Origin of the sequence: Gordonia oleivorans (genome assembly GCF_040044975.1) — a bacterium.
In the GTDB taxonomy this organism is placed as follows: Bacteria; Actinomycetota; Actinomycetes; order Mycobacteriales; family Mycobacteriaceae; genus Gordonia; species Gordonia oleivorans.
On sequence record NZ_JBDZDI010000009.1, the window covers coordinates 115,344 to 172,478 of the forward strand.

Genomic DNA, 57,135 nt, shown 5'->3' on the forward strand with positions numbered 1-57,135 from the left:
CGTCGTCGCCGTCTCCATCCTGTGGTCCAACGGGAAGATTTTCAGTGACGACAGTTCGGTCGCCGCCGGTACCCCGCCGACGGTCACCACCGACGGGGCCTTCCGCATCACCACCGCTCCGGCCGGTACCACCCCCAAGGCGGTCGTGGAGATCCTCGAGGACTTCCAGTGCCCGGTGTGCAAGCAGTTTGAATCCGTGTTCGGCGACGCGCTCACCCAGCTGAAGTCCAATCCGAACGTCGCGATCGACTATCGGCCGGTCGCCATCCTCGACCGGATGTCGTCGACGAACTACTCGACCCGCGCGGCGAACGCGTCGGCGTGTGTGGCCGAATCGACCGGCGGCGCCAACAACTTCGAGGTGTGGCTGAAATTCCACTCCCTGCTCTATGAGAACCAGCCCGCCGAGAACGGTTCCGGCCTCACCGATGACCAGTTGGCGTCCTACGCCACCGAAGCCGGTGCGCAGAATGTCAAGGACTGCATCACGCGCGGTGACTACGAGGACTGGGTCACCCAAGAGACCAAGGACTCTGGTGTCACCGGAACACCGACCGTGAAGATCAACGGGCAGGACTTCAACATCCAACAGGGCCCCGAGGCCTTCGTGGCAGCGGTTAATGCCGCTGCCGGCTCCCAGCAGTAGGACCCAGCCCAGCAGCAGGATCGAACGAAACGACATCATGGCCGGCATCACATCTGAGACCGAACCCGACAAGGCGCTCGACGCGGACTCCCTCGAATCCGATGACAGCACCGACGATCCGACCGACGACCGATCGTGGTGGCTGCAACGTCCCGACGTTTCCCCCGCCACCGGCATCGCCGTGCTGGTGCTCGGGATCATCGGGTTCATCGCGTCGGCGACGCTGACGATCGAACGCATTGAGCTGCTGATCAATCCGTCGTACCGCCCGAGTTGCAGCATCAATCCGGTGTTGTCGTGCGGTTCGGTGATGGTGACGCCGCAGGCCCGGCTGTTCGGCTTCCCGAACCCGCTGATCGGTATCGCGGCGTTCTCGGTGATCATCGTCACCGGTGTCCTCGCGACGGGTCGCGTGTCGTTGCCCCGGTGGTACTGGCTGGGGCAAACCATCGGCCTGGCACTGGGTTTCGTCTTCGTCAACTGGCTGGCGTTCGAGAGTCTGTACCGGATCAACGCGCTGTGCCCGTACTGCATGGTGGTCTGGACCGTCACGCCGATCCTGCTGATCCTCTCGGCCGGACGACTCCTCGGAGATTCTTACCGCGCCCGCGACATTCGCGGCTGGCTCTGGGTGCTACTTCCCCTCTGGTACGCAATCGTCATCGTGGCCATCGGAATTCAGTTCTGGGATTACTGGTCCACACTCATCTGAGCCGACCGAGTCGCGAGGAGCCCCAGGGCCTTGCGTGAGCCCCGGCGCCTTGCGTTGAGCTCCGTCGAAACGACGATCCTCGAGACCACGCAACGTGGAGCTGGGAACTGGTTGCAGCGCAGCATCACCCGACGGCAGACCGAAGCCGGCCGCCTACCGCGGATAGGTGGTGATGGTTTCCCCGGAGACGGGGTCGCGCCAGATGACCGCCCGATCGGCGAGCATGGTGGGGATCAACAAGCCCATGTGTTTTCGTTGGTGGTCCGGGGTGCACAGCGGCATCAGGTTGAATTCCACCGTCCAGCCACCGGTGATCGGATCCTGGTGCACGAATTTCACCAGGTGATCGATCTGGCAGTCACTGGCCGGCCGCCCGCACTGCGGGTACCGGCAGGTGCCATCCAACTCGATGATCTTCTCCCGCAACCACGCTGGTATCCGATACGTCAACGCACCCGGCGGCGGGAGGAGATGGCCGCCGTGCCCGGTCGGGTCGACCGGTGGCGCGGGGAACGGATCGTCGAGACGACGCCACGCCGCCGGTATCCGATCCAGCGAGGTGGCGGTGCTGACGGTGGGTATGTCCAGGGTGGGAAACTCGGTGACGGTCACCAACTGTCCCGAACCGATCAACGACCTGGCATGAGCTTCGTCCACCACGCCGAAGTATTCCAACCGGGCTTCCCGCTGCCCGGACGGGTCGGTGATCAACGACAGCGACAACTGCAAATCGTTTTCGGGTTCGGTGTCGGTGTCGGTGTCGGATTCGGTGCTGGGGTGCGCCTCGACGGTATCCGTTGCCGCACCGTCAGCGTCGCCGTCGGTGACCGTCTCGGGAGCGTCGGTCGTCTCGGGTTCGGTGATCTCGTCAGCCTCACCGCACTCGGCCTCAACATCGAACGGATCAGCCGCGCCGCCGTCGACATCGATGTCGAGGTCGGTCAGGCCACAGGGCTCCTCCGGCAACGGGACCGCCCGCGAGCAGTTACCCCGCCCGCATCCACACGACAGGTACGCACCCGGCAGGCCCTGGATTTCGGCGAACGCCGCGACCTGCACCTGACCGCGGCGACGCGGATCACGCGGGCAGATCCGCTCACTGATCATCTGTGCGATCCGCGCCGCCAGATGCGCACCCACCTCCCCCGGTGCGTACACCGAGATACTGCAATGCCCGTTGGTGTCCCGACGGACCCGCACGTTCTGATCACGCGCGGCGGCCTCCTCCCGACGGTCGGCGGCACCGTCGGGATCCAGCGCGATCACCATCTCGGCGACCTGATCCCGCAATGTCGTATCCGCCTGATTACGTCCAGCGAGTTGCAGTGCGCGGGTTTCGGCGAACGCGCGCACATCGTCATCGGACAGCACGACGATCTCGTCGGCGATGATGCGGATACGCTCCAACGACTGGTCACCGGCCAAGAAGGCGGCGGTCACCGTCGGGAGCGTCGACAGCAGGAAGCTCAGCGTCATCCACGCGGTGGCTTGCGGCACCGACACACCCAGCGCGGTCGAGACCTTGCCGGTGGCGGCTTTGTCGACGGCACCGGTGGTGTGCACGTTGGTCATGTGGCCCGAGAGCAGCATCTCGTCGTACACGGCATGCCCGATCCGCGCTGCCGACAACACCTTCCGGGCGATCACCTGTCGTTCCTGGCGTTGCAGGGATCGGGCCAGAGCGGTGGCCGTCTCGGCGGGGAGGTGATCGATCATGGCCGCGTCGTCGGCGGTCATCGACAGTTCCGGCGCGGTAGTCGTGCGAATTGTGGTGTCGGCCATGATGTTCGCCCCCTTGATCGATCGCTCCAACTGAACTGACTCAAGTGTAACGACGACCACCGACAACCTTCTCCGCGCGGAATCTGGTGGGGGTGAACGCTGTCGGCTATATCGCGCGTGGGTTCGGTTGGTGGTGGCCAGGTTTCGTCGTCGGCCTGCGGAGGTCTCGACACGGTCCTCCGCTATCGCTCCGGACCGGCTCGACCAGCTGGCGGGTCGGCGAGAGCGTCAGCCCGCTGCGAGCAGATCACCGATCCGGCAAGCCATCATCATGATCGTGGCGTGCGGGCCACTGCGTCCGGGACTCGGCAGGATCGAACCGTCGACGATGCGCAGGCCCTTCACGCCCTGCACACCGCCCAACCAGTCGACCGCATCGCCCATAGGCATACTCCCCCAGGCGTGTTGGGAGGTACGGACCACCGGGTCGATGACGATCGACCCGGGGTCGACGAGATCGTCGAACTCCTTGGAGGACAACATATCCACCACGTCGTCGGCGACCGACCACATCCGGGCCGCGTCGTCGGTCAACGGCGGGTCGAGGATCACCTCGACGCCGCCGCCGGACGCGGTGACCACCGAACCGGTACCGCTGTGAAGCATGGAGCAGACTCCGACCACCGGTCGCCCACCCCGACCACCGGTCACATAGCGATCGAAATCGTCAGAATAACAGCGGATTTCGATTCCGGATTCGGTATGAACGACGGTCTGTAGCAGCGGTGTCAGGTCCTCGGCATCGGTGCGCCCGTAGCCGACGAGCACCTCGCGGTGCTCACCGATCCGCGCGCTGTCGCCGACACCGAACACCTGCGGTTGCGATCGCAGCAGCAGCCCGGCAGTACCCAACGTACCGGCGCACAGGATCACTTCGTCACATCGCACCGCCTCCCCACCGACGCGGACGCCGATGATTCGTCGACCACTGACCGCGAGGTCCTCGACATGCGCATCCGTCCGGACAGTCAGGTTCGGCCGGCCGATCGCGGCACGCAGGTACGCCTCCGCCGCTGTCATCCTCAGCCCGTCGACCTGATTGCCGAGTACCCGGTTCAGGCCGACGATCGGCCAGCGCTGCACCGGATCTCGCGTCGGTACCCGCGATGCCCAATATCGCTCGAAAGCCCGTGCCGCCGCACTGAGCTCCCCGTCGGCGGCCGGACGGACCGACATTCTGCCACCGGGATCATCGAGTTCCCGGTAGGCCGCTTCCACCTCGGCGAGGCCCCATCCGCTCGGCCAGGACGCGAAATCGGTGTCGTGCCACCGCAGAAAGTAGCCCCCGTTGACCACCGACGACCCGCCGAGCCCACGCCCGCGCACCACCACGTGGCCCAATGCCTCCGGAAGTGTTGTCGCGTAGATCGAGTCGGCCCCGATGGGCAGTCGCCGCAGATCCCGGATGGAGTCATCGGGCCAACCGGGCCCCTGCTCGAGAAGCAGCACCGAGCGGGCTCCGTCGCGACTGAGTTTGTCGGCCAACACGCAACCCGCGCTGCCCGCACCGACGATGACGACGTCGACGGTCGAGGGCACGCGCTCGGTCACCCCGGTCACCTCACCGGGTGACGATGGGCCGCAACGCTCCCAGATCCCGCTCGCGCACAACGCCTTCCCACAAACCGGTGCCATACGCGAGGTCGTCGAGACGACGGCACACCAGGTAACCGACCGGACCCATCGCCGGCGCGGCCCCGGGTTCGGCAATCACCGACCGAATCCACTCGACGACCCCCTCGACGACGGCCACCTCGATGACGAGAGCCCGGAAACGCTTGGAGATCAACGCCAGCACCAGCGCCACCGGCCAGTAGTGGCGACAGATCGCACCCGCGGCCTGCAAGAGCCCGAACCCGGCGGCGCGGCCGGTCATCTGCGCGGCGGCCACCGGCGCATCGGGAAGATCGCCGAGCCGCGTCCGCAGCCGGTAGGCCACCCGGGTCAACACCAGGAACGCGATCGCCAGACCCACCTTGGTCCGGGACAGCAGCGCACCGACGGCCACCGCCATCGAGGCGGTCATCACCATCGGAGCCGCGGTGCTTCCGTGCCGCTGCGCGAGGAACGCCGCTCCCGTTCCGTAGAACCGGCGACGCGACAGGACCTGCCGCATACTCGTCCGGTGATCATGCGCAACCCGCGCGACGGGATCGTATCGGATGCGCCAGCCCGCCTCGTGTAGTCGCCAGCACAGGTCGACGTCCTCAGCCACCCGCAGCTTCTCGTCGAATCCGCAGAAAGCGTTGCGCCGCACGATCATCGCCGCACTCGGAACGTAGGGCACCGGGGTTCCGGGAACCACCGCGGCCTCACCGGGACCCATGTCGAGTGACGAATATCGGTTCTCGTAGCGTTCGGCCAGCGACGGACGCCGACGCATCGTCGGCCCGTCCTCACGCCCGGACAGCCCGACGATGCGTGGTGCCGCCAGCGCCACCAGCGGATCGGAGAAATGCGCCATCAGCATCATCAGCCACTCGGGTTCGGGCACGACATCCGAATCGAGGAAGGCGACGAACTCGGTCTGCGCCGCGGCCGCTCCGGCATTGCGCGCCGCGGCCGGACCACGATTGCGGTCGAACCGGATGACCTGCACGAGCGGACCGGACGCGACAATCGGTTCGGCCGACCCGTCGTCAACGACGATCACGCGCCGACCGTCCACCGCCGCTACCAGTCTGTCCACACCGGACTGGTTGTCGCGCACCGGGATCACGATGGTGACATCGTCGACGCACGGACCCGCCATCGGCCGTGGATGAGCGATCCCCGCCTCGAGCAGGGTGCGGGAGAGGCGACGGGTGGCCGGGTCACAGACCTCGATGCGGCCGTAGCCGGAGGTCATCCCCAACGCGGCGTCGCTGAGCCGCATCATCCGTGTGGGCGATCCGCCGACCAGGAAACGAAGGTCACCGCCCCTGGCGCAACGCATGTCGATCTGCACCTGGAATCCATCCGGCAGACCGGAATCCTGCGCCCGGATTGTGGCCGTGGTCGATTCGACGGTGGTCACCGCAGCCGCCCCCCGTCATCGACGGTCCATTCGGTCAACGCCCGGGCGAGGTCGCCGATCGCGTGATCGAGCAGAAGCGCGCCCGCCTCGGCCGACGACGACGACGCGTCGCCGAGAATCCCGTTGGCACTCACCGCCGAGACCCCGCCGGTGCGCAGCGCGCCCATCAGGGTGGCCATCGGTTCCCGATTGCCCACCTCGAGCCGATCCGAGCGCACCACATCGGGTGAAAGATGAAGCAGGACCGAGGTTTCGGTGTGACCCGCATGCGCGTCAGCGTCCGGGAACATACACGGATACCACGCCACATCCCGGGCCTCGTACCGTAACCGTGCGACCGCCGTGGTCAATGTGGGCACATTCCCTCCGTGTCCGTTGACGAAGGCGATCCGCTGCGCCCACCGGCATGCGCTGCGCCCGTACTCCAGCAGCACTGCGCCCAGCGCCTCCGCGCCCAGCGAGATGGTGCCGGCGAATCCCTCGTGCTCACCGCTGGCCCCGTAGGGAATTGCCGGAGCACAGGAGTAGGGAGCGTCGGTTGCCAGACGCCCGTGCGCACCGGATGCCACCGCCACCGCGATGCGGGTGTCGGTGTCGAGCGGAAGATGCGGTCCGTGTTGCTCGAATGAGCCCACCGGTACCAGTACGGTCATCGCCGAGTCGGTCAGTTCCGGCCACACGTATCGCCCCAACGTCGCCGGTCGCACCATTCGGCCAAGTTTAGTGCGCAAAGCGCCCAGGGGTAACCGGTCGGCGGGTATTTCCCTCACCGATTCCCGACGCCGCCGACCCGCTTGCCGAGCGATCGGTCGGTTGTGGAATCCTGGACGGCATCGCCGTGACACCCGCCACATATGGGTGCCAGATCAGGGAGGACCACCATGACCGGAGAATCCGCATCCACCAGCGGTAAGAGCGGACCGCTCAGCCGTGTTCGCGTGATCGAATTCGCGGGCATCGGCCCCGGCCCGCATGCCGCGATGCTGCTGTCGGACCTCGGTGCAGACGTGATCCGCGTGCAACGCCCCGGCTCCCTGCCGCGTGAGGGAGCCTCGGCCGACGCACTGCTGCGCGGCCGTCGGGTCGTCGAGGCCAACCTCAAGGACTCCGCCGACCACGAGACCATCCTGAATCTCATCCGCAAGGCCGATGTGATCCTCGAGGGCTTCCGCCCCGGCGTGATGGAACGCCTCGGCTTCGGACCGGACGCCCTCGCAGAGGTCAATCCCGGCCTGGTCTATGGCCGCATGACCGGCTGGGGGCAGGACGGGCCGCGCGCCGAACTCGCCGGCCACGACATCAACTACATCTCGCTGACCGGCATGCTGCACGCCGTCGGCCGTCGCGGGGAACGTCCGGTTCCCCCGCTGAACCTCGTCGGCGACTTCGGCGGCGGGTCGATGTTCCTCGTCCTCGGGGTGCTCTCGGCACTCATCGAACGCCAGACCTCCGGTAAGGGACAGGTCGTCGACGCCGCCATGGTCGACGGCGCTTCCGTTCTCGGACAGATGATGTGGGCGTTCCGTGGCACCGGACTGTGGTCGGATGAGCGCGGCGTGAACATGCTCGACACCGGCGCGCCGTACTACGACGTGTATGAGACCTCCGACGGCAAGTACATGGCGGTCGGTGCGCTCGAACCGCAGTTCTATGCCGCGTTCATCAACGGTCTCGGCCTGGCCGACGCCGATCTTCCGGCCCAGAGCGACATCTCCCACTGGGACACTCTCCGCAAGACCTTCACCGCCGCCTTCGCATCGCGCACCCGCGACGAATGGACCAAGGTCTTCGAGGGCACCGATGCCTGCGTGTCCCCGGTGCTGACCTTCACCGAAGCGCCCGACGATCCGCACATGGCCGCGCGCGCGAACCTCGTCGAGATCGACGGCGTCACCCAGGCGCAGGTCGCCCCGCGCTTCTCCCGCACCTCCCCCGAGACGCCGACCGGTCCGGCCCGCGAGGCCACCGACCCGGCGACGGTCTGGAACGACTGAGAGAATACCGACCCTGCCGTCGAACTAGAACGTGTTACAGTTTTTGCATGGGACAGTTCGACGGCAAGGTCGTCTACATCACCGGGATCGCACGTGGTCAGGGACGCAACCACGCACTGCGATTTGCACGCGAAGGTGCCTCGATCATCGGCCTCGACATCGCCGCACCGGTCGCCGATCACATCACCTACCCGCCGGCCACCGCCGACGACCTCGCCGAGACCATCCGCCTCGTCGAAGAGGCCGGCGGTAAAATCCTTGCCCGCCAAGGCGATACCCGTGACCTGGCCTTCCAGCAGGAGTTGGTCGCCGACGGCGTCCGGCAGTTCGGCGGCCTCGACCACGTGATCGCCAACGCCGGCATCCTCTCCTGGGGACTCACCTGGGAACTGTCCGAGCAGGAATTCACCGATGTCCTCGACGTCAACGTGACCGGCACCTGGAAGACGTTGCGCGCCACCATCCCCACCCTCCTCGACACCGACGCCGACAACCGCTCCATCGTCATCATCGCCTCGGTCGCGGGCCTCAAGGCGATGCCGGTGCAGGCGGCCTACTCGGCGTCGAAGTACGCCCTCACCGGACTGGCTCAGACGACCGCGAAGGAACTCGCACCGCGACGGATCCGCGTCAACTCGATCCACCCCTACGCGGTGAACACGCCGATGGGAGTCGCCGACAGCTCGGCGATGAAGATCTTCGACATGGGTGAGTACACACGGTATTTCGTCTCGATGATGGACCACTTCCCGGTGGCCTCCCTCGACGACATCTCCGACGCCGTGCTCTACCTGACCTCGCCCCAGGCCCGCGCCGTCACCGGCTCCCAATTTCAGATCGACATGGGTAATTCCAAGGTCTGACCACGGTGTAGTCCGGTCGGCTGAAATCGCTGCGACCACCGCGAAACGGGCACGCCCACGGCTGATTCGCACCTTACGATCGCCGCATGACCTCCCCCGGGCCCGCCGGTCGACCCGAACCACATCAGCGGGCGGTACCGGCACCGCCCGCAGCGCCGTGGCGCCCGTCATCGCCGCCGCCTCCACCCCCACCCCGACCGGGGCTCCACCAGATGCCCGGATACCCTGGGCCACAACAGTTCATGAATCCCGGTGCGGGACTGCCACCCTTGAGCCCGGCGCCGCAGCCTGCGTGGACTCAGCCCAGCACGTCTCTTCCGCCGGGACCTCCCCCGCCACCCCATGGATTCGGCCGCACAGGACTGATCCTCCTCGCGGCAGGCCTGGTCACCATCGCGATCTGTTGTGTCGTCGCTGTTGTGATCGTGGTACGACCGGGCGGAATCAGCGACGAAGAGGCCGTCGAAGAACTCATCACCGGGTACTACGACGACCTCGCGCGAGGGCACTTCATCGATGCGGCCGAACGCTCGTGCCCCGAGGAGTCGGCATTCCGTGCGCAACACCGGGAGTACGAGGCGGAGGGACTCGATGGGCTCGACCTGGACGTCGAGGTTCTCAGCGTGGACATCCGATCCGATCACGCCTACAGCGTGATCGAACGGGACTACAACGGAGAACGAGTCGAAGCCGACAGCGAAGCACGCCAACTGCCCGACGGATCGTGGTGTCTGATCGATCTCGACTGAATACGCTGCCGCCCAACAGTACTCGGCACCATCCCGAGCAAGGGGACGAAGCGCTCAATGACCACAAACGTCCCCGTCAGCGACCCTGAACGGACAGTTCCGAACAGAATCCCTGTCGGGGACGGTTGTGGGCATCTCACTGAGAGCCAGGGCTCTCCGAACGGATCTCAGGCCTCGCCGTAGGACCGTTCGAAGCCCTCCGGGATGATCAGATCATCGCGCGACAGCTCGTGAACACTCTTGCGTCCCAAGCCCATCAGGACTCCGTCGAGTCCCATGCGCAGCAGGTCGAGCACGTTCTCGACGCCCGGCTGTCCGTTCGCGGCCAGACCCCACAGGTAGGCGCGTCCGATCATCACCGCACGAGCGCCGAGGGCGAGCGCCTTGGCGACGTCGCTACCGCGGCGGATACCACCGTCGAGCAGCACTTCGATGTCATGGCCGACGGCGTCGGCGATCGGGCCGAGCACCCGGATGGTGGCCGGTGTGCCATCCAGGTTGTTGCCGCCGTGATTGGACACCGACAGCGCCGAGGCGCCGATGTCGACCGCACGCTTGGCGTCGTCGAGGCGCGTGATGCCCTTGACCATGAACGGGCCATCCCACTGCTCCCGCAACCACTTCAGGTCCTCCCAGGTGGGCGGTGCGGTGTTCATCCATTCGTAGTACGCACCGAAGAAGGTCGGTCCGGCGGTGCCGACGGTCGGCGGCAGGTTGGGTGCGGTCAGATCGGGAATGATGATCTTGCCGTCGCGAATCCAGTCCAGCGCATACCGCGGCTTCGTCGCGATCTCCGGGGCGAGCCGCAGCAGCGCCTTGAAGTCGACCTTCTCCGGGATCTCCGGGCTGCCCCAGTCACGACCGATGTTGAACACCCAGTCGGTGGTGACGATGAGTCCCTTGGCACCGGCCGCCTTGGCGCGCTCCACGCGGGCGAGGATGTCGTCGCGGCTACCGAGCCAGTAGATCTGGAAGAAGATCTTGTCGTTGACCGCCGTCACCTCCTCGATGGGATGGCTGGCGAAACTCGACAGTCCCATCGCGGTTCCGCGAGCGGCCGCGGCGCGGGCGACGGCCACCTCACCGTCGGGGTCGACGGCCTGCACGCCGGTCGGCGAGATCATCACCGGAAACGAGAGCTCTTGCCCCATCACGGTTGTCGTCATCTCACGGTCGGGCTGGACACCGACGACGTGCGGTGCGAACCCGAGTTCCTTGAAGGCGTCGGTGTTGTCGTTGACGGTCACCCCGGCCTGGGTGCCGGCGACCAGTGACGAGTACACCGACTTGGGCAGCCGCTTCTTCGCGCGGCGCTGCGCCTCGGTGACGGTTTCGAACCAGGGATTACGGGCCCAGGGATTGGTGACCATTGTTCTTGTTCCTACCTATTTCATCTCATGTGCGGGCACCACCGAACCGCCCGGCATACACGCCGAGCGTCGGTGATCCACCGCGTGGGTACTACAGCGAGAAGCCCGCCAAGGGGTTCTCATCACAGCTCTTCGAGGGCGGGCCACCGATCGGGGTCATCTCCCCGTCCGGCCGCCGGGTCATCAAGGTGAGAGGTGTCCCTCGCGAATGATCCTTGTTTGCAGTCGGTTTGGTGCGTTCACCGGCGAGCAATTGCTCGCCGTAGCCCTGCACGCACTCCGGATCGGGGCCGGCCAGGGGCAGACCGGTGAAGAACTTCGCGGCCATGCAGCCGCCACGGCAGGCGTCGAAGTGTGCGCATTTGGTGCATGCTCCGGCGTTCTGCGGTTCACGCAGTTCGAGGAACAGATCCGATTGCTGCCAGATCTGCTGGAATCCACCGCCGGTGGTGATGTTGCCGGCCAGGAAGTTCTCGTGGATGGCGAACGGGCAGGCGTAGACGTCGCCGACCGGATCGATCAGGCACACCACGCGACCGGCACCGCACAGGTTCAGTCCCGGCAGTCCACCGCCTCCGGACCCACCGAAGGCCGACAGATGGAAGAAGGAGTCGCCGGTGAGCACGTTGTCCCCGTGTGCGACAAGCCAATTGTAGAGTTCGAGCTGCTGCTCGGGCAGCGGATGCAGATCGTCCCACACGTCGGCGCCGCGCCCCGACGGACGCAGCCGGGTGATCCGCAGGGTGGCGTTGTAGCGGTCGGCGAGCGCTTTGAACTCGTCGAGCTGGGCGACGTTCTGACGCGTCATCACCACCGATATCTTCGCGTCGCGGAAGCCTGCCTCGGACAGGTTCTCCAGCGCGCGGACGGCCATGTCGAAGGAGCCCGGTCCGCGCACCGCGTCGTTCACCTCGGCGGTGGCACCATCCAGCGAGATCTGTACGTCGACGTAATCCGAGGCCGCCAGGCGTGCCGCGACCTCTTTGTTGATCCGTAAACCGTTGGTGGAGAACTTGACTCCCACCTGATGACTGGTCGCATAGTCGACCAGTTCCCAGAAGTCCGGCCGCACGGTCGGCTCGCCGCCACCGATGTTGACGTAGAAGACCTGCATCCGCTGCAGCTCATCGATAATGGCCTTGCACTGCTCGGTCGACAGTTCCCGCGGGTCACGTTTACCCGACGACGACAGGCAGTGCACACACGCGAGGTTGCACGCGTAGGTGAGCTCCCAGGTCAGGCAGATCGGGGCGTCGAGACCCTTCTCGAACTGGTCGACGAGGCGCCCGACTTTGGGCGGCGCCGTCTGCGCCACCGGGGCGACGCTGGCGAGTCCGGTTGCGGTGGGCGGCATCTCGAGTGTGGTCATGCGGGTCTCCTTGGGCTTTTCAGGAGCGATATGTGGACGGACGAGGAGGGGAGATCAGCGCCGGACGATCATCCCGGAGTCGGCGAGGGCCGACAGCGCCTGCAGATACAGCGGGCGTTCGGCGGTACCGATACCGGCGGCGACGAATGCCGCTTCGGCGGACTCGTGCGCGGACAGCGACTGCACGATCCCGACGACCGTGAGGTTTTTCAGGAACGACAGCTTGCGCGTTCCGAAGTGGTAGAGGAGCGCACCGAACGGTTCCGGGCGCAGCGCCACCTTGGGATTGAGCTCCCAGGCGGCGCCGACGTCGAAGGACAGTGCCTTGCGGATGGTGGTGGAAGTGGGGGCCGGGGAGTCGCGCCGGTCACCGGCGATCGCATCGGAGCGATCGCCGGCAACCGGAGCCGATGTCGGGGTGGACATCAGTAGACCCCGCACATCCCGTCGATCGACACCTCTTCGACGAGGGACTCACCCACGAGCTCGGTGTCGACGTCGGCGGGAACCGACAAGTCCTGAGCTGCCTTGGCTGCCTGATCGGCCATGATCCAAACCTCCTAGTTGATCGGGTAGTGATGTGGATCACCGATCACTATAATGGCACCGAGTGCAGAATTGCACCCCCTGGCGAAAAGCTAGCCAGGTGGACAGGTGCAACCCGGAACGAAAGGGCGCCCATGACCAGCACGAATTCGCCCCGATGACGACCGACGCGACGGCACCGGGTCGACGACCGTCGACGAGTCGCGCGCAGATCAGCGCCACCGCCATCGATCTGTTCACCACCATCGGATTCGAGGAGACCAGCGTCGAGGACATCGCCGACGCCGCCGGCATCGCCCGTCGCACCCTCTTCCGCTACTTCCCGTCGAAGAACGCGATCGCCTGGGGTGACTTCGACGCCCACCTCGACGAGTTGCGTCATCTCCTCGCCGACATCCCCGACGATCTGCCCATCGCCGACGCGGTGACACGCGCCCTCGTCGCCTTCAACACGGTGCCCCCACAGGGCGCCGACGGTCACCGTCGGCGCATGCAGTTACTCCTCGGAGTGCCCAGCCTGCAGGCACATTCGATGCTCATGTACGCCGATTGGCGGCACGTCATCGCCGAGTTCTGTGCGCATCGACTCGGACTCGACGAGGACGACCACCTACCGCAGACGATCGGCTGGATGTGCCTGGGCACCGCTCTCGCCGCGTACGAGCAGTGGCTCACCGATCCGGATTCCGACCTGGAATCGCTGATCCGCGCAGGCTGCGAGGTCCTTGCGAACGGCGTCGCGGCGCTGCACTGATGCGAACGCCATCGCCCCCACTACCCTGAAACCCGATCGCCGGTGCCGGTGTCGACAGTCCGACATCTAGGCTAGGCTCAAATTAGAACGTGTTCTATTTTTTCAGATGGAACACCCTGACGACGCCAGGAGAGGCTCGGACATGACCGAACTGACGCCCCACGGCTCCCGCAGCGTGATCCTCACCGTGGCCGAGGTCATCGACGAGACGCGCGATGCCCGATCGATCGTCTTCGAGATCCCCGACACCGCCAAGGAAGCGTTCACACAGTACAAGTCGGGCCAGTTCCTGACCCTGCGCATCCCCAGCGACCGGACCGGCTCCGTGGCGCGTTGCTACTCACTGGCGTCCTCCCCGGTCGGCGATGAACCACCCAAGGTGACCGTCAAGCGAACCGTCGACGGATACGGCTCGAACTGGGTCTGCGACAACCTCTCCGCCGGTTCCCAGATCGAGGTCCTCCCGCCATCGGGGGTGTTCACTCCCCGTTCCTTCGACGAGCCCCTGCTGCTGATCGCCGCGGGCAGCGGCGTGACACCGGTGATGTCGATCCTCAAGACCGCACTGCGGCGCGGTTCGGAGCCGGTGGTGTTCTTCTACGCCAATCGCAGCGCCGACGACGTCATCTTCGCCGACGAACTGCGCGAACTGCAGACCGCCCACTCCGAGCGCCTGCTGATCATCCATTGGCTCGAGTCACTGCAGGGCCTACCCTCGGCGCAGACCCTCGCCACCGTCTTCGGCGCGTTCCACGGTCACAGCGCGTACATGTGCGGGCCCGGCCCGTTCATGGATGCGGTGCACGCGGGCCTGCACACCGCCGGATTCGCCCATCACGACGTCCACGCGGAAGTCTACAACTCGCTGTCGGGCGATCCGTTCGTCGACGTCGTCCTCGACGAGGTCAGCGACGAGGAACGCACCGACGCCGCGACAGTGGAGGTGGAACTCGACGGCGACACCCACGAACTGTCCTGGCCACGCAAACGCACCCTGATCGACATCATGCTCGAGGCCGGTATCGACGCCCCCTATTCCTGCCAGGAGGGTGAATGCGGTTCGTGCGCCTGCACTCTCATCGAGGGTACGGTCGAGATGGACAACGACGGGGCTCTCGATCCCGAGGACATCGAGGACGGTTACATCCTCGGCTGTCAGGCCCATCCCACCTCCGACCGACTGCGAATCGAGTTCTGACACATGCTTTCTCGCTTCTCCTCCACGCAGCTCGCCCGCGCACTCGCCGGGATGCTCTTGACCATCGGCACGCTGCATTTTCTGGCGCCCAAGCCTTTCGACGAGATCATTCCCGAGGAGATCCCCGCCGAACCACGCATGCTGACCTACGCCTCCGGCGTCGTCGAGGTCGCACTCGGCGCGGCATTGCTGGCGCCGGCGACCCGCAAACCGGCCGCGGCGGGCGCAGCGGCACTGTTCGTCGCGGTCTACCCGGCGAACATCAACATGGTGCGGCTGTGGTGGGACAAGCCGGCAATCTACAAGGCGATCGCCATCGCGCGTCTGCCACTCCAGTTCCCGATGATCGTGGCGGCGCTGAAGGCCTATCGGAACTCCTGACCCCGACGGCGTTAGGGTCGGAGGGTGTTCCACGACCCTCACCAGACCGTGACCATATGACCTCTGCCGATTCTCGACGATGAGTTCCGCCGACGATCCCGACCTGACGCCGGCCGATGACGACACCCATGCCGACGCGCGGGTGCTCATCTGGTTGACGATCGTGGCGTCGGTGGCCGGCGCCATCACCGGATTCGTCGGTGGAGCCTTCCGCTGGTTGTTGATGCGCGCCGACGAGATGCGCCTCGACATCGGCGATTGGGCTCATCATCACGGTTTCGCGGCCCTGCTGGTGCCAGTGGCGATCTCGGCCGCGGCGGCCGCCGTCGCCACCGCGATCACCCGGTGGGAACCGCGGGCCGCCGGCAGCGGTATCCAGCACGTGGAGGCCGTCGAGCGGGGCGAGGCGGAACCGCCGCCACCACGGGTGGTGCCCGCGCGGTTCGTCGGCGGCCTGATCGCCATCGGCTGCGGTGGTCTGGTGCTCGGCCGGGAGGGCCCGACGGTGCACATGGGTGCCGCGATCGGCGCAATCATGGGACGAGTCACGCGGTGCACCCGCGACGAGATCCGGGTGTTGCAGACGGTGTTGTCCGGCACCGGCCTCGCGGTGGCCTTCAACGCCCCCATCAGTGGCGCCCTGTTCTGCATCGAGGAGATCGCCAAGACCGTCAAACTGCGCTACGTCCTGTGGACGATGGCCTCGGTGGCGGTCGGCACGGCGTGCAGCCGCGTCGTCGTCGGCAATCACCCCGACTTCACGGTTCCGGCGATCAGCACGCCGGCGTTGGCGTCTATCCCGGTGTTCGTCATCTTCGGCGCGATCGTCGGAGTCCTCGGAGTCGCCTACAACTGGCTGATTCGCGCGTGCCTCACCACATTTCAGGCCATCGACCGGGTTCCCGGACCTGCCAAGGCCGCGGTCGTCGGCGGCGTCGTCGGTGCGATGCTCATGATCAACCCCGACCTCGGCGGCGGTGGTGACGATCTGACCCAGGCACTGTTCGGTGGTCACCGACTCGCGATCGGCGTGATCGTCCTCTATCTCGCGGTGCGGTTCTTCGCCGGCCCCGTCTCCTATTCGGCGGGCACCCCCGGCGGCATCTTCGCCCCGATGATCGCCCTCGGAGGACTCAGCGGACTGCTCGCCGCCCGCATCATCGACCTGTTCGCCCCCGGCTACGGACACGACCTGATGATTCCTCTGATGATCGTCGGAATGTCGACGCTGTTCACCGCGGTGGTGCGCGCCCCGTTCACCGGCGCCGTGCTGGTGATGGAGATGACCTCCACCACCAATATCGCGGTGGCCCTGCTCGCCGGTGGCGCCGCCGCGATGATCGTGTCGCAACTGCTGAACTCGCCGCCCATCTACGACGATCTGCGGGAACGCATGCTGGCACAGTGGAAAGGCCGTGAGGGCGAAGGTGTGTGAACGACGGCCGCGCCGACCGTCCCGTCTGCCGCGCCACCCGTTCCACCGGCCGCACCCCACGTCCCGTCGGTCGGAACCCAGCTCAACCGGCGATCGGGACCCGACTCGACCAGTGGGCACAGCGCCCTACCGAAGCCCGCGGTAGTGGACACGAGTCGGTCGATCGAGATGCTCGATCGCGTAACCCAGTGCGGTGCGGCCCATTTGGGCTGCGTGCGTGTCCAGGTACTCGCTGAGCAGGTGCGGGTCGACGCGTTTTCCCATCTCCCGCAGCATCCAGCCGAAGGCCTTCTGGATCAGATCACGCCGATCGCCGACCACCAGCGGCGCGACCGCCAGGGTCGCCACTGCATCCCCGTGTCGCAGGAAGGCCTGACCGCCGACGATGCCGGCGCGGCGCACCCAGAGCGGTTGCGCTGCCGCGGTATCCGTCAGCAGGGAGATGTCACCGATGCGCAGGCACCAGTGGCCGAGCACCGGTCCGGCCGCGACGTCGACCAGATCCCAGTTGTCGATCCGGCCGGCGTGCAGCGCCTCGAGATAGTCGGCAACCCACGCCCGGTGCTCGGCCGCATCGGCACGGGCGCAGGCGTCACCCATCATGATCAGGGCCAGGTGCCGGATCTCGTGGGTCGTCGAGGTGAGGAGTTCGGCAACCTCGCCGCGTGCGATCCCCCGGAAGCGCCGGGCGATCGCACGCAGGTCCGGTACCGACACTCCGAGGAACTCGTCGCCCTCGGCGTAACCGCCGGGCCCGGCCTGCAGGTACTTCGACATCTGTTGCGCACGTTGCGGATCGGCAATCCGGGTCACCGCGTCGACGGCGGCCGACGCGGTCAGCTCGCCCGGTTCAGAGGAGGTCGGCAACAGGTGTCGGCGTCTGCAGCCTGGGCCGCGACTTCATCACCGGTCCGGCCTTGCCGGCCCCCACCACGGCGGTCAGGATGCCGTCGCGGCTGTAGTAGGCGAGGAATTTGGTGCCGTCGTCGCTGACGATGTGCACGGTGTCGTCGGCACGTGGATGCCCGAGAACCTGGAACTTCACCGCGAACTGGTCGCTCCAGAAGTACGGCACCGCGCTGGTGATCGGTTCACCGGGTGTTCCGGTGATGTCACGGGCCGCCACCGACGCCTGTTCCACCGTGTGGTTCCAATGCTCGACTCGTGTCGGCTTCCCGTGCGCATCAAGCCAATTGGCGACGTCACCGATCGCCCAGACATCGGGTGCACTGGTCCGCCCGTTCTCGTCACAGGCGATTCCGCCGCCGTCCGAACGTCCGGCGAGCGCGATACCCGAACCCTCGAGGAAGTCGGTGACCGGAATCGACCCGATACCCACGACAACGATGTCGGCGGGCAGTTCGGTGCCATCGGCCAGGCGAACCCCGCGCACCCGGCCGTCGTCGGCGAGGATCTCCGCGACGCCCACTCCGAGGTGCACGTCGACGCCGTTGGCCGCGTGCATTCGGGTCACCAGATCACCGATCTCGGTGCCCAGCGACGCCGCGAGCGGTGTCGGTGCAGGCTCGACGAGCGCGACGGCGACACCCCGATCGGTCAGACTCGCCGCCACCTCACATCCGATGAATCCGGCACCGATCACCACCGCCGTGGTCGCGGCATCGATCTCACCGCGCAGGGCGTGGGCATCGTCGACGGTTCGCAACGTGTGGACACCCGCCAGGTTCTCCGCACCCGGGAACGCCCGGGGAATCAGCCCCGTGGCCAGCACCAGCGTGTCGTATCCGACGGTTTCACCGTCGACGGTGACCGTCTTGGCCCCCGGGTCGACCGCGGTCACCGGCGCGCCGAGCCGTAACGTGATGTTCGCGGATTCGTAGAACTCGTCGGGTTTGAGGTCGACGCGGTCGTCCTTGCCCAGCAGCACCGACTTCGACAGCGGCGGACGATCATAGGGCGCATACGGTTCGGCACCGATGAGGGTGATGGGGCCCTCGTAGCCGTCGTTACGCAGGTTCTCCGCCAACCGGATCGCACCCAAACCCGCGCCCACCACGACCACGCCATTGGTCTGTGCACTCATCGTCGTCGATGTCCTCTCAATGCGGCCACATCCTTCATCTGTTCGGGTTCACACAGGATCAACGGGTGATGTCACCGACGGAGTGCAGGTCGGCCATCCGCCAGGTTCCGTCCACCTTAGACATGACCATCCAATATTCGGAAGGTGTATGCCCGCCGTACGGTGTCGTCGAGCCGGGTGTGGGCGTCCCCGACGACGAATCGGGCACGGTCACGACCTGATCGACGAAGGCGAGCACTCGGGCCCGGTCACGCTCATAGCTGCTGACCGCGACACCGACGACGGTCACCGACATCGTCACCGACGCGGCGAGGGCACCGGGCAGAACGACGTCGACACCGACGGCGTCGTAGCGCCCGAGAAGCGGATCGGCGAGCTGCCGACGCACCGCCGGGACATCGGACGCCACCCCGTCGGTGACGGTCATCAGCGCGGTGAGTGCCGCCGCTGCGGCCCGCCGGATGTCGTCGCGCTGGGCGTCGTCGGGTCGCGGCGCGGTGCTCACGGCGACGACCGCGCTCACCGCGGCGACGACGAGCGCGATCACGACGGTGACCACGCAGCCCGTCATGATCCGCCTGCCTCGCCGGGACAGTCGTGTGGTGCGCACCAGGGGTCGTATCCGTCCCCGCCGGCCGATCACGCCACCACCGCCGAATCCACCAGCCAACCATCCGCACCGCGAATCATGCTCAACCGCAGAGTGACCCGATCGGCGTCGGGGTCACCGCCGACGAGTTGCGGATCGGAGGCCTGCGCCACCAGCAGGACCTCGGCCCGTGTCCCGGTGTCGTCCGAGTCGGGATCGGTGACCAGGCCCGACGAGATCACCCGGCCCGTGCTCGCCACCGGCTGCGCGGCCACCGCCGCCGCGAGGGCTCTCGCCGACCGCTCGACCCGGTCGCGCTGCGGGCCCGAACTCAGCGCGAGCACCGCATTCACGTAGGTCTCCGCGTGCGCCGGATCGGCGCTGAGCATGGTGGTCGTCGCCGAGCCGGCCGCGGTCAGCACCGCGTCATCGGTGGCCGCGCGGCCATCGGCACGATGATCGAGGGTCGCATACACGATGGTCGTGATCGCCAGCGCCACCGCGACAAGCACGGCGAGAATCATGCCGTATCGGAACATCCGCGATCGCCGGCGCGCGCGGGCGCGCAGGTCGTCGGCCGCCGCGATGCGTGCGAGGCGCGCGGTGCGGGTGGCCGCGACGACCCGGTCGGCGGCCCGGGAGACCCGCACGGACTGCGTCGTATCCTTCGGGGTCACTGCACCACCTCCACCGACGTGAGCAGCCAACGCCCGTCACGCGATGCGAAATCGGCACGGACACTGCTGTGTTCGGTGATCTCGACACCCTGATCGGGGCGTGTGGTCACGCTCGCACGGATCAGGGTTGCTCCGCGCTCGGTACCGACGTCGACCAGTGCGACGGCCTCGGCCCGCCAGCGCACGGCGGCAACACCCGACGCCGGTGGCCGTTGTAGTTGCGCAGCATAGGAATTCGCGAAGTCCCCGGCGATCATCGATCGGGCCCGGGCCCGATCGGATTGCCAGTGTGCGGCGTCGACGGAGAACACCGCGGCGACGATGTCGCCGGCCTGGGCACGCAGGGTGGTGCGGTTGTCGGCGACGGCCGCGTCCTCGGAGTACGCCCGCACCTCCCGGATCACCGATGCGGTCAACACCAGCAGGATCATCAGTGCCACCCCGGCCGACACCAGTGCGACGGTCGGCGAGATGACACCGTCGCCACGCGATCGAGCTGCCGAAATCCACTTCATGGAAGGTATTGCACCGCCGCCACTTTGAGTCGACCGGCGTCTTCGGCGACGCCGATCCGCAGCCGGAAACGGCGATCGGCGTCGGCCTGCCCGTCGCGGCGATATCCCACCGTCGCCGCCACCAGCACCGTCGCCGACGACGCGGTCCGGGTGGCCACCCCGGTGCCGTCGATCGTGGCGGCGGCGACGGTGCCGCTGCGCCGCACGAAGGCGGTGTAGGCATCCGCCGATTGCGCGAACTCGTCGTAGAAACCACCGCCGGCGTCGTCGAGAATCTCACGAACCCGTTGTGGTGCAGTCGCATCGGGGCTGAGCAGCAAACCCACCACCCGCGACGCCGTCGCCTCGAAATCGTCGTCGGTGTAGGCGTCGGCGGCCCGGATCCAGGCCACCACACCAAGTGTTGCGGCGATCAGCGCAGTGATCACGACGAGCCCCGTGCCGATCCACCACCACCGCGGCGCCGGGTCACGCACACCGGCGTCCCGCTGGGCATCGGCGAGATCGTCGAGCGCACGACGCAGTTCCCGGCGTGCCTCGCGGTCACGCCGAATATGCGTCGTTGGCATCGCCGGCCCACCTTCCATGGCCACCCACCCCGTGGCCACCCACCGTGGTGGCCCACCCGCCTCGACGGCGGGCCCACCCACCATATCCGGACCGATCAGTGCGGTTTATGAGCGTTGCCGAATCCGGTCATTGCGCTGCGCATTCTCCGCACACACAGCAGAATTGACCCACCACCTGATCGGGAGGGCCGACGATGACACAACCACAGCAGTCGATGTTGACCACCTTATTCCGGCGCAAGCCCGTCCGGGGCGAGGGAGCGCCGGGCACCGGCGAGAGCGAGGCGCACCTCGAACGGAGCATCGGCACCTTCCAGTTGACCTTGTTCGGTGTCGGCGCGACCGTCGGCACCGGCATCTTCTTCGTACTGCCGGAGGCGGTTCCCGACGCCGGCCCGGCCGTCATCATCTCGTTCCTGATCGCGGGCTTCGCCGCCGGGCTGGCCGCCATCTGCTACGGCGAGATGGCCTCCTCGGTACCGGTCTCCGGTTCCAGCTACTCCTACTCGTATGCGACGCTCGGCGAACTCGTCTCCATCGGCGTGGGCGCCTGCCTGCTGCTCGAATACGGGGTCTCCGCGGCGGCCACCGCGGTCGGCTGGAGCGGTTACCTGAACAAGTTGCTGGACAACCTGTTCGGCTTCCAGTTCCCGAACTTCCTGTCCCAGTCCCCTTTCCCCGATTCGGGAGATCCGGGATGGTTCAATTTGCCGGCGGCCATTCTGGTCACGCTGTGCTGCCTGCTACTCATCCGCGGAGCCAGTGAATCCGCGCGCACCAACACCATCATGGTGTGCATCAAGCTCTTCGTCCTGATGCTGTTCGCCGCCATCGGTTTCACCGCATTCCAGGCCGACCACTTCGCCGATTTCGCGCCCTTCGGAGCTGCCGGCATCACCGCCGCGGCCGGCGCCATCTTCTTCTCCTTCATCGGTCTGGACGCGGTCTCCACCGCGGGCGACGAGGTCAAGAACCCGCAGAAAGCCATGCCGCGCGCCATCATCGGCGCTCTCGTCGTGGTCATCACGGTGTATCTGCTCGTCGCCATCTCGGGCATCGGGGCCCAGGCCTGGCCCAAGTTCGCCAGCCCCGAACAGCAGGACGCCGGCCTGGCGGTGATCGTCGAGGACATCACGCACTCCACCTGGCCGGGCACCGTGCTGGCCGCCGGCGCGGTGATCTCGATCTTCTCGGTCACCCTCGTGGTCATCTACGGTCAGACCCGCATCCTCTTCGCGATGGGCCGAGATGGGCTACTGCCCAAGGCCTTCTCGCAGGTCAATCAGAAGACGATGACCCCGGTGTGGAACACCGTCATCGTGTCGGTGGTCGTGGGCATCCTCGCCGGCCTGCTGCCCATCGGCAAACTCATCGACATGGTGTCCATCGGCACACTGGTCGCCTTCATGGTGGTCAGTGCCGGGGTGATCATCCTGCGCAACACCATGCCCGACCTGGAACGCACCTTCAAGGTGCCCGGCTATCCGGTCACCCCCATCCTGTCGATCGCGGCATGCCTGTGGATTCTGTCCGGGCTGCACCTGGTCACCTATCTGGCGTTCGCGGCGTGGGTGCTGGTGTTCGTAGCGTTCTACCTGCTGTGGGGCCGCCGCAACAGCAGGCTCAACGACCTCACGCCGGAGGAACTCGCGGTCGGTGAGGGTACGCCTCTGTCGTCGAGGTTCAAGACGACAACCGCGGTGGTCGCTGCGCTGCTGCTGGGTTTCTTCGTGTTCGGTGCCTGGTACAACCACCAGGATCGCAGCGAGGCGAGCGCCCCGCTGACCGATGCCACCGCACTGTTGAGTGATTACTTCACCGCCATCGGCGACCAGAGCTGGGAGGACGCCACCGCCCTCGCCTGCCCGGGCAGCCCGGCGGCAACCCTGGTGGATCAACTCCGACAAGGCTCGACGACCACCGTCCTGGGCACCACCGTGTACAACGGTTCGAGCGTCAGTCTCGAGGGCATTCCCGCCGACAAGGGCGACGACAACTACTCGGCCTCGTTCACCATCGCCCAGGACACCGGGGACTCCGGGCAGTACCCACCCGAGGACACCATGACCGCCGAGGTCGATCTCGACGCGGAGAGCCCCTGCGTGATCTCCGTCGGCAAGAAGTGAGGTGAGGTTTCCGTGACCATCCTCGTCGGCTACGCCCAGGGCGAAGGCGGTACCGGCGGCGTGCAACTCGGCGCGATGTTCGCCGAGGCCGCCGGAACCGACCTGGAGGTGGCAACCGTCGTCCCCAAACCGTGGACCACACCGTCGATGGCGAAGGTCGACGCCGAGTTCGCGGCGTGGACCGATCAGATCGTCACCGCGGCCCGCAACGAGGTCGCCGAGTACATGGAGATCTATCCGCCGGACCTGCGGTGGACGTTCACCCGACTCGATCACCGGACGGCGTCGGCGGCGCTGATCGCCCGGGCACAGGAGTCGTCGGCGGACGTGTTGGTGATCAGCTCCACCAGCGAAGGTCAGCTCGGCCAGATCGTCATCGGTTCCACCGGCGACGCGCTGCTGCACAAATCCCCGGTTCCGGTGGCCATCGCACCCCGCGGATACCGCTCCCCCAGGGACGGGCAACTCACCCGGATCACCGTGGCGATCTCCGGATCGGGCGCCGAGGCGCAGGCGGTGCTCACCCGCGCCCGAGAGGCCTGGGAGAGCACCCGGGTTCCGTTGCGGGTGGTCACCTTTGCCGTTCGCGGCGGCGCGATGTATCCCCCGTTGGTGGGCCTGTCCACCGAGAGCGCGGTACTGGACGAGTGGAAGGCGCAGTCCGAACGCGACCATCAGACACTCATCGACGAGGGAGCGATCCCGTCCGGGGTCGAGTGCGTCGTCGCCTCCGGCCGCGGTTGGCGTCAGGCCTTCGATTCCATCGACTGGCTCGACGGCGAAGTACTGGTGGTCGGCTCCACCCGCGAAGGTGTTCTGGCGCAGGTGTTCATCGGGTCGCGGTCGGCCAAGTTGATCCGCCACTCGTCGGTGCCGGTGGTGGTGCTGCCCCGGTAGTGGCCGGTGGTGGTCCGTTCAGCGACGCATGCGGGCGTCGTAGTCGGCGCGGCCGGCGGCGTCGATGTCGATGAAGACGCGGTCGAGTCCGGTGCGTCGCCGGGTCAGGCGCTTGAGTGCCTGGGGGAACACGGGATTGGCGTCGACCCAGCGCATCGACCGCGGCGCGGCGACCCGGGTCCGCGGTTCGGCAATCACCCCGACGACCGCCGCGGCCACCACACCCGGCTCGACGGTCTGGATGTAGCGGTTGGTCTGCAGGCCGGAGATGAGGCCGGTGCGGGTGAATGTCGGCATCACCGTGCTCACCCGGACGCCGTCGGTGGAGAGCTCGGCGTCGAGCGCCTCGGAGAATTCGATGACGCCGGATTTTGCGGCGTTGTAGATGGCCAGCCCGGGCATCGGCAGGCGACCGGCGACGGAGGCGATGTTGACGATCTGCCCGGAGCGCCGGGTCACCATCCGTGCCGCCGCGATCTGACTGCCGAGGATCACCCCGACCAGGTCGATGTCGAAGGTCCGCCGGATGAGAGCCTCGTCGAAGTCCAGGAAGGAGCCGACCGGCATGATGCCGGCGTTGTTCACCAGGACGTCGACGGGTCCGAGTCGCTGTTCCACCTCGTCGAGGAACGCGGTGAAGCTCGCCCCGTCGGTCACGTCCACCTCGATGCCCTCGACGCCGAGGTCGGCGGCGGCCTTGCCGAGCACCTCGCCGTCGATGTCACCGATGGCCACCCGTGCACCGGCGGCGAGAAGCTGTGTGGCGGTTTCGAAGCCGATTCCCCGGGCACCGCCGGTGATCGCGATGACCTTGTCGGACAGTCGATCCCGAATCGCCTGCGGATCGGTGTTGCCGAATGGTCGGGTGCGGCTGGTCATGCGGAGTCCCCCTCGGTGCGGTCGGTATGTCGTGGTCGAACGTGATCGGCACAGGGCCGGATCACCAGATCATCGGTGCCAGGAACTTCTCGGCGAACGCTCGCACCCGATCCGGTTCGCGGCGGGACTCATCGGTCGCAGGTGTCTCGAGGAACGAAATGACCAGGCGCACATGAATTTCCACCGCCTCGAGAAGGTCTTCGTCGGGCATCTGCGCCCCCGCCGAGCGGAGCGTCGACGCGACCCGGCCGGTCGCGATGTCGATGAACAGCGCCGTCACCGTTCCGGTGATGGGCGCCATGTCGTGGTCGGTCAACACCAGCCGCCGCATCAGCGGGTCGTCGGAGATCATCGCCGCACCCGCCGCGAAGGCCTCCACGACTGCTTCCTTCGGTCCCAGCCCGCGCACCGCGGAGTCCAGCTGCACCATCCCGTTCTCGTACAGTTCCTCCGCCACGCCGATCAGCAGTGCTTCCTTGTTGGGGAACCGCCGGTAAAGGGTGGAGCGGGAGACACCGGCCCGGCGCGCGACTTCGTCGACGTTGGCCCGCCGCACTCCCACCTCGGTGAACTCGGCGGCAGCGGCGGCGAGGATGGCCGCATTCTGATCGGCGGGACTGTCGGTGTTGCGGACCTTACGCCGGCGCACGGTCTCCGCTGCGACGTCGGCATCCATCGTCATCGTCCCGCCGCCGAGAGCCGTCGCATCGTCACCGGCAGTTTGTCCTTGGGCACCGGTAGCGCGCTGTAGTCCATCGGCATCTCATAGCCGCCGGGCACCGACCACTCATACCCCCGCAGCAGGCGATGCATGATCGTCTTGATCTCCATCTGCCCAAAGTACAGACCGATGCATTTGTGGACACCCGCTCCGAACGGGATCCACGCCATCCGATGCGACTTGTCCTCGGCCCGCTCCGGACCGAACCGGTCCGGGTCGAAGGTGTCGGGATCGGAATACAGTTCCGGGTCGCGGTGATTGGTCAGTTGCGGAATGGAGACGATTGTCCCCTTGGGGACGAAGAACCCCTGCACCGAGGTGTCCTTGACCGCCATCCGGGGTTGTGCCGGAACCGGCGGGCACAACCGCAGCGACTCCTTCATCACCCGGTCCAGCACGTCGAGTCGGGCGAGGTCGTCGTAGCCGAGGTGCCCATCGAGTTCCTGCGATTGCGCTCGCGCGGCCTCCTGCCATGTCGGCGCGGCCGCCATCCGGTAGGCCATCTGCGACATCGTGATCGTCGAGGTGTCGTGGGCGGCCATCAACACGAAGATCATGTGATTGACGACGTCCTCGTCGCTGAACCGATGTCCCTCATCGCTTTCGGCGTGACAGAGCACAGAGAAGAGGTCGGGGGTGGCCCGCGCACGTTTGGCCGGGATCTGCTCGAAGAAGAACTCCTCGAGAACCTTCCTGCTGCGCAACCCTTTCCACCATCGGCCACCCGGAACCGGTGCGCGCACATAGGCGACCCCGGCGCGCACGGTGTCGATGAAGGCCTTGTTCAGGCGCTCGGCGCGATCCCGGGACAGTTCGACGCCGAGGAACACCTCGAGCGCGACATCGAGTGTCAGGGACTTGAATTCGTCGAGCATCAACACCCGGCCGGTCGGGAATCGGCCCATCGCGTCGGCGATCAGCGGGGACATCTCCTGCATGTAGCCTTTGAGCGCGGCAGGCGTGAACGCCTCTTGCATGATGTGCCGATGGTGGCGATGTTCCTCGAAGTCGAGCAGCATCACACCGCGATTGAAGAACGGGCCGATGAAGTAACTCCATGCCGGGCCGCTGGCGAAGGCGCGGTCCTTGTTCATCAGGACCTCACCGGCGGCATCGGCTCCGGCGGCGGTCACCGTCTGGATACCGAGGGCGTTCAGGCCGGACACCGGTCCGAGTTCGGCACGTCGGGCCGCACCGTAGGCGAACGGATCGCGGCGCATCGCCATGATCTCCAGGATGCCGTTGCGCTGCACGCGCGGAACGGCGGTGAGCCCACTTCCGGCGGGCGCCGGTGCAACGATCGCGCTCACGGTTTTCCCTTTCGTCGACGATGCCGATGTGGGTCGACACACAGCCAATTGGAACAGATCATCTCATGTGTTCCTAGGAAACGGAATCATCGGGCCGGGACCGCGCCGCGCTCAGAACGGCATGACACCGCCTCAGACGCGCACACCACCACGCGCGGCGTTCGTCGTCGGCGAGTGTCGCGGCATCGGGGTTCTCGAGGTCGCCGCGAACGAGGTCGTCGGGGCCGAACCACGTCGGCGTCAACGCGCCGGCAACGGGCGTGAACGGCGGCGCGACGTCATGGGTGAACAGGGATCCCGTGCCGAGCCCGCAGGCCAGATCGAGCCGCCGCAGGGCCGCCGCCGCCGCGACCCCGGCCGTCATCCCGACCGCGGAATCCAGAGCGCTGGAGATGACGACGGGTAATCCGATCTGCTGCGCGAGGCGCAGCACCGATCGCATCCCGCCCAGCGGCGCCACCTTCATGACGGCGACGTCGGCGGCGTCGGCGGCACGCACCCGCATCGGGTCGGAGGCCCTGCGGATCGACTCGTCGGCGGCGATGGGTACGTCGACGGCGCGGCGTACTGCGGCCAGTTCCTCCACCGTCGCGCAGGGTTGCTCGGCGTATTCCAGGTCGCCGATCGCGCGCAGGGCGCGGATCGCCTCATCCACCGACCACTTCCCGTTGGCGTCGACGCGGACTCGTGGGACCACCGCCCGCGTCGCGGCCACCCGGGCGACGTCGTCGTCCAGCGATTGCCCGGGTTCGGCCACCTTCACCTTCGCGGTGGTGGCTCCGGGATATCGGGCCAGGATGGCGGCCACCTCGTCGGCGGCGACGGCCGGCACCGTCGCGTTCACCGGCACGCGATCCCGGACCTGTTCGGGCGGGCCGAGGTAGGCGGCCTCGATCCCGGCGGCCAGCCACGCGGCCGACTCGACGTCGTCGTATTCGACGAACGGTGCGAACTCACCCCAGCCGGCCGGCCCGCAGAAGATCAGCACCTCGCGTGCGGTGATGCCCCGGAACCGGGTGCGCATCGGCAGACGCACCACCATCGCCGATTCGAGCAGTTCGGCCACCGGCGGCAGCGACGTCGGCGACGACATGGGACTCACCGGACTCTCCTCTCGGGACGTGGACGACAAGAACGACTTTGAAACAGATCTGGAAAACCGTCTCTTCATGGGTTATCGTCCTGTCATGACAGTCAACCAGGGCTTCGACGAGGCGATCCGCGAGGCGGAGCCCGTCATCGACGAGACAGACCTGGACGACGCGCTGCCCACCCCGCGTCTCGGCGCGGACTCACTCATCTGGAAGTTCTACGGCGACAGCCGCGGCATCCTGGGCTTCCAACGCCTCGCCGGCACCGAGAACTGCATCGAACAGCTCGGGCAGGCCGTGTTGGACCATTCGGTGATCTTCAACGATTTCCTTGGTCGCGCGCGGCGGACCGGCCCGCCGGTGATGCGCACCGTCTACAGCCTCGAACCTGCCAAGTGGGGCCGCACGGTCCGCGACTTCCACCGCGACATCAAGGGCACCATCAGCGACGGATCGCGGTATCACGCACTGAATCCGGAGCTGTTCTACTGGGCGCACGCCACCTTCGTCGACCAGGTCCTCTACATCACCGACACCTTCATCCGACGACTCTCGCAGGCCGAGAAGGAACAGATCTTCGAGGAGAGCAAGGTCTGGTACGAGTTGTATGGTGTCAGCGCCCGCAGTCAACCACAGACCTACGCCGAATTCTGTGCGTACTGGGACGACATGCTCGAGCGGTTCGTTCCGCACAAGACCATCGTCTACGCGACCGGCTACATCCGCCAGGGACTCCCGGCACCCAAGCGCATCCCGAAACCGGTGTGGAAGGTGATCTCGGCGCCGCTGAACGCCTTTATCCGCACCGTCATCGTCGGCACACTGCCCCAGCAGATGCGCGAGGTGTGCGATCTCGAATGGGATGACAAGCGAGAGAAGCGCTTCCAGCGATTCGCCGCACTCATGCGGGCGGCCAATCCGGTGGTCAACCGGCTGCCACTGAAGTCGCTGTACGTGCCGTGGGCGTATGAGGCGTGGCAGCAGGTGGGTGTGGATCCGCGGCCACTACACAACAAGCCGGCTGCGTAGACCTCGCCGGCCGGCGGTATTCACACGGCTGGGCCGTAGGGGATCGGGATGCCCGGGCCGCCGGAACGTTTCCCAGGGCGGGGTCCATTCGGCCGTCGGGCAGGCCGGGCAGCCCGCCCAGCCGCGACGCGACGCCCGGGACTCCTTGCGCAGGAATCAGTCTGACCGACGGGACGCGCCAGGGCACTCGGCGCGGCGGCGTGGTCTCCCAGGCCGATCTCGGCCACGCACTCGGCGAACTCCCCCACGCTCCGGGACGCAGCATCCCAGCGCTCGCCCGAACTCATCGGTGCGTCGCCCCTGCGTCGAGGAATCCCCCTGCCACCCGGGCGAAGTCGGCCTTACGGTCGCGATGCACACTGTGCCCGGCATCGATCACCTCGAACCGCGCATTCGGCAGGGTGTCGGCGACCGTCCGAAGATGCTGCGGCGGAAGGAAACTACGGGTTCCGCCAGAGATGATCAACGTGCGAGCCGAGACCCCCGGCAGCCGATCCCACCATCGGGGTTGTGCCACCGCGAATTCGGCACCGACCTGCTCGCCGACGGCGCGGTCGAACCGCACCACCGGCATCGGATTGAGCAACAACGAACCGATGCCACGCAGCCGTTCCCCGAGGCCCGCGCCGACGACGATCTTCTCGTCGAGATCGGCCTGATCGCGCGGCATCGGCGGCAATTCCTCGAGGACCATCGACCCGACGCGATCCGGCTGCGCCATCGCCAGCCGCAGCGCCGTCTGCGCACCCAGTGAATGGGCCACCACGTCGACGCGCGGCACATCGAGTTCGTCGAGGATGAATCCGAGATCGTCGGCGAAGGTGTCGAGACCGTACTGGTCGGCCCGCCCACTGCGACCGTGCCCGCGCAGATCCACCGCCACGACCGACCGTCCCGCTCGCCGCAACGCCGCCGCGAATGACCGCCAGGTGCCGTGATCACCGCCCATCCCGTGGACCAGCAGGACCGGCGGACGGCGATCGGCCGTGCCCCCGGCCGCGGCCACAGCCAACGCCAGGTCACCGGATTGCGTGGCACGGTGCAGCAGTCGCATCGCGCCCAAGCTACCAGCGAGTGCGAACCACCGCGCACACCCCTTCAGTCACACGGGGCCCGGTACGCCATCCCCGGGACGTTGATCTCCCACTCGTCCGGGGTGATCTGGGCACCCTCGCGGGCACATTGCGCGCCGATGAGCTGATCGGGACCCAGTGTCCACGACTCGATCACGCCGCCCTCCCCGGCTGCCAGGATCCGGTTCCCGGAGACGAACCGGACGTCGTACACCCGACCGGGAAAGGACCGCAGAACCACCTCGGGTGTACCCCCGTCGTCGAGATTCCACACCCAGATCTCCGAGTTCCCGCCACCGGCGATCACGCGGTTGCCGTCGGAGGAGAATCCGGCGCTGTAGAGCTGCCCGGCCGGCCCCGACAGCCGGGCCACCGTGTGCGGTGAGTTCGGGTCGGAGATGTCGGCGACGACGACGTCACGTTCCTCCGAGGTGGCGACCAGCCTCCTGCCATCGGGACTGAACCGCACCGCCAGCGCGGCCCCGTCGAAGGTGATCGGATCGGGATGGGCGTGGGGCGCTCGGGGATTGGTGACGTCGTAGGTCTTCACCGCCCCGGTGGACGTGGCCACCGCCAGGGTGCGTCCGTCCGGGCTCAGCGACGTCCACCACACGCCACCGCCGATGTCGATCCGCGCGGCGACGGTGGGAGCCGACCGGTTCGACGCGTCGATGACGGTCAGGAAGGTGCTGTCGGTGCCGCCGGTGACGGCCACTCCGGAGACCTCGCTGTAGTCGACGGTCTCGTTGAGGGTCTGCTGCGCGTCGACGGAACCGACGATCCGTGCATGCGCCGGATCCGACATGTCGGCGAACTGCACCGTCCCGGTGACGGTTCCCATCGTCGCGATCTGACCCGAGGGCGACATCGTCACGGCCCCCGAGTAGACCACTCCCGCGGGCGGAACGAGGTCGGGTCCGGCCCGTTCCAGGCCGCCCGCACCGACGCGCCACTGGGTGATCCGGCCGTCGATCCCGGTGTCGGCGGCGAGCAACCGGGTGGCATTCCCGTTCACCGGGATCTGATACACGCTGTTGGTGCCGACGAGCGTGGCATTCGAGGTCGGTGGCCAATCCTGCACGCGCCCATCATCACTGGAGGAGATGATGTGGTCACCGGCATAACTCACCGACACCGGGTTCGACGATCCGTTCAAGATCTGGGGCGGCAGCGTCGGATTGGTCAGGTCGAAGACGCGAACGGTGTTGTCGGCACCCGCACCGGCAACCCGGGTGCCCGCGGCGTTGACGGCCACCGCGGTGACATAGCTATCGAACCCGCCGAGCGATGCGACATCTCTCGGTGCGGCGAGATCGGTGACGTCGATGACCTCGATGACCCGACTTCGCAGCGCGGCAAGCAGTCTCGATCCGTCCGGGGTGAAGGTGATCCCCTGCGCGAGTTCGTTGTCCCGCCACGCGTCCAACGCAATCTCGCCGGTCGGCAGGAGGGAATCCCCGTCGATGCGCCACAGGTCGATCCGTTTGTTGGCGCTGCTGGTCGCGAGCACCCGCCCGTCGGGGCGGAATGCCGCCGCACCGGCAACCCCGGAGACTTTGTCCGGCAACGTCACCGGTTGCCAGCGGTCGGCCGCACGCACCCATGCCTGCACTCCGACATCGCGGACCGAGGCCACCACGAACCGGCCGTCGGGGCTGACGGTGAGCGCGTTGACGTCGCCGCGGACCCCAGGAAAGTCGATGCCCCGCAACGGATGTTGCGGATCGGACACGTCCCACGCGGTCAGCGTGCCCCGCCCGCCGAGGAGCAGCGTCGAGGTGCCCGGCAGGAATGCCACACCGCCGAGCCGCCCGCCTCCGCCGGGTGCCCGGAAGTCGGCGAGCTGGTGCTCGATCCCCGCGTCGGACACGCTGAAGATCCGAACCTGGCCACCACCGCCGGCGGCGGCCAGCAGTGTCCCCGACCGCGCCAGCAACACCGACCCGGCCTCACCGAGGAACCGCGCCGGCACCGGATGAGCGGACGCATCGATGAGCCGCGATCGCGCCTCCAGCGTCGGGGAGGTCTGGTACGCCACCATGGCCAGCTGCGCGGACAGGGACGGATCCCGCTCGGCGAGGACGGTTGATTGCACCGCGAGTTGACGGCTCAACGCCTGGTTGGTGGCCAGTTGCGCCTGCTCCCGCTGATCACGAATGTGCAGGCCCGCGGCGGCCGCCGCGACGGCGGCCAGGACGGCGACGACACCGAAGACACCGGCGGCCACCGCGAATCGGCGCAACTGCCGGGTGCGCCGGAACTCCCGACGCTCCTGGGCCGCGAGGCGGGCGGCACCGGCCTCCAGGAAGTCCCGGCTCGACCTGTCCAGTGACACCGCGTCGTCGGCCAGCGGACGGAAGAGTTCCAGGCGTGCACGCACCGGAAGCAGATCATCGGGACGACCGTGGGCCTCCCACGGCTCCACCAGCGACCGCAGCCGACGCCGCAACAGCAGCCGTTCACGGTCGGCGTCGATCCAGCCCAGCAGGCGAGGCCACGCCGTCAACAACGCCTCGTGGGCGACCTGCGCGTGCGTCGAAGAGACGGTCACCAGCCGGGCCGCGGCGAAGGTGTCGAGGACCCGCGCGGTCGCCGGATCCGGGTCATCCCCATCGGCACCGAGCCCGCAGAGCGTGACGGTCCGCCGCGTCACCGTGTCCTCGTCGACGTTGATCATCTCCAGCAGGACGTGCCGCGCATGAATCCGATCGGTCTCGCTCAGGGAGTCGTACACCGACTCCGCGGTCTGCTCCACCGCGCCGGAGATCCGCCCGGTCGACAGGTAGTCGCCGACGGTGAGCCTGCGCTTGTCGGATTTCTCCCACGTCGAACGCAAGGCGTGCGACATCAGGGGCAGCACACCCGCACCGGCATCACCGGTCGGTGCGACGTCGTCGAGGAGCATCGTCACGAGGTCGTCGTCGATGGCCAGACCGGCGATCTCGGCCGGCGCCACGATCGCCTCGCGGAGCTCGTCGAGGGTCATCGGAGGTACCAGGATCTGCGAGTCGGCGAGAACCGGGGCGAGCGACGGACTGGCCGCCGCGCGACCGTAGAAGTCGGCACGCAGCACGCCGACCATCACCGAGCGGCGGTCGCGGAAGGATGAATCCAGTCGCTCGACGAAGTGGCGACGGACCTCGATGCTGCTCTGTGTCCAGAGTTCCTCGAGCTGATCGACGACCAGCAGGACCGGCCCGCCGTCGGTGGCCGGCGGCAACTCGGCGAGAGCCTCGTCGAGCGCGGCGACGGGATCGTTGCCCGGGACCATCAGCGCCGCATGCCACTGGGTCAGCTCCCCGTCGGCCCCGACCCACGGCAGCAGCCCGGCGCGCACCAGAGACGACTTGCCGACACCGGAGGCACCGACGACGACGACCGCCGACAACCACTGGCCCGACCCGGCAGGCGCGGTGTCGGGCAGTCGAGCACGCACCATGGCCACCAACCTGTCGACGAGTGCACCACGGCCGAAGTACCACGCACCGTCCTCGGCGGTGAACGACGCGAATCCCCGATACGGCGCGACCGTCGACGCCTTACGCCGCTGCCGTCGCGACGATCGTTCGGCGGCGGCCCACCACCGCGCCACATCGTCGGGATCGGTGACCCCGCAGGCCGCCAGCACCCGCTCGAACATGTCCCGGCTGGCGCGCGTCGGTGCATGTTGCCCGGCGAACCAGCCGGCGACCGTTCCCAGCAGGGCGTCGGCCTCGGCGGCGACGTCGCGGACGCTGAGTCCGGACTGCTCACGCAGCCCCGTCAACGCCCGGCCCAGCTCGTCGCGGGTCGAAACGGCGTCCGGCCCCATCGCTTGCGAACGTCCTCTCATCGTCGGCGCTCGTTCGTATTCGCGCAGGTCAACGTATCGACAAATGTATCGACTTACCGCGAACGGCGGTTTCGCGGCGTCGGTTGTCGGTGACCACGGTGAGGATCACCTACAACAGGGATTACCACACCTCACGTCGTTGCCGCTTGGGTCGGGTCAGGCACGTCGCATCACAAGGAGCTCGACATCACCACCCACGACACCCCCCGATCCACCGACCGACCCGGGCACAACGTCCACATCCGTCACCTCTACGCGGTCGAGCGGGCCGACCCGGTCCGGCCGCGGCTGTCCCGTCGGGAGATCGAGGTCCTGACCGCCTGGCTGCGCGCCGAGTCTAAGCAGGAAGCCGCCGCGGCACTGTTCATCAGTGTCTCGACGGTCAGCACCCACGTCGCGCGCATCCGCACCAAGTACGACAACGTCGGACGGGCCGCCACCACCAAGTCGGCGTTGTTCGCCCGCGCAATCCAGGACGGTTACGCCTCGCTCGACGATTGGTGAACCGCTTCACACGGCACCGTCGACGACGCGGTACCGACCCTCGTCGTGCGAGGTCCGGTGCCGCGTCGTCGACGGTGTGCCGCAACGCAGCCGCTCATCGTTTCCGTTCCAGGTGCCGCATCCCCTGTCGGCACCTGGTCCACGATCAGCGGTCCCTGAACCATCCGGCGTTCTTCGCCCGCCAGACCATGTCTTCCCAGTAGCCCCACGTGTGTGTCCCCACGTTGGGGAAGTCCGTCGTGATCGGGATGCCCTGCAGACTCGCGGCCACCTCGAAGGCCCGTGACTGCGCGAGGGACACCATCTCCAGGGGAGTGCCCTTCACCGAGTTGACCGCATCGGTGTTATAGGGCCCCCAGGTCGCCGATCCGGCGGCCACCCGGATCTTCATGCCACGCATCCTCGGCAACTGCACCAGGGCGTCGTTCTTGCCCCACCGCTCGTTCCACGGCGGTCCCCACATCGAATCGGCGTCGAACGGACCGACCCCCGCCTCGACGCCGGCGTCGATCAGCGCCAGCCGGATGGCCTCCCGCATCGTCGGCGCGGACAGGTTCACATATCCCGACATCGAGAAGACGTGGGAGATGCGCGCCCGGTGGTAGGCGCCGTAGATCATCGCCGATCCGCCGCCCATGGAGATGCCCATGATCGCGTACTTGCGCCACGGACCGACCGCCAGGCCACGCGCGTCGAGGGCCGCCACGATCCGGTCCAGCCGGCAGGTCCACATGTAGCGGTAGCGGACCTTGTTGCCGGGGCTGGCCTTCTCCCAGTTGGTGTAGAAGCTGGCCAGACCGCCGACCGGTTCCACGACGTTGACGCCGGAATTGGCCAGGCGCTGAATCCGGGTCTCGTGCCGCCACCCGCTCATGTCGCTGGTCGCGCGGAGACCGTCCAGGGCGATGACCGTCTTGTAGTTGCCGGCCCGGCTCCAGATGTCGACGGGACTCGCGGGCATGCCGCATCCGCCGACGCTGATCCGGTTGAAGGTCGACGCCTCCGCGTCGCCGACACCGCCGGCCATGGTCACCGCCACGGCCGCAAGAGCGATGACCGCAGCCACTATTCGTCGGCCCCTACGTTTGTGGACCGACCGCCTCAGAACTGAACGCACCGCCGAACATTAAGCCGCCCCTCACCCCGACGACCAGGGCTGTGACCATGCGGCGCCGACATTGAGATCGGTCAGTTACCCAAGTGGCAATTGTGACTGAATGTTACTAGTGTGACTCCTGAGGTATCTCAGAGTGCGTCAATGGCCCGTTTTCGCGCCGCAGCGTACTCCTCGTCCGTGATGACGCCGCGCCCGCGCAGAGCGTCGAGTTCGGCGAGACGCTGCTCGGGACCGCGCGCCGATGCCGCCGAAGTGACCGCCGACAGCGGCGGAGTGACCGCGGAGCGCGCCGGGCCGGCGACACCGACGGGCGTCACGGCCCCCGACGATCGCATCACCACGTCCATCACCTCCCGGCGCGCCACCGGATCACTCCGCAGGTCGACCGAGCCCTGCACCCTGATGCCATGCCGGTGCAGGATCGAGATGATCTCGGTCAGCGCCTCGACGTTGCCGGTGAGATCGTAGGTGCGACCGTCGGCACTGGACGAGAACACCGCCGGTACCGTCCCGGCGAGCAGTGCCGACCCCTGCCAGTCGACCTCGATCTCCTGCGTCTCGGGGTCGACGAGCACCGCGAGACGACGCGCATGCAGCATCGGTTGCCGGTACATCGGAACCCGCGCGGTGATGACCTTGTCGAACGGCACCACACCGCGTCCCTCGACCCGCAATCCGAGCCGCATCAGCGGCTGATCGTTGACGGTGACATTGGTCTGCTCGATGGACCGGATGTAGGCCACCGCGACGACGCCGGTCGCCCGGAGCCGGGTGGCCCGGACCCGCGACCGCGATACCGCCGTGGACACCACGACCGCGATGACGACGTCGAGGATGGTGATGCCCAGACCCGACCACAGCATCCATCCGGTGTCCGGTTCGTCGATCACGAAGTACATGAGCAGAAAGATCGGCCCGACGATGCCGCACACCATGACGAACAGGAAGGTCGGCAGGAACGTGCGCAGATAGCTCGGAAATCTCGGCCCGGTCCCCTCGACGCCGAACATCGACATGCGGCCCAGCCTACGCCCGGCTCCACGATTCTGAGAGATTCCGGTGCAAAAGGTCACGAAACGGCCGCGAAGGCCACCCCGGTGTGGCGAATCCGCCGATCGTCCCGATACTGAGATCAACTGACGGACAACGTCTCCCACGCGGAGACGGCACACGACACCGAGGAGGTGGCCAGAAGATGAATTGCCAACCCGCCGACACCGAGTTCCCGCATCATCAGGCCCCCGGTGTCGCGGCCCGCAGCGTCACCCACGTCTGACCTCTCGTCACCTAACACGCTGCGCACCAACCACATCAATCTCCCCGACCTCGTCGATCGACAGGTCCGTTCGCTCGCGTGAACCCATGGCGTCATTGCCGTGATCCTCCCCGAGGCGGCGTCGCCGCCCCGGCCCTGCCCCCTACCCGAAAGGCGGTGCACTCTCATGACCCGACCCGATACCTGGGGTATCCCCGGTCCCACCTTCCTGGCGATCTACGCGATCGTCGCCGCGACGGCCGTGTGCGTCGTCGTGATTCGCCGCCTGCCGGCAGACGCCACCCGCATCGACACCGACGACCTCACTGCCGCGCAGGTCGGCATGCTCATCTCCGACGAGCGGGCCGTCCTCGCCGCCGTCACCCAACTGCGCGCGGCCGGTCTGATCGACTCCACCGGGCGAGCGACCCGCGAGCTCGGCGAGATCGACAAGGCGGTCCACGACACCTTCGTCCGCGCGGTGCACCTCCGTCTCCCCCGGACGACGACCGCCCCGGTGCGCGACGCGGCGATTGCCCTGCGGGAGTTGCGTTTCACCATGTCACAGCAGGGCCTGCTGTACTCCCGGCCACGCGCGCTCGGGATCGGCATCCTCACTCCCGCAATCCTTCTCGGCGCGGCGCGGATGGTGGCCGGCGCAGCCAACCGCAAGCCGATCGGCTACCTCGCGCTGATGGTGGCCTGCCTCGTCGCGGTGGCCGTGTACTGCCTGATCCGCCCACGTCGCCTCACCGCCCGGGGAGCGGCCACACTGTCGGCACACCGGCGGGCGAACACCCTTCTCGAGCCGCGGTGGCGACCGGCCCTGACCACCATGGGGGTGCGTCACTGTGCGCTTGCCACAGCACTTTTCGGTGCCGAGGCGATGTCGCTGGTGGATGCGCGACTGGCCGCGAACCCGGCCGCGTTGCCGACGACCACCGCACCGCGACCGACCATCGCCCGCGTGGCAACCGCCCCGGCACCGCGCAGAACCCACCGGCGCACCACCAGTTGGGGATTCCTCGGCGATGGCGGCGGCTCCGACGGCGGCGGATTCTTCGGATGCGGCGGCGGTTCCAGCAGTTGCGGTGGCGGCAGCAGCAATTCGAGCAGCTGCGGTGGCGGCGGAGGTGGTTGCGGTGGCTGACCGACCGACCCCTCCGATGGACCCGAGCCCGATCGGCGGCATCGGCATCGGCTGGCGGCCCGAGATCGCCGCCGTCGTCGCCGACCTTCCCGGCCTGCGATTCTGCGAGGTGATCGCCGAGACCGTCGCCCACATCGACATCGATCCGCTTGTGGCACTTGCTGTCCCGGTGATCCCGCACGGTGTGGGCCTGTCGTTGGGCGGTGCCGAACCGGTATCGGATCAGCGCATCGCGGTGTTGGCCGATGCGGCCATGCGGCTGCGCTCCCCACTGGTGAGCGAGCACATCGCCTTCGTCCGCGCCGGTGGCCTCGAGGCCGGGCACCTGCTGCCCGTCCCGCGCACCCGCGAGGCGCTGGACGTGCTGTGCGCCAACATCATCCGCACTCAGGCGAGCCTCCCGGTGCCGCTGGCGGTGGAGAACATCGCGGCCCTGTTCACCTGGCCCGAGGACGAATACACCGAAGGAGAATTCGTGTCCGAGATCATCGAACGCACCGGGGTGTATCTCCTCCTGGATGTCGCCAATGTGTATGCGTGCGCGCTCAATTCGGGTACCGACCCGGCGGTGGAGCTGGCCCGGATTCCGACCGAACGCATCGCATACTGCCACGTGGCCGGCGGATCGTCGGACGGGACGGTGTATCACGACACCCACACCGACCCGGTCCCGGCACCCGTCCTCGATCTCGTCGCCCGGCTCGCCGCGACCGGGCGTGCCCCGGCGTTCATGCTCGAACGTGACGGCGCCTATCCCCCGGCGCGGGAACTGCTCGCCGAGCTGGACGCGATCGCCGATGCCGCCGGGATGGACCGGGTCACCGTGGGCAGCGGCTGGTGGGCGGCGTCGTGAGCACCGACGGTCGCCGTACGCTCGCCGAACGCCAGGAGGAGTTGGTGCGCGCCCTCGTGGCGGGCGGCGCCCCACCAGCGGGTGTCGACGCGAACCGCCTGCTGATCACCGAGGAGGCGTTGCTGCGCAAGCGGGCCGGCGAGGTGGCGCGCCGGCTGCCGCTGGCCCGGGCCGAGCTGGGATGCCGGTTCGGTGAGCTGTTCGTCGAGTGGGCGCGTGGCCGGCCCCGACGGCCGGGTGACGAGGAGGCGGGTGCGTTCACCGAGCATCTGATCGCCGTCGGCGCGTGGGAACCGCCGGTCACCGATCACCGGCCTGCATCACTGCGCAGCCGACTGCTCCGTCGCCGTCAAAGCTGAGTAAACGCTGAGGGAGATTTTGCCAATCCCCGCAACCCGCCACCGCGACGGTGGCACACTATCGGCTCAGACGAGCACGCCGGTGGCTCATCGGCGAGAGGGCCGAGCAGCATGGACAACACATCCCACAACCAGCCACGCGGCGTCAGCCGGCGGACCTTTCTGACGACATCGGCGGCCATCGGCATCGGGGCCGTGGCCGGCACCGGCGCCGCCGGCATCGCGTGGGGTGCCCCGCCGGCCGGGTGCGGAGACCCCAACGACTCGGTGGCGAGCACCGGCAGAAGCGAATTCTGGTTGTGGGATCAGGTGAAGGGACGCACCCCCGGTAGTGCCGGCAGCAACGACTACGTCCGGCAGATCTCGTCGACTCCCAACCGGTACTACGCAATTCGCCATGGCGGGGACAATCCGCATTCCAACACCGACCTGCTGTTGATCCCGACCAACCGCATCTCCGGGATCGAATGCAGCTACCTGCTGCATTCACCGCCCAACTGGTGGGCCGCCGCATGGCGCGAGGCGGTGGCCAATGTCCCGGCGAAGCCGTCGTCGCCGATCGCGCTGGGCGTCAACTCCAAGGACAAACGCGGTCAGGACCAGCTCCACATCCATCTGGCGCAGGTCAACTACCCGACATTCCAGGATCTTCGGCAGATCCAGCCGGTCACCAAGATCAGCGACTGGATGAGTCCGCAGGCCAACGTCAAACTGCGGATCAACGACCGGCACAAGACACCGCTGCGCAAGGACGCATGGTTCCGCGTCGTCAAGTACACCGGCGCGCTACCCAACCTGTTCTACGAGCTCAACAAGGTCCTCCCGACCACCGAGAGCATGGAGCATCAGGTGGTCGGTGCCGTGTGGTCGGGTGTCGGCCAGACCTACTATCTGATCAACAGCACGGCCAAGACCTCGAAGGGCAACGGCACCGGCCTGCTGGATCTGATCTACAACTGGCCGGCCAACAAGCCCTGAGCCGACCGGCCGGGCAAGAGCCCGGCACCAGACACGGTTTCCCGCGCAACCATTCGCTTCCCGCGTACTCATCTCGTTGCGCGGGAAGGGATTGAGTGCGCGGGAACGTCGCGGTAGAAATCACGCACAGCAAAAAGCGCCCCAACCACTTTCGTGGTTGGGGCGCCCTTTCGACTCAGTGAGTCAGACGATCACTTGGTGATCTTGGTGACTCGACCCGCACCGACGGTGCGGCCACCCTCGCGGATGGCGAAACGCAGGCCCTCGTCCATGGCGACCGGCTGGATGAGCTTGACGCTCATCTCGGTGTTGTCGCCCGGCATGACCATTTCGGTGCCCTCGGGGAGGGTCACGACGCCGGTCACGTCGGTGGTACGGAAGTAGAACTGCGGACGGTAGTTGTTGAAGAACGGGGTGTGACGGCCGCCCTCGTCCTTGGACAGGATGTAGGCCTGTCCCTCGAACTCGGTGTGCGGGGTCGTGGTGCCCGGCTTCACGATGACCTGGCCACGCTCGACGTCCTCACGCTTGAGGCCGCGGAGCAGCAGACCGGCGTTGTCGCCCGCCTGAGCCGAATCGAGGAGCTTGTGGAACATCTCGATACCGGTGACGGTGGTCTTCTGCGACTTCTCGCGGATGCCGACGATCTCGACTTCCTCGTTCACGTTGACCTCGCCGCGCTCCACACGACCGGTGACCACGGTGCCGCGGCCGGTGATGGTGAAGACGTCCTCGACGGGCATCAGGAACGGCTTGTCGGTCTCGCGAACCGGGTCCGGGATCGACTCGTCGACCGCGTCCATGAGCTCCTCGACGGACTTGACCCACTCCGGGTCACCCTCGAGAGCCTTCAGGGCCGAGACCTTGACGACCGGGGCTTCCTCGTCGAACTCCTGGGCGGCCAGCAGTTCGCGGACCTCCATCTCGACGAGTTCGATGATCTCTTCGTCGTCGACCATGTCGGCCTTGTTCAGGGCGACCAGGATGTAGGGCACACCGACCTGGCGGGCCAGCAGCACGTGCTCACGGGTCTGCGGCATCGGACCGTCGGTGGCGGCGACCACGAGGATCGCGCCGTCCATCTGAGCCGCACCGGTGATCATGTTCTTGATGTAGTCCGCGTGACCCGGGGCGTCGACGTGAGCGTAGTGACGCTTCTCGGTCTCGTACTCCACGTGCGAGATGTTGATCGTGATACCACGAGCCTTCTCTTCGGGAGCCTTGTCGATCTGATCGAACGCGAAGCTCTTGTTGAGCTCCGGGAACTTGTCGTGCAGGACCTTGGTGATCGCCGCGGTCAGGGTGGTCTTGCCGTGGTCGACGTGACCGATGGTGCCGATGTTCACGTGCGGCTTGGTCCGCTCGAACTTCGCCTTCGCCACTTGATTGTCCTCCTGGACTTGTTGCCTGCTGGGCGGATCCCAGCAGGGATTTTACTTTTGGTTTTCTCGCCCGCCCCGCCGAAAAGGCCAGGGAGTGCGTCGTGAAAGCCGTTGGGCGAGTGAATTACTCGCCGGTGGCCTTCGCGATGATTTCCTTCGACACGTTCGCCGGAACCTCGGCGTAGGAGTCGAACACCATGGAGTAGTTTGCCCGGCCCTGGGTCCGCGACCGGAGGTCGCCGATGTAGCCGAACATCTCCGACAGCGGAACCTGCGCCTTGACGACACGGGCACCACTGCGCTCCTCCATGGCCTGGATCTGGCCACGGCGGGAGTTCAGGTCGCCGATCACGTCACCCATGTAATCCTCGGGAGTCGTGACCTCGACGGCCATGATCGGTTCCAGGATCACCGGGTTCGCGATCTTCGCAGCCTCCTTGAGAGCCTGCGCACCGGCGATCTTGAAGGCCATTTCCGACGAGTCGACGTCGTGGTACTGACCGTCGAGCAGCGTCACCTTCAGGTTCACCAGCGGGTAGCCGGCGAGCACGCCGTACTGCATGGCGTCCTGCGCACCGGCATCCACCGACGGGATGTACTCGCGCGGGACGCGACCACCGGTGACGGCGTTCTCGAACTCGTAGGTCGCACCGTCCTCGGCGTCCACCAGGGGCTCGAGCTTGATGATGACCTTCGCGAACTGGCCGGAACCACCGGTCTGCTTCTTGTGCGTGTACTCGTGCTTCTCAACCGGACGACGGATCGTCTCACGGTAGGCCACCTGGGGCTTGCCCACGTTGGCCTCCACCTTGAACTCCCGCTTCATGCGGTCGACAAGGATGTCGAGGTGCAGCTCGCCCATACCGCCGATGACGGTCTGGCCGGTCTCCTCGTCCAGCTTCACCGAGAACGTCGGATCCTCTTCGGCGAGCTTCTGGATCGCGGTGCCGAGCTTCTCCTGGTCGGACTTGGTCTTCGGCTCGATGGAGACGTTGATGACCGGGTCCGGGAAGCTCATCGACTCGAGCACGATCGGCGCGCTCGGATCGCACAGGGTGTCACCGGTGGTGGTGTCCTTGAGCCCGATCATCGCGTAGATGTGTCCGGCCCAGGCCTCGTCGACCGGGTTCTCCTTGTTGGCATGCATCTGGAAGAGCTTGCCGATGCGTTCCTTCTTGCCCTTGGTGGCGTTGAGCACCTGGGTGCCCGCGCTGATGTGACCGGAGTACACACGCACGAAGGTCAGCTTGCCGAAGAACGGGTGAGCGGCGATCTTGAACGCCAGAGCCGAGAACGGCTCATCCGCGCTGGGCTTGCGGGAGAGGATCTCCTCCTCGTTGCCCACCGCGTGACCCTCGACGCTCGGCACGTCCAGCGGGGACGGCAGGTAGTCGATGATCGCGTCCAGCATCGGCTGCACGCCCTTGTTCTTGAAGGCCGAACCGCAGATGACCGGGTAGAACTCACGCGCGATGGTGAGCTTGCGGATGGCGCCCTTGATCTCCTCGGCGGAGAGTTCCTCGCCACCGAAGTACTTCTCCAGCAGCGCCTCATCGCTCTCGGCGACGGTCTCGAGCAGCTTCTCGCGGTACTCGGCGGCCTGATCGACCAGATCCGCCGGGATCTCCTCGATGGTCGGGGCAGCGCCGATCTCGACGGTGCCACGCCAGGTGATCGCCTTCTGCTCGATCAGGTCGACGACGCCGTCGAAGTTGTCCTCGGCGCCGATCGGCAGCTGCAGAACCAGCGGCTTGGCACCGAGACGATCCTCGATCGTCTTGACCGTGAAGAAGAAGTCCGCGCCCAGCTTGTCCATCTTGTTGACGAAGCAGATACGCGGGACGTCGTACTTCTCGGCCTGCCGCCACACCTGCTCGGACTGGGGCTCGACGCCCTCCTTGCCGTCGAACACGGCGACGGCACCGTCGAGCACGCGCAGGCTGCGCTCCACCTCGACGGTGAAGTCGACGTGGCCGGGGGTGTCGATGATGTTGATCTGGTTCTTGTTCCAGAAACAGGTCACCGCAGCGGAGGTGATGGTGATACCCCGCTCCTTCTCCTGCTCCATCCAGTCGGTGGTCGAGGCACCGTCGTGGGTTTCACCGATCTTGTAGTTGACACCGGTGTAGTAGAGGATTCGCTCGGTCGCGGTGGTCTTACCGGCATCGATGTGGGCCATGATGCCGATGTTGCGGACCTTCTTCAGGTCGCTGAGCACTTCCTGTGCCATCTAATTCCCTCCGGGAATTGTTGAAAGGACTAAAGGCTGTCTTGTCGAAGCCGCGGCTCCGCCGCAACCCGAAGCAAGCTTCGGGTTACCAGCGGTAGTGCGCGAACGCCCGGTTGGCCTCGGCCATCTTGTGGGTGTCCTCGCGGCGCTTCACCGAGGCGCCGAGACCGTTGGAGGCGTCGAGCAGCTCGTTGGCGAGACGCTCGACCATGGTCTTCTCGCGACGCTGCCGGCTGAAGGTGACCAGCCAGCGCAGCGCCAGGGTGTTGGCGCGGCCGGGCTTGACCTCGACCGGCACCTGGTAGGTGGCGCCACCGACGCGGCGGCTCTTGACCTCGAGGGTCGGCTTGACGTTGTCGAGGGCGCGCTTGAGGGTGATGACCGGATCGGTGCCGGTCTTGTCGCGGGCCTGCTCGAGGGCACCGTAGACGATGCGCTCGGCGGTCGACTTCTTGCCGTCCAGCAGGATCTTGTTGACCAGCTGGGTGACCAGCGGCGATCCGTAGACGGGGTCGTTGATCAGGGGACGCTTGGGTGCGGGGCCTTTACGTGGCATGACTTATCAGTTCCCCTTCTTTGCGCCGTAGCGGCTGCGGGCCTGCTTGCGGTCCTTGACACCCTGGGTGTCCAGCGAGCCGCGGATGATGCGGTAACGCACACCCGGCAGGTCCTTCACACGACCACCACGCACGAGCACCATCGAGTGCTCCTGCAGGTTGTGGCCCTCACCCGGGATGTACGCGGTGACCTCGACGGCACTCGTCAGGCGCACACGGGCGACCTTACGGAGAGCGGAGTTCGGCTTCTTCGGGGTGGTGGTGTAGACGCGGGTGCACACGCCGCGACGCTGCGGGCTCCCCTTGAGGGCTGCGGTCTTCTTCTTCGCAGCCTTGTCATGACGGCCCTTGCGGACCAGCTGATTGATGGTTGGCACTGAGCTCAGTTCTTCCTTTGTCGGCACATCCGGCCGCGACGGACGCGGTCGGCTTCATTTCGTTGTCGTCGTGGTTGGTGCTCCGGGCAAGTCCCCGAAATCCGGCCGAAACCGTGTTTTCGGCGACCTCCACAACTCGCCCCACCAAGGCTTTCGCCCTGGTCAGTACAGTTATCGCTACCCCGAGGTCGGGCGTGTCAGACACCCGACAGCGGTCTCGCTTGTCAGCCCGGTGACCCCATCACATGGTGGGAGTACCCATGGGACACGCTGTCCGACGTCACCGTCACGGCTCCGTCGGCAGGGCACACGGACTGGCCCGACGTACGCCAGGCACCGACGATCCACTCTACCGATCGGGTTTGCACAGGTCAAAAATCGGATCCGCGGAACCAGCCGGGAGAGAACCCGAGATGATCGGCAGGTGATCTGTTGACCACACACAACGTCGGACCGCCGCGCGGCATTCCCGCCCGGTCAATGCCCGATCAGCGTCTTGAGCAGCACGATCACCGCGGCCACCACGGCCGCGACGAGTCCGGCGCCCACCATCCGGGCGTCGAGCCGATTTCCCCGCACCCGCTCGGTGACGATCGGCACCGACGCGATGCGCGCGACCACGATCGCCCCGGCGATCAGTTGGGCCGCCTCGGTGGGAATGAACTCGTGATAGCCGAGGGTGAGCGCGATCGCCGGCCACACCGCCGAGGACATGATCGGCACCGCGTCGCGCAGTTCGTCGAACGCCAGCCCGCGAACCTGCTCCCGGCTCAACTCACCGCCGTGTTCCTCCTCGTGCGCCTCCGGGACGTTCGCATGCGCCAGCAGGTCGGCGAAGACGTGCGCGATGTAGGTGGTGACGCCGGTGCCGAGGACGATCAGCGGGGCATGTCCCTCGTCGATCGTCGACGACGTGGCGAGCACCACCGCGGCCAGCACCAGGATGTTGCCGTAGACGTAGGCCGACAGCCGCGACGCCGCACGTCGCGGCGCCAGCGGACCTCCCCGGCGTTCGGTCAGGACGCCGTACCACGCGGGGACGGGGCGTTGTCTGTTCGGCATGGTTGGCAATGGTGGCACGCAGCGGGCACTGGCACACTGCGGGCACTGGGGCGCGAGCACGGGGAGCCCGACCGCCCGTGCGGTCGCGGTCAGCGCCACGCCCGATCCATCACCGCGTCATCGGCGAGATCGGTGACCGTGTCGGCGGCCCGGCGGAGCTCTGCCGTGGTGACGACGGCGTGGGTTCCGGATGTGGTCCCACACTCGAGGAGCCTGCGCAGGTACTCGTTGCGTGACAGTCCGCGCTCGTCGGCGGCTCGATCGAGCTCCGTGACCGTCGCGTCGGAGAGTCCAGTGATCAGCAGCTCGGCCATGCCGGTCCTCCCTCGCCCATCGGACATTTCCTCCACGATAGTGCCGCCGACGGGCGAGGGGCGTGACAGATCAGGGAGTGTTGATCCAGTCGAGGACGGCCTGTCCCGCCTTCGGGTCACCGGCGTTGATGCCGACCGCCGCACCAATCGCCGCGCCGATGGCGGTACCGACGATCCACCCACCGATGATGAAGAACCCGACGGCGAAGCCGATCAGTGCTCCGACGGCCGTGGTGACACCGGCGTTACCGCGGTTCCAGCCGTTGTTGAGGTGCGCCATCATCGTCGCGAAGGCTTTGTCCTTCTTGGCCGACACCGGATGCATCCCGCGCGCGATGGTGTCGCGCATCACCGAGGTGAGTTCGGGGGTCAACGTCACCGTCGACCCATCTGCGCTTACGGCCGGACGCAGCGGGACGACGACGCCGTTCAGTTCGGTCTGCAGCGCCACCGTCTCGCGGACGACACCGCTCTCATCACGAATGGACAGGGTGCCGTCGACCGGGGTGGGGGCGAACGTCGCGTCGGCCAGTCGCACCGCCACCGACGAGCCGTCCGGCGCGAGTTCGGCGCGGTAGGTCGGCGCCGTGGCCGCCTGCGTGGCGGCGACGGCGGGGGCCGCATGGGCGGTGGCGACCGGGACGACGAGCGCGGTGGCGACGACGGCGGCGATCGACATCACGGCATATCTGAGGTTCTTCATGTGCATTCCACTTTCCCGACGAAGTGCCGAACGATCCGGCCGGGCGATTCCCCGGCCGGATGAACGATAGCCGACAAAGACACAGAATCCGCATCATGTCCCATCGGTGGACGACAGGGATGTCCGCCGTCACGGTCTCACCCCGATGAATGCCGGCCCAACGACCTCTATCACCCGATGATGTTGCGCACCACTACTTTCGCGATCGAGGACGGGGATCAGTCGACCCGCGGCGCCCACGCCGACATCCGCCTGAGCAGCGGTCGCTTCTTGTCGATGTGACGGGTCATCCGGGACAGAATCCGGTCCAGCGACCCGATCGCCTCGACGATGTGCGGCCCCTTGTTGAGCATCACGCATTCGGCCCGATTGCCGGTGGCGGCGTCGGTGATCTCGGCGCGGGTGGGCAATCCGGTGTCGGCGAGATGATCGAGCACCTCGGTGGCCCAGATGACCGGCACATGCGCCGCCTCACACAACCAGAGGATCTCCTCCTGCACCTCGGCGAGCCGCTCGAAACCGGCCTCCACGGCCAGGTCGCCGCGCGCGATCATCACGCCCACCCGCCGGGTGCGCAGCAGTTGCAGCAGCACCGACGGCAGGGCCTTGACGCACGCCATCGTCTCGATCTTGACCACGAGGCCGAGATCGTCGGCGTCGAGCTCGGCCAGATGCGTCTGCATGTCGGCGACGTCGTCGGCGCTGCGCACGAAGGACAGGTTCACCAGGTCGGCGATGTCGACGACGGTGGTCAGCGCGTCGAGATCGTCGGCGGTCAGCGCGGTGGTCGGCAGCTCGGTGTCGGGCAGGTTGATTCCCTTGGCCTCGCGCAGTTTGGTCCCACTCAGTCCGGCACGCGTCACCTCGACGACGATCTCGGCGGCCTCCCCCGGCGCCGAGGCACCCGAGATCGACGAGACACCCGAGATCGACGAGACGAGGCCGCCGATCTTGCCGTCGTCGAAAAAGATCCGATCCCCCTCGCGCACCGACGCGAACACCTCCGGCAAGGTGCAGCCGAGCCGGTGGTGTCCGTCGTCGGTGGGCGTCACCGGCGTCAGATCGGCGGTCAGGGTGATGGTGTCGCCGGCGAAGACCCGCAGGGCCTGCGGCGCCGCGGGCAACGCCCCGATCTGCGTCGTCGGTCCGTCGCCGGACCACAGTCTCAGTCCCGGGGTCAGGTACATGGTGCGATCGGTGCCCAGCAGCACGCCGCTCGAGGTGATCTCCAGGACCCGCAGCACCCGGCGCCGGCCGCGGGCGTCGATGAGTCGCACCTCGTCATCGACCGACCGCGCCGCCAGCCAGGCCGGATCACCGATCGGGACCGCGTCACGTACCTCCGACCGGATGGGCGCGTCGCCGACCCACACCCGGGCCGGCACCAGGACCTCGCCCAGCAGATTGCGCGTCGGACGCACCTTGAGCACCTGCGGTCCCGCGGCGATGGGCCCGGTGCGCAGCTTGGGTCCGGCCAGGTCCATCGCCACCCGGATGTCGGCGCGCGCGGCGCGCACGTGGGCGGCCATCGACCGCCAGGCGGCCGGGTCGTCGTGGGCGCAGTTGATGCGGGCCAGGTCCATTCCGGCGGCCGCGCACCGCGCCGCGATGTCGACGTCGGCCGCGGCCTCCGACGGCATCGTCACCATGATGCGCGTCGGACGACGGGCCGGCGACGGGCCGAGCAGGGTCACCGCGTTCTCGGCGAGCGGATGACCTTCGCCCGGCTCGGGATCGCCGGCGGCCGGGCCCGAATCGCCCAGCGCGTCGTCGAGGATGCGGATGATCGCGTCGAGATTCCGCAGCACTCCGGCTTCCATCCGCCCCAGCGACGACAGGCCCTGGGCCGACAGGTCCAACTGCAGATCGCGCAGATCGTGGGCCCGCAGCGCGCAGTAGTGCACGATGTTGGCCGCACTCTCCCGATGGGACGGATGCACCGCCGAGATCGATTCGGCGGCAGCCACTTCGGCGGCTTTCGCTTCGTGGTGAAGCGCGGTGAGCCGATCGCGCAGCCGGGCCAACTCGCGCCGCCGCGCCCCGCCATCGGAAACGACGTCCGGCGTCGTGTCGCTGCCCTCACGCACTGTCATGCCGCGAGGGTACTGACCAGCGGAGAACCCGGCCATCCGGCGACGATGAACTCTTGGTGCGACCGCGTCGACGATGGCCCGTTCCGGCGATCGTCAGTCCTTCGACTGCGGCAACTTCACCTTCGACGCGCCCCGCTTGGCCGGATTCGACGGCGGCGGCACCATCGGACCGATGTCGCCGTCGGGTGCGTCGTCGAGATCGACGATGACCGGCGCGTGGTCGCTGGGTTTGGTGCCCTTGCGGGCCGCGCGGTCGACCCAGGCCGCCGCGACCCGGCCGGAGGTGTCGGCGCCGGCGAGGATGAGGTCGATCCGCATGCCGAGGTCCTTGTGGAACATCCCGGCGCGGTAATCCCAGTAGCTGAAGACGCGGTCGTGCGGCCAGCGCGCGCGGATCACGTCGGTGAGGCCGACCGCCTCGAGATCGGCCAGCGCCGACCGCTCCGGCACGGTGACGTGGGTGTGGCCCTCATACGCCCGGGGGTCGTAGACGTCGGCGTCGGCGGGCGCGATGTTGATGTCGCCGCACAGCATCGATCCGGCCGCCTCCGGGCCGACGACGGCACGCAGCCTGGCCAGCCATGCGAGCTTGTAGTGGTAGTGATCGGAATCGGGTTCGCGGCCGTTGGGCACGTAGAGGGAGTAGATGCGCACTCCCCCGCAGACCGCCGACACCGCACGGGCCTCGGGCGCCGAGCCGGGATCCGGGTAGCCGGGGGCACCGTCGAAACCGCGTCGCACGTCCTCGAGACCGACCCGCGACAGGATCGCCACGCCGTTCCACTGCCCCTGCCCGACGTGCGCGAATTCGTAACCGCGATCGGTGAATTCGGGTCCGAGGACGGTATCGAAGACGTCGTCAGAGAGCTTCGTCTCCTGCAGGCACACCACGTCGGGTGCGCGTTCGTCGAGCCACGGCAGCAGCCGCGGGATCCGTTGCTTGACCGAGTTCACGTTCCAGGTGGCCACACGCATGCGCACCACGGTAGTAGAGCGTGTCGACCGGGCCGTTTCCGGAGCGGTGTCAAACAGATGAATGTCGATGGCATCGCCATCGGCGATGTGCCATGGTTGGCCAGACGCCACCAACACCGACGCCACCATCACCGAACAGCCAGGGGCGTGGCCATGACACTGCGGGCCGGATCGACCTTCGCCGGATACACCGTCATCTCCACCTTGGGTGCGGGCGGAATGGGGCAGGTGTACCTCGTCGAACACCCGCATCTGCTGCGCCGGCAGGCCCTCAAGGTGATCTCGCTGGCCGGAGCCGGCAACGAGGAATTCGCCCGCCGATTCACCAACGAGGCCCGCACCACCGCGACACTCGAACATCCGGCCATCATCACCATCCACGATTTCGGCATCGCCGAGGACACCCCGTGGTTCTCGATGAGCTACATCGACGGCGACGATCTGACCACCGCTGATCTGACCCCACCGGAGGTCGGCGAGGTGGTCACCCGGGTGGCCGACGCCCTGGACTACGCACACGGTCACGGGGTGGTCCACCGCGACATCAAACCCGCCAACATCATGCTCACCCGCACCGCCGACGGCGTCATCGACCGGGTCGTCGTCCTCGACTTCGGCATCGCGAAACTGGCGAATTCGCCGGGAACCTCACTGACCGCGTCGAATGCGGTGGTGGGCACGCTGTCCTATTGCGCGCCGGAGATCATCGAGGGCGCTCCCGCCACCGACCGCTCCGACCAGTACTCCCTCGCGTGCACCGCCTACCAACTCCTCACCGGGACACCACCATTCACGGCCGGATCGATTCCGGCGCTGATGCTCGCCCATGTGAGCCAACCCATTCCACGCATCGCCGACACACATCCGGAACTCGCCGCCTTCGACCAGGTGTTCGCCACGGCGCTGGCCAAGGACCCCGCCGGCCGCTATCCCGACTGCCGAACTCTCGCCGACGAATTCACCTCGGTGCTCGCCGTTCCCGACCCGCAGACCGCGGCGACGGCACTGGCACCCACCCCACCGACGGACCCGGTCATGCCGGCGAATCGGTCACGCACACAACCGATCCCGGGCCCGTACCGGTCCCGTGCGCCGCGGCACCCGGAGTCCTTCCCGGTCACCGACGCGGCCGGGTTCGCCGCCGGTCGTCCGTCAACCCCCGACCCCACCCGGCGTGCGGCGGACCGCCCACCGCGACCTCCGGTGCGCCCGCCCTGGCCGGTGACTCCCATTCCGCCGCAACGCACCACACGCGCCTTCGGCACCGGTCCGGGGTCGGGTCCCTCGCAGGCCTACAGCGCCCTGACCGACGCACGCCGCGACCCGGCGCACGCCCACACCGTCGCCGCGTCGAGCAACCCGAGCGCTCCGACACCCGCCGTCCCCGATGCACCGGCCCCGACCACCCCGTCATCGGCGGGCTCTTCGGTCGCCGCGATCGTATTCGCCGCGATCGTCGCGCTGGCCGGTGTGGCGATGATCGTCGCGAGTCGGCTCGTGTGGGTGAGCGTCGCCTTCACCGACCAGGCCGGGCTACGCCGCAGCTACGCGATCTCCGGACACGGCGCGGCGACCGTCGGCGACAGCGCGGGCAACCTCGACGAGCTGGCCACCGCCAACTACGCCGCACCCGGCATGATCACCGCCATCTGCGGGGCAGCACTGGTCGTGACCGCGGTGATGATCTGCGTGCGGCCGATCTCCCTGTTCGGCTCCATCGCGAGCGTGGTCGTCGCAGCGGTGGCGGGCTTCGTCACCGCACGGGCGGTCGGCGACCCGTGGGCCGCGGTCGCCTCGACCGATCCGGACATCGCGCCGTATTCGCAGTGGCTGGACACCACAACCGTCGGACCCGGACTGTGGATCGTCGGCGGCGCGGCCGGTGTCGCGGCCCTCGCGGCGATTGCGGCCGGGGTGATGCGGCGCTCGGCGCGGCACGGCGCGCGACGCTGAGGCGACGCGGATCCCGCCCTCACCCATGGCAGGATCGACGCCATGTCCCGTGTCTCCGAGCAACTCTGGTGGGTTCGTCTGCTCCGTCTGGCCGCGGCCGGACTCGGCGCCGCCGCGCTCATCATCCTGCCGGTCCAGCAGGCCGACGTGCCCGGTTTCAGTCTCGCCAACTACTTCAGTTACTTCACGGTGCTGTCGAATGTCGCGGCCGTGATCGTGCTGGCCGTCGGCGCCCTGGCCGCCCCGGATTCCGCTGCATGGCAATGGATTCGCGGTGCGGTCACCACCGCGATGGTCATCACCGGGATCGTCTACGCCCTCTTGTTGTCCGACATCGACGTCAACCTCGACATCGACTGGATCAACGACGTCCTGCACCGCCTGCTACCGGTACTTCTCCTCGTCGACTGGGCGGTGATCCGGCCGCGTCGCCTCCCCGATCACAGTTGGTGGACGTGGCTGCTCGTTCCCCTCGTCTACGCCGTGTACACACTGACCCGCGGGCCCTTCGTCGACTGGTATCCGTATCCGTTCATCGACCCGCGTACGCAGGGCTACCTGTCGATGACGCTGTCGATGGTGATCGTGTTCGTGGGCATGGCCGGGTTGTCGTTCGCGGTGTTCTGGTTGGGCACCCGGCGTTCCCCCTGGTGACGGCACAACCCGTCACAATATCGAGTATTGCGGTTCATAAAGTGTGATACTCATCACATGTCCATTTCGATTCGGTCTCACCGCGGCGCGCTTTCGCTCCTCGTCGCCATCGCCACCGCAGCGCTCCTCGCCCTCGCGGTGCCGCCCCCGGCCGCCGACGCCGCCACACCGAACTGGACCGGCACCTGGAAGATCACCTCGCTGGCGTCCGGCAAGACGGGAACCAGCCTCGCGGCCCGCCAGGCCGAACCCGACTTCTCGGCGACCTACACGTTGTCGACGTCATGCTCGTGGTTCGGGTGCACCGCGAAGGTGACCAGCGGACCGGCATCGTCGAATCCGACGGTGCCCTGGCCGCCGTCGTACCGGTGGACCGGCTCCCGCTGGCAACGCGACTTCTCCTGGCAGTGGGACTGCTACCAGCCCGGTGCCGCCAAGGTGTGGAAGCCCGCACGCTCGACGCAATACTTCACCCCGCAATCGGCCACCAGCATGACCGGCCGCTGGACGACGACCATCAGCGGCGGACCATGCAACGGGACCGTCGCCTGGAACATGACCGCCGTGAGGGTCAGCTCACCGGGAACTCAGTGCACGGTGTGCACGTAGTCCGAGGTGTCGATGGCATCAAACGTAGGGCTGGTCACCGAGGTATCGAGCTTCTTGGACGTGATGGCCAGGCCCTCCCCGGTCTGGACGAACACGGTCCGCTCGGCGAGGTCGTACCCGGCCCAGTACCGCGAGTAGTCGCTCCACGAGTTGATGTCGCCCTTGTGCTCGAGTCCGGGCGGAATGATCACGGTGCGGAAGGCGGCGTACAGCTGGGAGATTCCCTTCTCCCGCCCGAACGGCTTGAGGTAGGCGGAGAGGTTCAGGGCGCGCACCATCCGCGACGGTGACGTGTAATCGCCGGGCAGACCGAACATCCCGAAGCCGGTACCACCTTCGATGGGCTGCAGTTCGTAGCCGTTGGGCAGTTTCGTGGCGGTCGAGGGGTCGAGGTTCGACAGGCCGAGGTAGTTGCGGACGTTGACCAGGTGCCAGTCGTATTCGGGACTGTTGGTCATGACGCCCGCGTAGTCGTAGATCTTCAACGCTCCGTCGTCGACCGGCTCGAGCACGATCCCGTCGCCGGTGGTGTCGACGAAGCTGAAGTGCAACGGGAAGGTGATCTTCTGACCGAAGGCCTCGAACGGCTGGTCGAGGAGCGCGAACTTCGCGTAGTCCTCCCGGATCTCCGCCACGCTGGCGTACTGGGAGAGGATGAAGCTGACGAATTCCTCACCGAGGACGCCGGTCTGGCCGCGCGCCGCGATGTCGTCGGCCGACGCCTTCGTGCACTCCATCAGGACCTGGAGGTCACCGGCCAGTCCCTTCTCGTTGATGCCGTCGAAGAGGACGGTCGTGCCTTTGACACCCGTCCCCATGGTGGCGTACTTGCTGGTCCACGACGTCAGTGGGCTCTGCATCTCGGTGTTGGCCGGGAACGTCGAGATCGTGACCAGGTTGTCGAGTTCGGCGGGCATCCCGGCCGGCGTCCCGAACATCGGAATGTCCAGATCCATCGTCCGCCCGAAGAAGATGTCCCCGTTCGTGGCGGTGACCCTGATTCCTGTGCACATCCGCGTGCTCCCATCGTCGTTCTGCTTGGCATCTCGTGTCCGGCCGAGCGGACGCCGGATTCGATTACACACCGGATGCCGGGTCGCGCCGTGCGGCTCACCGGGAACTGGGCACAGGTTCGTGACATGTCGGCACAAGAACGGCCTCGGCTCCGTGTGCAGACTTTCGCCGACCACCGGATCTGTGCCATCGTGTGACCATCGACACACCCACCGGATTCACGCACGCCCCACGACGTCAGGTCATCGCCGCATCGTGGCGCCGTTCGGCCATGTCCGGGATCCGTCCCGACAACGATGCACTGCCCGCCCCGGTCGACATCTCCTCGGCCGATCCGCTGCTCGACGCGGCCCGACCGGTCCTCGACGAGGCCGCGGGACGGATCGCCGGTAGCGAGATGTCGCTGTTGCTCGTCGACCACGAGTGCCGGATGATCTCCCGGGTCACCGCCGGCTCGACGATCGAGCGGGTGCTCGACGATGCCGGTGCGGCCCACGGGGTGCCGTTCGCCGAATCATCGGTCGGCACCACCGCACTCGGCACCCCCGCCGAGATCCGCCGCGGCGTGATGATCAACGGCTCCGAGCACTATCTGGAGAAGTTCAAACGGCTCAGCTGTTTCGGTCAGCCGATCATCCATCCGGCGACCCGACGCCTCGTCGGCAGCCTGTGCATGACCGAGGTCAACGAGAAGACCAACCCGCTCGCCGTTCCATTCGTGACCGGCATCGTCGCCGATATCGCCGACCGCCTGCTGGACCGGTCCCGCGCCCATCAGCGCCGGGTGCTCGATGCATTTCAGCGCGCCGCCCCGCGCCGCGACATCGCCGTCGCGGCCCTCGGCGACGACCTGCAACTCACCAACACCCTTGCCGCCGAGCTACTCTCGGCCGCCGACATCGGCGCGTTGCGGGCGGTTCTGGCGGATCCGGCGCTGCACGAGACGAGCCTGTCGCTGACGTTGAGCGCCGGTACCGCCGTCGACATCCTGGTCGAACCGGTGCCCGGAACCCGCGGCGCGGCCCTGTTCTTCCTGCGGCCGCATCTCGCCGGTGACGCGCCCACCCGGGTCACGCACACCCGCCCGCACACGAGCGGCGCCGTCGCGGTCACCGGGGAACCCGGCACGGGGCGCAGCACCGAGGCGGTCGCGGTGGCAACCGAACTCGGCGGCGGTTCGTCCGCACCGGTCGTCGTCGATATCGCCGAGTCGCTCATCGAGGGGGCGGCACCCGATGTCACGGTTCTGCTGGCCCGCGCACGAGAACGTCGGACCGCGCTGGTCATCGATGGTGCAGAGTTGCTCGATGACCGCTCGTTGTCGCTGCTACGCCACGCCGTCGGGCGGGCACTCACGCCGATCGTCGTCGTGGCCGGGCCCGCCTCGCAGATCGGCGCGGGTGCGGCGGCATTGCTCGGCCAATGTCCACGACGGATCGAGCTGCCACCGCTGCGGCAACGCACCGCCGAACTCGGCTCCCTCGCGTCGGGGATGGTCACCGATCTCGCGCCGGGGACCACACTGTCCAGCGCCGCCACCGACGCGCTGCTGTGCCAGGAGTGGCCCGGCAACCTGACCGAACTGGTGACCGTTCTCGGCGAGGCGGTGGCCGCCTGCCACGCCCGGTCGGCACGCACCGTCGAACTCAACGACCTGCCGCGGGGATACCGAACCATCAGTCGCGCTTCCCATCTGGCCGGATTGGAACAGGCCGAACGCCAGGCGATCATCGCGGCACTGGAGCGGTGTGAGCACAACAAGGTCAGGGCGGCAAAGGAACTCGGGATCAGCCGCACCACCCTCTACGCCCGGATGCGCTCCCTCGGGATCTGAGCGCGCCCCGGTGCTCGCCTACCCGTTGCCGATCGCCTGGCGGGCGAGCACCGAGATCAGATCGGTCTGGGTCACGATGCCGACGATCTCGTCACCGTCGACGACGGGCACCGCATCCGCCCCGTGATCGGACAACTGCGGCAGCAGCGCGGCGATCGGCGTGTCGGCGGTGACCACCGGCAGGTGAGTCGTCATGACGTCGGCGGCGGTGACGAGGCCACCGCGTCGGCGCGGGCGCAACGATGACCCGGTCCGGCGCGGGTCGAGCCCGACGGACTCGATGAGGTCGATCTGGAAGACGACACCGGCGAAGGTGCCGTCTGCGCGCACCACCGGCAGCGAGGTGAACCGGTGCGTGCGGAACAGTTCGGCGAGTTCGGAGTGCGGCGACTCCGGTGCGACGGTCACCAGGTCGCGCGACATCACGTCGGCGGCGTGCACCGGTTCGGCGAGATGTCCGGCGGCCCGCTGTTCGGCCGCACCGACGAGTCGGGCCAGATCGGCGACGCTGAGGTTCAACGACTGCTGGTACCGCTCGAGGATCTCGGTGAGATCGCCTTCGTCGAGGCCGACGCGTTCGTCGGATTCGTGGACCGGATCGAACTGGCGGAACGGATAGGGGCGGCCGGTCAGCCGGCCGTAGACCGCGGCGACCACCACCAGCAGGCCACAGCCGAGAGCCACCGGCGCCAGGGCGAATTCGTATCCGATCTGGTGGATCGTGTCCGGCGCGAGGGCCGCACTCATCGCCACCGCCCCGGCCGGCGGGTGGACCGCGCGGCACACGATCATCACCGCGATGGCCAGGCCCACCGCCAGCGCCACCCTCGGCACCACCGGGTCGATCAGCAGAGTGATCGCCACCCCGACCAGCGCCGACAGGGAGCTGCCCACCACCGTCGGCCACGGTTGCGCGAGCGGGCTGTTCGGTGCCGCGAAGACCAGCACGGTCGTCGCACCGAAGGGTGCGATCAGAAAGAACCCGAGTGTCGGGG

Annotated in this window: 54 protein-coding genes and 1 pseudogene (2 of these 55 running past the window's edge); 21 read left to right on the plus strand and 34 right to left on the minus strand. The window is 67.4% G+C overall.

Translation table 11 applies throughout. From position 1 onward, the window contains the following. Together ABLE92_RS14960 and ABLE92_RS14965 are read left to right on the plus strand one after the other, a co-directional pair. Positions 1-646, plus strand: partial view of a DsbA family protein gene (locus ABLE92_RS14960; RefSeq protein ID WP_348805575.1) — the 3' portion only. The gene continues 107 nt to the left of window position 1, outside the view; 646 of the gene's 753 nt are visible here — the last part of the coding sequence; the start codon falls outside the window, past its left edge; it ends in the stop codon at positions 644-646. Positions 647-683: 37 nt separating this feature from the next. Continuing rightward, positions 684-1,358, plus strand: a complete 675-nt coding sequence (locus tag ABLE92_RS14965; protein ID WP_348805576.1) for a vitamin K epoxide reductase family protein — start codon at positions 684-686, stop codon at positions 1,356-1,358. Between the two features lie 153 nt (positions 1,359-1,511). Here ABLE92_RS14965 and ABLE92_RS14970 read toward each other — a convergent pair whose 3' ends face one another. From ABLE92_RS14970 to mftE, 4 genes are all read right to left on the minus strand, one after another. Further along, the gene (locus tag ABLE92_RS14970; RefSeq protein WP_348805577.1) at positions 1,512-3,140 is read right to left on the minus strand and encodes an HNH endonuclease signature motif containing protein; all 1,629 of its coding nucleotides are present in this window, start codon (positions 3,138-3,140) and stop codon (positions 1,512-1,514) included. Positions 3,141-3,368: 228 nt separating this feature from the next. Next, positions 3,369-4,691, minus strand: a complete 1,323-nt coding sequence (mftG, locus tag ABLE92_RS14975; RefSeq protein WP_348805578.1) for a mycofactocin system GMC family oxidoreductase MftG — start codon at positions 4,689-4,691, stop codon at positions 3,369-3,371. A 10-nt stretch (positions 4,692-4,701) separates the two neighbouring features. Beyond that, positions 4,702-6,156, minus strand: a complete 1,455-nt coding sequence (gene mftF, locus ABLE92_RS14980; RefSeq protein ID WP_348805579.1) for a mycofactocin biosynthesis glycosyltransferase MftF — start codon at positions 6,154-6,156, stop codon at positions 4,702-4,704. Beyond that, entirely contained in the window at positions 6,153-6,866 is a 714-nt protein-coding gene (mftE, locus tag ABLE92_RS14985; protein WP_348805580.1) for a mycofactocin biosynthesis peptidyl-dipeptidase MftE, read from the minus strand. Before mftE ends, mftF begins: the two co-directional genes overlap by 4 nt. A 171-nt stretch (positions 6,867-7,037) precedes the next feature. On the opposite strand from mftE, the gene ABLE92_RS14990 reads away from it, so the two are divergent. The 3 genes from ABLE92_RS14990 (at position 7,038) to ABLE92_RS15000 (ending at position 9,762) form a co-directional block, all read left to right on the plus strand. Further along, positions 7,038-8,150 (plus strand): CaiB/BaiF CoA transferase family protein, encoded by a 1,113-nt coding sequence (locus ABLE92_RS14990; RefSeq protein ID WP_348805581.1) that lies wholly within the window; start codon positions 7,038-7,040, stop codon positions 8,148-8,150. Positions 8,151-8,197: 47 nt separating this feature from the next. After that, complete coding sequence (locus ABLE92_RS14995; RefSeq protein WP_348805582.1) at positions 8,198-9,013, plus strand: mycofactocin-coupled SDR family oxidoreductase; 816 nt, start codon at positions 8,198-8,200, stop codon at positions 9,011-9,013. Between the two features lie 419 nt (positions 9,014-9,432). Beyond that, positions 9,433-9,762, plus strand: a complete 330-nt coding sequence (locus ABLE92_RS15000) for a hypothetical protein (protein ID WP_348805583.1) — start codon at positions 9,433-9,435, stop codon at positions 9,760-9,762. A 167-nt stretch (positions 9,763-9,929) separates the two neighbouring features. On the opposite strand, the gene mftD is transcribed toward ABLE92_RS15000, so the two are convergent. The 4 genes from mftD to mftA form a co-directional block, all read right to left on the minus strand. After that, positions 9,930-11,132, minus strand: a complete 1,203-nt coding sequence (mftD, locus tag ABLE92_RS15005; RefSeq protein ID WP_348805584.1) for a pre-mycofactocin synthase MftD — start codon at positions 11,130-11,132, stop codon at positions 9,930-9,932. 91 nt (positions 11,133-11,223) lie between these two features. After that, positions 11,224-12,501 carry a mycofactocin radical SAM maturase gene (gene mftC / locus ABLE92_RS15010; RefSeq protein WP_348805585.1) on the minus strand — a complete coding sequence of 426 codons (1,278 nt, stop codon included), beginning with the start codon at positions 12,499-12,501 and terminating at the stop codon, positions 11,224-11,226. Positions 12,502-12,555: 54 nt separating this feature from the next. Further along, entirely contained in the window at positions 12,556-12,927 is a 372-nt protein-coding gene (gene mftB, locus ABLE92_RS15015) for a mycofactocin biosynthesis chaperone MftB (protein WP_348805586.1), read from the minus strand. Continuing rightward, positions 12,927-13,049: a mycofactocin precursor MftA gene (gene mftA / locus ABLE92_RS15020; protein ID WP_348805587.1), complete on the minus strand. Its 123-nt coding sequence runs from the start codon at positions 13,047-13,049 to the stop codon at positions 12,927-12,929. Before mftA ends, mftB begins: the two co-directional genes overlap by 1 nt. 155 nt (positions 13,050-13,204) lie before the next feature. Here mftA and mftR point away from each other — a divergent pair, with 155 nt between their 5' ends. The 4 genes from mftR to ABLE92_RS15040 all read left to right on the plus strand — a co-directional run bounded on the left by mftR (position 13,205) and on the right by ABLE92_RS15040 (position 16,815). Then, positions 13,205-13,801, plus strand: coding sequence for a mycofactocin system transcriptional regulator MftR (gene mftR, locus ABLE92_RS15025; RefSeq protein ID WP_348805589.1), 597 nt, complete (start codon positions 13,205-13,207; stop codon positions 13,799-13,801). 142 nt (positions 13,802-13,943) lie between these two features. After that, positions 13,944-14,999, plus strand: coding sequence for a 2Fe-2S iron-sulfur cluster-binding protein (locus ABLE92_RS15030; RefSeq protein ID WP_348805591.1), 1,056 nt, complete (start codon positions 13,944-13,946; stop codon positions 14,997-14,999). Between the two features lie 3 nt (positions 15,000-15,002). Further along, complete coding sequence (locus ABLE92_RS15035; protein ID WP_348805593.1) at positions 15,003-15,380, plus strand: DoxX family protein; 378 nt, start codon at positions 15,003-15,005, stop codon at positions 15,378-15,380. Between the two features lie 79 nt (positions 15,381-15,459). Then, a complete protein-coding gene (locus ABLE92_RS15040; protein ID WP_348805594.1) occupies positions 15,460-16,815 on the plus strand; it encodes a ClC family H(+)/Cl(-) exchange transporter in 1,356 nt (451 codons plus the stop codon). 126 nt (positions 16,816-16,941) lie between these two features. On the opposite strand, the gene ABLE92_RS15045 is transcribed toward ABLE92_RS15040, so the two are convergent. The 6 genes from ABLE92_RS15045 to ABLE92_RS15070 form a co-directional block, all read right to left on the minus strand. Next, positions 16,942-17,682 (minus strand): DNA alkylation repair protein, encoded by a 741-nt coding sequence (locus ABLE92_RS15045; RefSeq protein ID WP_496560811.1) that lies wholly within the window; start codon positions 17,680-17,682, stop codon positions 16,942-16,944. After that, positions 17,666-18,859 carry an NAD(P)/FAD-dependent oxidoreductase gene (locus ABLE92_RS15050; protein ID WP_348805595.1) on the minus strand — a complete coding sequence of 398 codons (1,194 nt, stop codon included), beginning with the start codon at positions 18,857-18,859 and terminating at the stop codon, positions 17,666-17,668. The genes ABLE92_RS15045 and ABLE92_RS15050 overlap by 17 nt, the downstream gene beginning before the upstream one ends. A 58-nt stretch (positions 18,860-18,917) precedes the next feature. Beyond that, complete coding sequence (locus ABLE92_RS15055; protein ID WP_348805596.1) at positions 18,918-19,430, minus strand: hypothetical protein; 513 nt, start codon at positions 19,428-19,430, stop codon at positions 18,918-18,920. Positions 19,431-19,498: 68 nt separating this feature from the next. Continuing rightward, positions 19,499-20,125 carry a hypothetical protein gene (locus tag ABLE92_RS15060; protein WP_348805598.1) on the minus strand — a complete coding sequence of 209 codons (627 nt, stop codon included), beginning with the start codon at positions 20,123-20,125 and terminating at the stop codon, positions 19,499-19,501. After that, complete coding sequence (locus ABLE92_RS15065) at positions 20,122-20,640, minus strand: hypothetical protein (protein ID WP_348805599.1); 519 nt, start codon at positions 20,638-20,640, stop codon at positions 20,122-20,124. The genes ABLE92_RS15060 and ABLE92_RS15065 overlap by 4 nt, the downstream gene beginning before the upstream one ends. Further along, on the minus strand, positions 20,637-21,209 hold the full coding sequence (locus tag ABLE92_RS15070; RefSeq protein WP_348805600.1) for an Rv1363c family protein: 573 nt from the start codon (positions 21,207-21,209) through the stop codon (positions 20,637-20,639). The genes ABLE92_RS15065 and ABLE92_RS15070 overlap by 4 nt, the downstream gene beginning before the upstream one ends. A gap of 194 nt (positions 21,210-21,403) precedes the next feature. Between ABLE92_RS15070 and ABLE92_RS15075 the strand changes: the two are divergent. After that, positions 21,404-22,849, plus strand: a pseudogene (locus tag ABLE92_RS15075) (amino acid permease); the annotation flags it as partial. 498 nt (positions 22,850-23,347) lie between these two features. Then, a complete protein-coding gene (locus ABLE92_RS15080) occupies positions 23,348-24,232 on the plus strand; it encodes a universal stress protein (protein WP_348805602.1) in 885 nt (294 codons plus the stop codon). A gap of 18 nt (positions 24,233-24,250) precedes the next feature. Here the strand turns inward: ABLE92_RS15080 and ABLE92_RS15085 are convergent, their stop codons facing one another. The 4 genes from ABLE92_RS15085 to ABLE92_RS15100 form a co-directional block, all read right to left on the minus strand. Further along, positions 24,251-25,111, minus strand: coding sequence for an SDR family oxidoreductase (locus tag ABLE92_RS15085; protein ID WP_348805603.1), 861 nt, complete (start codon positions 25,109-25,111; stop codon positions 24,251-24,253). 61 nt (positions 25,112-25,172) lie between these two features. Then, positions 25,173-25,787 carry a TetR/AcrR family transcriptional regulator gene (locus tag ABLE92_RS15090; RefSeq protein WP_348805605.1) on the minus strand — a complete coding sequence of 205 codons (615 nt, stop codon included), beginning with the start codon at positions 25,785-25,787 and terminating at the stop codon, positions 25,173-25,175. Between the two features lie 2 nt (positions 25,788-25,789). Next, on the minus strand, positions 25,790-27,142 hold the full coding sequence (locus tag ABLE92_RS15095) for a cytochrome P450 (protein WP_348805607.1): 1,353 nt from the start codon (positions 27,140-27,142) through the stop codon (positions 25,790-25,792). 73 nt (positions 27,143-27,215) lie between these two features. After that, positions 27,216-28,235, minus strand: a complete 1,020-nt coding sequence (locus ABLE92_RS15100) for an o-succinylbenzoate synthase (RefSeq protein ID WP_348805648.1) — start codon at positions 28,233-28,235, stop codon at positions 27,216-27,218. A 94-nt stretch (positions 28,236-28,329) separates the two neighbouring features. Here ABLE92_RS15100 and ABLE92_RS15105 point away from each other — a divergent pair, with 94 nt between their 5' ends. After that, positions 28,330-29,262 carry an oxygenase MpaB family protein gene (locus ABLE92_RS15105; RefSeq protein ID WP_348805609.1) on the plus strand — a complete coding sequence of 311 codons (933 nt, stop codon included), beginning with the start codon at positions 28,330-28,332 and terminating at the stop codon, positions 29,260-29,262. Between the two features lie 283 nt (positions 29,263-29,545). Here ABLE92_RS15105 and ABLE92_RS15110 read toward each other — a convergent pair whose 3' ends face one another. Both ABLE92_RS15110 and ABLE92_RS15115 read right to left on the minus strand, forming a co-directional pair. Further along, positions 29,546-30,316: an alpha/beta fold hydrolase gene (locus tag ABLE92_RS15110; protein WP_348805611.1), complete on the minus strand. Its 771-nt coding sequence runs from the start codon at positions 30,314-30,316 to the stop codon at positions 29,546-29,548. A gap of 44 nt (positions 30,317-30,360) precedes the next feature. Next, positions 30,361-34,146, minus strand: a complete 3,786-nt coding sequence (locus ABLE92_RS15115) for an nSTAND1 domain-containing NTPase (protein WP_348805613.1) — start codon at positions 34,144-34,146, stop codon at positions 30,361-30,363. 261 nt (positions 34,147-34,407) lie between these two features. Here ABLE92_RS15115 and ABLE92_RS15120 point away from each other — a divergent pair, with 261 nt between their 5' ends. Then, a complete protein-coding gene (locus ABLE92_RS15120) occupies positions 34,408-34,671 on the plus strand; it encodes a response regulator transcription factor (RefSeq protein WP_348805649.1) in 264 nt (87 codons plus the stop codon). 145 nt (positions 34,672-34,816) lie between these two features. Here ABLE92_RS15120 and ABLE92_RS15125 read toward each other — a convergent pair whose 3' ends face one another. The 3 genes from ABLE92_RS15125 to ABLE92_RS15135 all read right to left on the minus strand — a co-directional run bounded on the left by ABLE92_RS15125 (position 34,817) and on the right by ABLE92_RS15135 (position 37,058). After that, positions 34,817-35,698 carry an alpha/beta hydrolase gene (locus ABLE92_RS15125; RefSeq protein WP_348805650.1) on the minus strand — a complete coding sequence of 294 codons (882 nt, stop codon included), beginning with the start codon at positions 35,696-35,698 and terminating at the stop codon, positions 34,817-34,819. A 218-nt stretch (positions 35,699-35,916) separates the two neighbouring features. Beyond that, complete coding sequence (locus ABLE92_RS15130) at positions 35,917-36,804, minus strand: SHOCT domain-containing protein (protein ID WP_348805614.1); 888 nt, start codon at positions 36,802-36,804, stop codon at positions 35,917-35,919. A gap of 116 nt (positions 36,805-36,920) precedes the next feature. Then, on the minus strand, positions 36,921-37,058 hold the full coding sequence (locus ABLE92_RS15135; protein ID WP_348805615.1) for a hypothetical protein: 138 nt from the start codon (positions 37,056-37,058) through the stop codon (positions 36,921-36,923). 172 nt (positions 37,059-37,230) lie between these two features. On the opposite strand from ABLE92_RS15135, the gene ABLE92_RS15140 reads away from it, so the two are divergent. The 4 genes from ABLE92_RS15140 (at position 37,231) to ABLE92_RS15155 (ending at position 40,383) form a co-directional block, all read left to right on the plus strand. Beyond that, entirely contained in the window at positions 37,231-38,193 is a 963-nt protein-coding gene (locus ABLE92_RS15140; RefSeq protein ID WP_348805616.1) for a TIGR04222 domain-containing membrane protein, read from the plus strand. A 16-nt stretch (positions 38,194-38,209) separates the two neighbouring features. Next, entirely contained in the window at positions 38,210-39,046 is an 837-nt protein-coding gene (locus ABLE92_RS15145) for an MbnB/TglH/ChrH family RiPP precursor modification enzyme (RefSeq protein WP_348805651.1), read from the plus strand. Next, the gene (locus tag ABLE92_RS15150) at positions 39,043-39,405 is read left to right on the plus strand and encodes an SCO6045 C-terminal-like domain-containing protein (protein WP_348805618.1); all 363 of its coding nucleotides are present in this window, start codon (positions 39,043-39,045) and stop codon (positions 39,403-39,405) included. Before ABLE92_RS15145 ends, ABLE92_RS15150 begins: the two co-directional genes overlap by 4 nt. Before the next feature lie 111 nt (positions 39,406-39,516). Beyond that, a complete protein-coding gene (locus tag ABLE92_RS15155) occupies positions 39,517-40,383 on the plus strand; it encodes a CDP-diacylglycerol diphosphatase (protein ID WP_348805620.1) in 867 nt (288 codons plus the stop codon). A 191-nt stretch (positions 40,384-40,574) separates the two neighbouring features. Here the strand turns inward: ABLE92_RS15155 and tuf are convergent, their stop codons facing one another. The 9 genes from tuf to ABLE92_RS15200 all read right to left on the minus strand — a co-directional run bounded on the left by tuf (position 40,575) and on the right by ABLE92_RS15200 (position 50,076). Continuing rightward, positions 40,575-41,765 carry an elongation factor Tu gene (gene tuf, locus ABLE92_RS15160; protein WP_348805621.1) on the minus strand — a complete coding sequence of 397 codons (1,191 nt, stop codon included), beginning with the start codon at positions 41,763-41,765 and terminating at the stop codon, positions 40,575-40,577. 124 nt (positions 41,766-41,889) lie between these two features. After that, positions 41,890-43,995: an elongation factor G gene (gene fusA, locus ABLE92_RS15165; protein ID WP_348805622.1), complete on the minus strand. Its 2,106-nt coding sequence runs from the start codon at positions 43,993-43,995 to the stop codon at positions 41,890-41,892. 85 nt (positions 43,996-44,080) lie between these two features. Then, positions 44,081-44,551 carry a 30S ribosomal protein S7 gene (gene rpsG / locus ABLE92_RS15170; RefSeq protein WP_348805623.1) on the minus strand — a complete coding sequence of 157 codons (471 nt, stop codon included), beginning with the start codon at positions 44,549-44,551 and terminating at the stop codon, positions 44,081-44,083. A 6-nt stretch (positions 44,552-44,557) separates the two neighbouring features. Beyond that, positions 44,558-44,929 (minus strand): 30S ribosomal protein S12, encoded by a 372-nt coding sequence (gene rpsL, locus ABLE92_RS15175; RefSeq protein WP_348805624.1) that lies wholly within the window; start codon positions 44,927-44,929, stop codon positions 44,558-44,560. Positions 44,930-45,406: 477 nt separating this feature from the next. Next, on the minus strand, positions 45,407-45,991 hold the full coding sequence (locus ABLE92_RS15180; RefSeq protein ID WP_348805625.1) for a hypothetical protein: 585 nt from the start codon (positions 45,989-45,991) through the stop codon (positions 45,407-45,409). An 89-nt stretch (positions 45,992-46,080) separates the two neighbouring features. Further along, positions 46,081-46,305 carry a type II toxin-antitoxin system VapB family antitoxin gene (gene vapB / locus ABLE92_RS15185; protein WP_348805626.1) on the minus strand — a complete coding sequence of 75 codons (225 nt, stop codon included), beginning with the start codon at positions 46,303-46,305 and terminating at the stop codon, positions 46,081-46,083. Positions 46,306-46,375: 70 nt separating this feature from the next. Beyond that, complete coding sequence (locus ABLE92_RS15190; RefSeq protein WP_348805627.1) at positions 46,376-47,008, minus strand: DUF8020 domain-containing protein; 633 nt, start codon at positions 47,006-47,008, stop codon at positions 46,376-46,378. A gap of 218 nt (positions 47,009-47,226) precedes the next feature. Beyond that, positions 47,227-49,101 carry a pyruvate kinase gene (locus ABLE92_RS15195; protein ID WP_348805628.1) on the minus strand — a complete coding sequence of 625 codons (1,875 nt, stop codon included), beginning with the start codon at positions 49,099-49,101 and terminating at the stop codon, positions 47,227-47,229. A 93-nt stretch (positions 49,102-49,194) separates the two neighbouring features. After that, a complete protein-coding gene (locus tag ABLE92_RS15200) occupies positions 49,195-50,076 on the minus strand; it encodes an exodeoxyribonuclease III (protein WP_348805629.1) in 882 nt (293 codons plus the stop codon). Positions 50,077-50,229: 153 nt separating this feature from the next. Here ABLE92_RS15200 and ABLE92_RS15205 point away from each other — a divergent pair, with 153 nt between their 5' ends. Genes ABLE92_RS15205 through ABLE92_RS15215 form a run of 3 tightly spaced genes read left to right on the plus strand, consistent with a single transcriptional unit; the run spans position 50,230 to position 53,292 of the window. Further along, positions 50,230-52,029, plus strand: coding sequence for a serine/threonine-protein kinase (locus tag ABLE92_RS15205; protein ID WP_348805630.1), 1,800 nt, complete (start codon positions 50,230-50,232; stop codon positions 52,027-52,029). A gap of 42 nt (positions 52,030-52,071) precedes the next feature. Next, positions 52,072-52,683, plus strand: coding sequence for a Pr6Pr family membrane protein (locus tag ABLE92_RS15210; protein ID WP_348805631.1), 612 nt, complete (start codon positions 52,072-52,074; stop codon positions 52,681-52,683). Between the two features lie 57 nt (positions 52,684-52,740). Further along, positions 52,741-53,292, plus strand: a complete 552-nt coding sequence (locus ABLE92_RS15215; protein ID WP_348805632.1) for an Rv2253 family sensor-like surface protein — start codon at positions 52,741-52,743, stop codon at positions 53,290-53,292. Here ABLE92_RS15215 and ABLE92_RS15220 read toward each other — a convergent pair. Continuing rightward, on the minus strand, positions 53,271-54,305 hold the full coding sequence (locus ABLE92_RS15220; protein ID WP_348805633.1) for a linear amide C-N hydrolase: 1,035 nt from the start codon (positions 54,303-54,305) through the stop codon (positions 53,271-53,273). The genes ABLE92_RS15215 and ABLE92_RS15220 overlap by 22 nt on opposite strands. Before the next feature lie 194 nt (positions 54,306-54,499). Between ABLE92_RS15220 and ABLE92_RS15225 the strand changes: the two genes are divergently transcribed. Then, complete coding sequence (locus ABLE92_RS15225) at positions 54,500-56,140, plus strand: sigma-54-dependent Fis family transcriptional regulator (RefSeq protein WP_496560812.1); 1,641 nt, start codon at positions 54,500-54,502, stop codon at positions 56,138-56,140. Positions 56,141-56,158: 18 nt separating this feature from the next. Here ABLE92_RS15225 and ABLE92_RS15230 read toward each other — a convergent pair whose 3' ends face one another. Further along, positions 56,159-57,135 carry the 3' portion of an HPP family protein gene (locus ABLE92_RS15230; protein ID WP_348805634.1) on the minus strand. 130 nt of this gene lie beyond the right edge of the window, so the window shows 977 of its 1,107 coding nt (coding positions 131-1,107); its start codon lies off the right edge, out of view; its stop codon occupies positions 56,159-56,161.

What these genes read in the sequence shown, in the direction of transcription:
- ABLE92_RS14965 (WP_348805576.1), top strand. Translation starts at nt 684, where the DNA reads ATGGCCGGCATCACATCTGAGACCGAACCCGACAAGGCGCTCGACGCG.
- ABLE92_RS14970 (WP_348805577.1), bottom strand. Translation starts at nt 3,140, where the DNA reads ATGGCCGACACCACAATTCGCACGACTACCGCGCCGGAACTGTCGATG.
- mftE (WP_348805580.1), bottom strand. Translation starts at nt 6,866, where the DNA reads ATGGTGCGACCGGCGACGTTGGGGCGATACGTGTGGCCGGAACTGACC.
- ABLE92_RS14990 (WP_348805581.1), top strand. Translation starts at nt 7,038, where the DNA reads ATGACCGGAGAATCCGCATCCACCAGCGGTAAGAGCGGACCGCTCAGC.
- ABLE92_RS14995 (WP_348805582.1), top strand. Translation starts at nt 8,198, where the DNA reads ATGGGACAGTTCGACGGCAAGGTCGTCTACATCACCGGGATCGCACGT.
- mftD (WP_348805584.1), bottom strand. Translation starts at nt 11,132, where the DNA reads ATGGTCACCAATCCCTGGGCCCGTAATCCCTGGTTCGAAACCGTCACC.
- mftC (WP_348805585.1), bottom strand. Translation starts at nt 12,501, where the DNA reads ATGACCACACTCGAGATGCCGCCCACCGCAACCGGACTCGCCAGCGTC.
- mftB (WP_348805586.1), bottom strand. Translation starts at nt 12,927, where the DNA reads ATGTCCACCCCGACATCGGCTCCGGTTGCCGGCGATCGCTCCGATGCG.
- mftA (WP_348805587.1), bottom strand. Translation starts at nt 13,049, where the DNA reads ATGGCCGATCAGGCAGCCAAGGCAGCTCAGGACTTGTCGGTTCCCGCC.
- mftR (WP_348805589.1), top strand. Translation starts at nt 13,205, where the DNA reads ATGACGACCGACGCGACGGCACCGGGTCGACGACCGTCGACGAGTCGC.
- ABLE92_RS15030 (WP_348805591.1), top strand. Translation starts at nt 13,944, where the DNA reads ATGACCGAACTGACGCCCCACGGCTCCCGCAGCGTGATCCTCACCGTG.
- ABLE92_RS15035 (WP_348805593.1), top strand. Translation starts at nt 15,003, where the DNA reads ATGCTTTCTCGCTTCTCCTCCACGCAGCTCGCCCGCGCACTCGCCGGG.
- ABLE92_RS15040 (WP_348805594.1), top strand. Translation starts at nt 15,460, where the DNA reads ATGAGTTCCGCCGACGATCCCGACCTGACGCCGGCCGATGACGACACC.
- ABLE92_RS15050 (WP_348805595.1), bottom strand. Translation starts at nt 18,859, where the DNA reads ATGAGTGCACAGACCAATGGCGTGGTCGTGGTGGGCGCGGGTTTGGGT.
- ABLE92_RS15055 (WP_348805596.1), bottom strand. Translation starts at nt 19,430, where the DNA reads ATGACGGGCTGCGTGGTCACCGTCGTGATCGCGCTCGTCGTCGCCGCG.
- ABLE92_RS15065 (WP_348805599.1), bottom strand. Translation starts at nt 20,640, where the DNA reads ATGAAGTGGATTTCGGCAGCTCGATCGCGTGGCGACGGTGTCATCTCG.
- ABLE92_RS15070 (WP_348805600.1), bottom strand. Translation starts at nt 21,209, where the DNA reads ATGCCAACGACGCATATTCGGCGTGACCGCGAGGCACGCCGGGAACTG.
- ABLE92_RS15085 (WP_348805603.1), bottom strand. Translation starts at nt 25,111, where the DNA reads ATGACCAGCCGCACCCGACCATTCGGCAACACCGATCCGCAGGCGATT.
- ABLE92_RS15090 (WP_348805605.1), bottom strand. Translation starts at nt 25,787, where the DNA reads ATGGATGCCGACGTCGCAGCGGAGACCGTGCGCCGGCGTAAGGTCCGC.
- ABLE92_RS15100 (WP_348805648.1), bottom strand. Translation starts at nt 28,235, where the DNA reads ATGTCGTCGCCGACGTCGCTGCCGCCGGTGGCCGAACTGCTCGAATCG.
- ABLE92_RS15105 (WP_348805609.1), top strand. Translation starts at nt 28,330, where the DNA reads ATGACAGTCAACCAGGGCTTCGACGAGGCGATCCGCGAGGCGGAGCCC.
- ABLE92_RS15110 (WP_348805611.1), bottom strand. Translation starts at nt 30,316, where the DNA reads ATGCGACTGCTGCACCGTGCCACGCAATCCGGTGACCTGGCGTTGGCT.
- ABLE92_RS15115 (WP_348805613.1), bottom strand. Translation starts at nt 34,146, where the DNA reads ATGGGGCCGGACGCCGTTTCGACCCGCGACGAGCTGGGCCGGGCGTTG.
- ABLE92_RS15125 (WP_348805650.1), bottom strand. Translation starts at nt 35,698, where the DNA reads ATGGCCGGCGGTGTCGGCGACGCGGAGGCGTCGACCTTCAACCGGATC.
- ABLE92_RS15130 (WP_348805614.1), bottom strand. Translation starts at nt 36,804, where the DNA reads ATGTCGATGTTCGGCGTCGAGGGGACCGGGCCGAGATTTCCGAGCTAT.
- ABLE92_RS15140 (WP_348805616.1), top strand. Translation starts at nt 37,231, where the DNA reads ATGACCCGACCCGATACCTGGGGTATCCCCGGTCCCACCTTCCTGGCG.
- ABLE92_RS15145 (WP_348805651.1), top strand. Translation starts at nt 38,210, where the DNA reads ATGGACCCGAGCCCGATCGGCGGCATCGGCATCGGCTGGCGGCCCGAG.
- ABLE92_RS15155 (WP_348805620.1), top strand. Translation starts at nt 39,517, where the DNA reads ATGGACAACACATCCCACAACCAGCCACGCGGCGTCAGCCGGCGGACC.
- fusA (WP_348805622.1), bottom strand. Translation starts at nt 43,995, where the DNA reads ATGGCACAGGAAGTGCTCAGCGACCTGAAGAAGGTCCGCAACATCGGC.
- rpsG (WP_348805623.1), bottom strand. Translation starts at nt 44,551, where the DNA reads ATGCCACGTAAAGGCCCCGCACCCAAGCGTCCCCTGATCAACGACCCC.
- ABLE92_RS15180 (WP_348805625.1), bottom strand. Translation starts at nt 45,991, where the DNA reads ATGCCGAACAGACAACGCCCCGTCCCCGCGTGGTACGGCGTCCTGACC.
- vapB (WP_348805626.1), bottom strand. Translation starts at nt 46,305, where the DNA reads ATGGCCGAGCTGCTGATCACTGGACTCTCCGACGCGACGGTCACGGAG.
- ABLE92_RS15190 (WP_348805627.1), bottom strand. Translation starts at nt 47,008, where the DNA reads ATGAAGAACCTCAGATATGCCGTGATGTCGATCGCCGCCGTCGTCGCC.
- ABLE92_RS15195 (WP_348805628.1), bottom strand. Translation starts at nt 49,101, where the DNA reads ATGACAGTGCGTGAGGGCAGCGACACGACGCCGGACGTCGTTTCCGAT.
- ABLE92_RS15200 (WP_348805629.1), bottom strand. Translation starts at nt 50,076, where the DNA reads ATGCGTGTGGCCACCTGGAACGTGAACTCGGTCAAGCAACGGATCCCG.
- ABLE92_RS15205 (WP_348805630.1), top strand. Translation starts at nt 50,230, where the DNA reads ATGACACTGCGGGCCGGATCGACCTTCGCCGGATACACCGTCATCTCC.
- ABLE92_RS15210 (WP_348805631.1), top strand. Translation starts at nt 52,072, where the DNA reads ATGTCCCGTGTCTCCGAGCAACTCTGGTGGGTTCGTCTGCTCCGTCTG.
- ABLE92_RS15215 (WP_348805632.1), top strand. Translation starts at nt 52,741, where the DNA reads ATGTCCATTTCGATTCGGTCTCACCGCGGCGCGCTTTCGCTCCTCGTC.
- ABLE92_RS15220 (WP_348805633.1), bottom strand. Translation starts at nt 54,305, where the DNA reads ATGTGCACAGGAATCAGGGTCACCGCCACGAACGGGGACATCTTCTTC.